Genomic DNA, 57,479 nt, shown 5'->3' on the forward strand with positions numbered 1-57,479 from the left:
TCTGAATCTGACTCTGCAAGGTATTGAAGTTGCGCGTGGTCTGCCCGCGGAACGCATCGAACTCCTGCACCGTTGCCCCACTCGATGACGCCGTGCGGTTTTCCATCTGGGTCTTGAGCACCAGCACATCCTGCTCCAGGCTTTCCACTGCAGCCTTCTGGTTGCCCTGCTTTTTCAATGCGGCCACTTCATCGCTCAGGCTCTTCAGTTGGCCATCGAGCTTGCCGCCATCCACTTGCCCCGACTTCAGCGCCGCCAACTCCGCATTCACGGCCTTCAACTGGGCCTGCAGTTGCGTCTGCAGCTCGGTCACCGCTTTCTGCTGCTCACGGGTATCGGCCAGCACCTGCTCCAGGCGCTTGCCCAGGTCACCCGCCTGCCCGGCCACACCTTGCTGCTGCTTGCCCTGCTCGGCCAGGCTGGCCTGCAACTGACGGATCTGCAGCTTCAATGCTTCACTGCCGGTGGCAGTCGATGACTCGCTGGCCTCGACCTTGCCGCTGATGGCCTGCAAACGCCCGGCAGCTTCTTCGCTGATCCGCGCGAAGCTTTCCTGGGTGGCCACCAGTTGCTGTTCCATCAGCGAGATCTGCTGAAAGCTCCACCAGCCCAGCCCTGCCAAAGCGATGAACGACGCGCCCAGCAATGCCCACAGTGGCCCATTGCTGGCGGGCCTGGCAACCTTTTGGCGGCTGCGCGAGACGTGCGCGGGCAGCAACTCGTCGTCATCGGGGGTACCCGCCCGCAAGGTGGGCACATCATCGAAATCGTCGTGGGCATCGTTACGCATAGGTGGCTTCAACCGCGGTGGTAGCAAAGAGACATGAGTATAAACCGCTCGTGCGGCGCACTGATGACCATCATCTGTCGATCGGGTTCACTGGCCCGGCGGTTGATGCTTCCACCAGGCACAGAATTCATCCAGCGCTGTCCACAGGCTGACCTTGGGCTGGTAATCCAGATATTGACGGGCGCGGCTGATGTCCAGGGTGAAGTCACGGCTCATGACCTGCATGCCCAGACGCGACAGAGTTGGCTGCGGGCGCCCGGGCCACAGCATGCAGGCGGCTTCGTTCAGCGCCGCAAGGCTGTAGGCCAGGCCGTAAGGGCGGTAGCGGGTAACCTGCGGCAGCTGCATCTGGCGCATCACGTAGTTGACCACGTCCCACAGCGGCAGCGGCTGGCCATTGCTGATGTTGTAGGCCTGGCCCAGTGCACGGTCTTCGGCGAACAGCGCGCTGAGCAGCGCCTCGTTGAGGTTGTGCACGCTGGTGAAGTCGACCTTGTTCAGGCCGTTGCCGATGATCGCCACACGGCCCTTGCGCTGCATCTGCATCAAGCGCGGGAAGATACTTGCATCACCGGCCCCGGTAACGAAGCGTGGCCGCAGCGCCAACACCTCCAGGCCGAACTCCTGGGCACCGAAGACTTTCTGCTCGGCGATATGCTTGGTTTGCGCATAGTGGTCGTGAAAACGACGCGGTACCTGGTCCTCCCGGATACCCAGGCGCGAACGCCCGTTGAAATAGATCGATGGCGACGACAGGTGCACCAGGCGTCGCACATGCTCCTTGAGGCAGCCCTCGACGACGTTTTCCGTGACCACCACATTGCCTTGGTGGAAGTCCTGGTAGCGCCCCCAGCTGCCCACTGCGCCCGCGCAATGCACCACCGCCTCGACGCCTTGGCACAGGCGGCGCGCCAGTTCAGGGTCACCCAGGTCGCCAGGGATGAACTGTGCACCACGTTTGACCAGGTGCTCCACGCCTTCGGCGCGCCGGCCGCTGACCCGCACAGCCAGGCCTTGCTCCAGGGCAAAGCGCGCAAAACGCCCGCCAATGAAGCCGCTCGCGCCGGTGACCAGTATTTGCATGTGTGACTCCACCTTGATTTCAGATGCAACAGACGCCAGCCACCGCTACAAGGGCACCAGCCAATGCCGTGCCGTGTGCCGCAGGTGTTCGGTCAGTTGCGCGAGCAGGTGCCCGCCGTTGCGCCAATGATGCCAGTACAACGGCACATCGATGGGGGTATCGCTGCAGATTTCCACCAGTTGGCCATTGGCCAATTGCTCACGAGCCTGCAATTCGGGCACCAGGCCCCAGCCCAGGCCGGCTTCGGTCATACGCAGGAAACCTTCGGACGACGGGCACAAATGGTGCAGGAAGCCATCCTCGATCCCCAGCGAAGCCAGGTAACGGTGCTGCAGGAAGTCGTCTGGCCCGTAGACGATGGCCGGTGTGCGGGCCAGCCGTTGCGCCGCGAAACCCTGCGGGAAGTGCCGCGCCATGAACCCAGGGCTGGCGAGCGCCCGATAGCGCATGGCACCTAGCGGCAGGCTGCGTGCGCCAGCCACCGGCCGCTCGCTGCCACACAGGCAGGCCGCCACTTCGCCCGCCCGCATGCGCTTGAGGCCAACCTCCTGATCTTCCACCACCAGGTCGGTGAGTAACTGATGCTCGGCGCAAAATGCCCCCACCGCACCGGCCCACCAGGTCGCCAGGCTGTCGGCGTTGAGGGCGATGCGCAGGCGTTCGGGCATGCCCTCCTCGTCCAGCGCCGGCACCTGGCGTTGCAAGTCACGTTCGAGCAGCCGTACCTGCTGCACATGGTTGAGCAGTTGCCGGCCGACTTCGGTCGGACTCGGCGGTGCAGCACGCACCAGCACCGGTTGGCCGACCCGCGCTTCGAGCAGCTTGATGCGCTGCGAAATGGCCGACTGAGACAGCCCAAGCACCTGCGCGGCACGTTCGAAACCGCCTTGCTCGATCACCGCCGCGAGGGCAGCCAGCAGCTTGTAGTCGAACATCGATTTTCCTAATGATGGATCAGCGTTATTTGTTTTTCTTATACAGCGTACCTCGCCACACTATCCAGCATCTTCTTTGGAGTAATTGCCATGTGGCAAAGCTATCTCAACGGCATGCTGGTGGCCTTCGGCCTGATCATGGCCATCGGTGCACAAAACGCTTTCGTCCTCGCCCAGAGCCTGCGCCGCGAGCACCATTTGCCCGTGGCTGCGCTGTGCATCATCTGCGATGCGATCCTGGTGGCAGCCGGGGTGTTCGGCCTGGCCACGGTGTTGGCGCACAACCCGACGTTGCTGGCGATCGCCCGCTGGGGCGGGGCAGTGTTTCTCATCTGGTATGGCGCCAAGGCACTGCGCAGTGCCTGTTCCAAGCAGAGCCTGCAACACCAGGAGGGCCAGGGCATGCGCTCGCGCCGGGCGGTACTGCTGAGTGCATTGGCGGTTACCCTGCTCAACCCGCATGTGTACCTCGACACGGTGCTGCTGATCGGTTCGCTGGGGGCTCAGCAGACTGTGCCAGGCGCTTATGTGGCGGGCGCCGCCAGCGCTTCGCTGGTGTGGTTCTCGACCCTGGCGATCGGTGCGGCCTGGCTCGCGCCATGGCTGGCGCGTCCAGCCACCTGGCGGATGCTCGACCTGATGGTGGCGGTAATGATGTTTGCCGTGGCGGCGCAGCTGATCTTCAACTGAGGGCCGCCGGTCGGCGGCCGCCAACCGCTCTGGAACCTCTATTCCCTATCTTTGTTGCGTGGTTATGCGTCGGGCCCGGTGCTATGATCCAGCCCTTGCGTCGCAAAGAGTACAAACTCGCCGACGTACATCGGGCCGCCCGTGATCGGCCTTGCGCAAACCGCAAACAGACCTGAATCAGGAGATCCACCATGGCTTTTGAATTGCCGCCGCTGCCGTACGCCCACGATGCCCTGCAGCCGCACATCTCCAAGGAAACCCTGGAGTATCACCACGACAAGCACCACAACACCTATGTCGTGAACCTGAACAACCTGGTCCCAGGCACCGAATTCGAAGGCAAGACCCTGGAAGAGATCGTCAAGAGCTCTTCGGGCGGCATCTTCAACAACGCCGCTCAAGTCTGGAACCACACCTTCTACTGGAACTGCCTGGCACCTAACGCCGGTGGCCAGCCGACCGGCGCCCTGGCTGATGCCATCAACGCTGCTTTCGGTTCCTTCGACAAGTTCAAGGAAGAGTTCACCAAGACTTCGGTCGGCACCTTCGGTTCCGGCTGGGGCTGGCTGGTGAAGAAAGCTGACGGCTCCCTGGCCCTGGCCAGCACCATCGGCGCCGGCTGCCCGCTGACCAGCGGCGACACCCCGCTGCTGACCTGCGATGTCTGGGAACACGCCTACTACATCGACTACCGCAACCTGCGTCCGAAGTACGTCGAGGCGTTCTGGAACCTGGTCAACTGGAAATTCGTTGCCGAGCAGTTCGAAGGCAAGACCTTCAAGGCCTGATTCAGTCAGCCCTGAACGAAAAGCCCGGCCCAGCGCCGGGCTTTTTCATGCCTGACAGTTTTCCTTCGAAGTCTTGCTCAGCGCGTAGAGCACGCTAACATCAACCGTCTGGAAGTTTGATGCCGCGCACTCAAGTTGCAGGGTCGGGCAACCGATACACTACCCAAGGTCGGCCGATAGTGTATTGCCAACGGTTAATGGCAAAATGATGTTATGCGCATGGATTAAGGAAAACCCCATTGAAGCTGGAATTGCGGAACAGCTTGTCGGTCAAGTTGCTCAGGGTCGTGCTCCTTTCGGCGCTGGCGGTCGGCGTCGTCCTCAGTTGCGCGCAGATCGTCTACGACACCTACAAGACCCGCCAGGCCGTCAATAACGACGCCCAACGCATTCTCGACATGTTCCGCGACCCCTCCACCCAGGCGGTGTACAGCCTCGACCGTGAAATGGGCATGCAGGTGATGGAAGGCCTGTTCCAGGACGAGTCGGTGCGCATGGCTTCGATCGGCCACCCCAACGAAACCATGCTGGCGGAAAAGTCCCGTCCGCTGCAGGACATGTCGATGCGCTGGCTGACCGACCTGATCCTCGGCCAGGAACGCACCTACACCACCCAACTGGTCGGCCGTGGCCCGTACAGCGAGTACTACGGCGACCTGAGCATCACCCTCGACACGTCGTCCTATGGCGAAGACTTCCTGGTCAATGCGGTGATCATCTTCATTTCCGGCGTGCTGCGCGCCCTGGCCATGGGCCTGGTGCTCTACCTGGTGTATCACTGGCTGCTGACCAAGCCGCTGTCGAAGATCATCGAGCACCTTACCCAGATCAACCCTGACCGCCCCAGCCAGCACCAGATCCCGCTGCTCAAGGGCCACGAGAAGAATGAGCTGGGCCTCTGGGTCAATACCGCCAACCAGCTGCTGGCCTCGATCGAGCGCAACACCCACCTGCGCCACGAAGCCGAGAACAGCTTGCAGCGCATGGCGCAGTACGATTTCCTCACCGGCCTGCCCAACCGCCAGCAGTTGCAGGCGCAACTCGACAAGATCCTCGCCGACGCCGGCCGCCTGCAACATCGCGTGGCCGTACTGTGCGTGGGCCTGGACGACTTCAAGGGCATCAACGAGCAGTTCAGCTACCAGGCCGGCGACCAGTTGCTGCTGGCCCTGGCCGATCGCCTGCGCGCTCACAGTGGCCGCCTGGGTTCCCTGGCACGGCTGGGAGGCGACCAGTTTGCCCTGGTCCAGGCCAATATCCAGCAGCCCTACGAGGCGGCAGAGCTGGCCCAGAGCATTCTCGACGACCTCGAACTGCCGTTCGCCCTGGACCAACAGCAAATCCGCCTGCGCGCCACCATCGGCATCACCCTTTTCCCGGAGGACGGTGACAGCACCGAGAAGCTGCTGCAAAAGGCCGAACAGACCATGACCCTGGCCAAGGCCCGCTCACGCAACCGTTACCAGTTCTACATCGCCAGCGTCGACAGCGAAATGCGCCGCCGCCGCGAGCTGGAAAAAGACCTGCGCGAAGCCCTGCCGCGCAACCAGCTGTACCTGGTCTACCAACCGCAAATCAGTTACCGCGACCACCGCGTGGTCGGCGTCGAGGCCTTGTTGCGCTGGCAGCACCCGGAGCTCGGCATGGTCCCGCCCGATCAGTTCATCCCGCTGGCCGAACAGAACGGCAGCATCATCAGGATTGGCGAGTGGGTACTCGACCAGGCCTGCCGGCAGTTGCGCGAATGGCATGACATGGGCTTCAGCGAATTACGCATGGCGGTCAACCTGTCCACCGTCCAGCTGCATCACAGCGAGCTGCCGCGGGTAGTCAACAACCTGCTGCAAGCTTACCGCCTGCCTCCGCGCAGCCTGGAGCTGGAAGTGACCGAGACCGGCCTGATGGAAGACATCAGCACCGCCGCCCAGCACCTGCTCAGCTTGCGCCGCTCGGGGGCGCTGATCGCCATCGACGATTTCGGCACCGGTTACTCGTCGCTCAGCTACCTGAAGTCGCTGCCGCTGGACAAGATCAAGATCGACAAGAGCTTCGTCCAGGACCTGCTCGACGATGATGATGACGCGACCATCGTTCGCGCCATCATCCAGCTGGGCAAGAGCCTGGGCATGCAGGTGATTGCCGAAGGCGTGGAAACCGCCGAGCAGGAAACCTACATCATCGCCCAAGGCTGCCATGAGGGTCAGGGCTATCACTACAGCAAGCCGTTGTCGGCCCGCGAACTGACCAACTTCCTCAAACAAGCCCAGCGCAATCAGGTCTCCGCGCTGTAAGGCTTGCCCCTCGATTTCGGCCCGTAACGCGCATTTGCATGAATTGCGCGCCAACCCCTTTACAGCAAATGCAAATCTTTCGCATGATGTTGTCGTTTCGCGTGCCACGGCGCACGGCCCAACCCCTTGGTCCAACCACACGACGCAGGAAAACCAACAATGATTCGTATGCCCCTGGCCTCCGCCAGTCTGCTGGCCATCGCCATCGCTCTCGCCGGTTGCGGCGAAGGCAAGGATGACAAGGCTGCCGCTCCGCAAGCTCAGGCACCTGCTGCGGCCAGCACCGCAGCGGCGGCGCCCGGGGCTGTCGACGAAGCGGCCGGCAAAGCCGTGGTCAAGCATTACACCGAAATGGTCTATGCCGTGTACAGCGACGCGCTGAGCACCGCCAAGACCCTGCAGACCGCCGTCGACGCGTTCCTTGCCAAGCCCAACGACGAAACCCTGAAAGCCGCCAAAGAGGCCTGGGCTGCCGCGCGCGTACCTTACCTGCAGAGCGAGGTGTTCCGCTTCGGCAATACCATCATTGATGACTGGGAAGGTCAGGTGAATTCCTGGCCGCTGGACGAAGGCCTGATCGACTATGTCGACAAGAGCTATGAGCATGCCCTGGGCAACCCGGCGGCCAGCGCCAACATCATCGCCAACACCGAGATCCAGGTGGGTGAAGAGAAGGTCGATGTCAAGGACATCACCCCTGAGAAGCTGGCCAGCCTGAACGAACTGGCAGGTTCCGAAGCCAACGTCGCCACCGGCTACCACGCCATCGAGTTCCTGCTCTGGGGCCAGGACCTCAACGGCACCGGCCCAGGCGCCGGCAACCGCCCGGCTTCCGATTACCTGGAAGGCAAAGGTGCCACCGGCGGCCACAACGACCGTCGCCGCGCCTACCTGAAGGCGGTCACCGAGCTGCTGGTCAAGGACCTTGAAGAGATGGTCGGCAACTGGAAGCCGAACGTCGCCGACAACTACCGTGCCACGCTGGAAGCCGAGCCGGTGGCCGATGGCCTGCGCAAGATGCTGTTCGGCATGGGCAGCCTGTCGCTGGGCGAACTGGCCGGTGAGCGCATGAAGGTCTCGCTGGAAGCCAACTCGCCGGAAGACGAGCAGGACTGCTTCAGCGACAACACCCACTACTCGCACTTCTACGACGCCAAGGGCATCCGTAACGTCTACCTGGGCGAGTACACCCGTGTCGACGGCACCAAGCTGACCGGCCCGAGCCTGTCCTCGCTGGTGGCCAAAGCCGATCCGGCTGCCGACGCCACCCTCAAGGCCGACCTCGAAGCCACCGAAGCGAAAATCCAGGTAATGGTCGACCACGCGCTCAAGGGCGAGCACTACGACCAGCTGATCGCCGCCGACAACGCTGCCGGCAACCAGATCGTGCGTGATGCCATCGCCTCGCTGGTCAAGCAGACCGGCTCGATCGAACAGGCAGCAGGCAAGCTGGGTATCGCCAACCTGAACCCGGACACCGCTGACCACGAGTTCTGATCAGCAGTTTCGGTGTTGAAAAGAGGCGGCCTTCGGGTCGCCTTTTTTCTGTGCGAGTCCATGAAAAGGCTGAGATTTCACATCCTTTTCACCCGGGTAATTGCAAATTGCTCTTATTCAAATTACGCCGGCCTGCTAAGCTTGCACGCCGGTTTTTCGTCCACGCCCAGGATTTTGCATGTCCTCGTCGCTGTCCCGACTCTCCCCTTTGCTGCTGACCCTCGCCCTTGCCGCCTGTGACGACGCCCCGCGTTTCACCCAGGCCGAGCCCGGCGAAGCGCTGTCTGGCGGCCAGGCAACAGTCCAGCGCGACGACCGCAAGGCATTTTCCCTGCCCTCGGCCAACCTCTCGGCCGAGCGGCGCCTGGATTTCGCCGTGGGCAACAGTTTTTTCCGCAGCCCTTGGGTGATCGCCCCGTCCACCACTACCGCACGTGACGGCCTGGGCCCGTTGTTCAACACCACGGCCTGCCAGAACTGCCACGTGCGTGACGGCCGCGGGCACCCGCCAGAGCCCGGCGACAGCAATGCCGTGGGCATGCTGGTGCGCCTGTCGATCCCCGATCAGCCTTACCTGGCCAAGGAGATCGAGCGCCTGGGCGTGGTCCCCGAGCCCACTTACGGCACCCAGCTGCAGGACATGGCCATCCCCGGCGTGGCGCCAGAGGGCAAGGTGCGGGTGAACTACACCACCCAGACCGTCACCTTCAAGGACGGCCACCCGGTCGAACTGCGCCGCCCGACCCTGCAGATCACCCAGCTTGGCTATGGCCCGATGCACCCCGACACGCGCTTCTCGGCCCGCGTCGCCCCGCCGATGATTGGCCTGGGCCTGCTCGAAGCCATCGCCGAAGCCGACATCCTGGCCAACGAAGACCCGGACGACCGCAACCACGATGGTATCCGCGGCCGCGCCAACCGGGTCTGGGACGACGCCCAGGGCAAGACCGTGATCGGCCGCTTCGGCTGGAAGGCCGGGCAGCCCAACGTCAACCAGCAGAACGTGCACGCGTTCAACGGCGACATGGGCCTGACCAGCCGCTTGCAACCGAAGGACGACTGCACCCCGGCCCAGGTCGACTGCCTGGCCGCGCCCAATGGCGACGGTGAAGGCGACGAGAAGGAGGTCAGCGACAACATCCTGCGCCTGGTCACGTTCTACACCCGCAATCTCGGCGTGCCGGCACGTCGTGACGTCGCCGCACCGCAAGTGCTGGCCGGCAAGAACCTGTTCTTCCAGGCCGGTTGCCAGGCCTGCCATATCCCGCAGTTCACCACGGCCGCCAACACCGCCGAAGCGGAGCTGGCCAACCAGGTGATCCGCCCCTACAGCGACCTGCTGTTGCACGACATGGGCCCGGGCCTGGCCGACGAGCGCACCGAATTCGCTGCCAACGGCCAGGACTGGCGTACCCCGCCGTTGTGGGGCATCGGCCTGACCGAAACGGTCAGCGGCCACACCCAGTACCTGCACGACGGCCGCGCCCGCAACCTGCTCGAAGCCGTGCTCTGGCACGGCGGCGAAGCACAGTCGGCGCGCGACCATGTCTTGACCTTCAATGCCGAGCAGCGCGCCGCGTTGCTGGCTTTTCTGAACTCACTTTAAAACGCGCAAGGAGCCGGGCATGTTCCGACCCAAACTGTTGTTCACCAGCCTCGCCGCACTCGCCTTGGGTGCCTGCTCGCCGCAGGACCCGCAGGCAGTGACTTCCGCCGCCATCGCCAAGCAGGTGATCCTGCCGACCTACAGCCGCTGGGTCGAAGCCGACCGCCAGCTGGCCGCCAGCGCCCTGGCCTACTGTGAGGGCAAGGAAAGCCTGGACACCGCCCGCGCCGATTTCCTCAATGCGCAAAAAGCCTGGGCCGAACTGCAACCGCTGCTGGTCGGCCCGCTGGCCGAAGGCAACCGCGCCTGGCAGGTACAATTCTGGCCAGACAAGAAGAACCTGGTCGGCCGCCAGGTCGAGCAGCTGGTCAATGGCGACAAGCCGGTCGATGCCGCCGCCCTGGGCAAGGCCAGCGTCGTGGTGCGCGGCCTTTCGGCTTACGAGTACATCCTTTTCGACAGCAAGCCGGACATCGCCACTGCCGAGCAGAAGGCCCGCTATTGCCCGCTGCTGGTCGCCATTGCCGATCACCAGAAGGCCCTGGCCGAGGATATCCTCAAGACCTGGAACAGCACCGACGGCATGCTGTCGCAGATGACCAAGTTCCCCAACCAGCGCTACGCCGATTCGCACGAGGCGATCGCCGACCTGCTGCGCTCCCAGGTCACCGCCCTGGACACCCTGAAGAAGAAGCTGGGCGCCCCCATGGGCCGCCAGAGCAAGGGCATCCCACAACCGCTGCAGGCCGAAGCCTGGCGCAGCCACTCCTCGCTGAAAAGCCTGGAAGCCACCCTCAAGGCCGCCCAGGCGGTGTGGGTCGGGGTCGACAACCAGGGCCTGCGCAGCCTGCTGCCCAGCGATCAGAAACCCCTGGCGCAGAAGATCGACGACGCCTACGCTACGGCGCTCAAACTGCTGGCCGACAACCAGAAGACCCTCGGCGAGCTGCTGGCCGACGACGCCGGGCAGCAGACCCTCAATCAGATCTACGATGCGCTGAACGCCGTCCACCGCCTGCACGAAGGCGACCTGGCCAAGGCGCTGAACATCCAGCTGGGCTTCAATGCCAACGACGGTGACTGATCATGCTGCGACGCCAGGCCCTCAAACTCGGTAGCGTATTGCTCAGCGCCCTGACCCTGGGCGGCTGGAGCCTGCTGCGCAACAAAGGCAGCGAACCCTTGCTGTTGTCGGCGCGGGACGATGGCGACGGCAAGCATTACGCGGTCGGGTTCCGCCTGGACGGCACCCAGGTGTTCAGCACCCAGGTCGCCCAGCGTTGCCATGCCATCATCAACCACCCCGAGCTGCCGATCGCCCTGTTCGTCGCCCGTCGCCCCGGTACCGAAAGCTACCTGGTCGACCTGCGCGATGGGCGCTTGCTGCAGACCATCACCTCGCAACCAAACCGCCACTTCTACGGCCATGCGGTGATCCACAAGGGTGGCGAATGGCTGTATGCCACCGAAAACGACACCACCGACCCAGGCCGCGGCGTGCTCGGTGTGTACCGTTTCGAGGGCGAGCGCCTGGTGCACAGCGGTGAGATCCCGACCCATGGCATCGGCCCCCATGAGGTGGCCTGGCTGCCGGACGGCGAAACCCTGGTCGTGGCCAATGGCGGTATCCGCACCGAGGCCGAGAGCCGGGTCGAGATGAACCTCGACGCCATGGAACCCAGCCTGGTGCTGATGCAGCGCGACGGCACCCTGCTGAGCAAGGAAACCCTGGCCCAGCAGATGAACAGCGTGCGCCACCTCGCAGTGGGCGACGATGGCACCATTGCCGCCTGCCAGCAGTTCATGGGGGCTGCCGACGAGACCGCCGAGCTGCTGGCGATCAAGCGCCCGGGCGAGCCGTTCAAGGCCTTCCCGGTGCCGGAGCGCCAGCTGCAATCGATGGCCCAGTACACCGCCAGCGTCGCCATCCACAGCGACCTGCGCCTGGTAGCGCTGACCGCACCGCGGGCCAACCGCCTGTTCGTCTGGGACCTGGACAGCGGTGCGGTGAAGCTCGATGCACCGATGCCCGATTGCGCCGGGGTCGGCGCGGTCAAGGACGGATTTGTCGTGACTTCCGGGCAGGGTCGCTGTCGCTTCTACGATTGCCGCAAGGCCGAGCTCATCGGGCAACCGATGAACCTGCCGTCCGGGTTCTGGGACAACCACCTGCATCTCGTCTGATACTGCTGCTGCCTGAGCCGGCCCTTTCGCGGCTGAAACCGCTCCTACAGAGACCGCGTAAACCCTTTGATTGCGCGGTCGAAGGGGCGGCACAGGCAATCCCCTCACCCTTCTGCAATACTTCCTCCATCCGCACGTGGGCAGGGTCGCCCGTTGTCGTGTTTGACCGAATAACAATCACGCCTCCAAGGAACCGGACTTATGCTACGCCGCCGCATGCTCATCATGTTGGCTGTCGTTCTGTTGATCGTGCTGGCCCTGGGGGGCTACAAGGGCTTCTCGATCTACCAACAGATCCAGATGTTCTCTGCGCCCAGGCCGCCCATCACCGTTGCGGCCGCCCCGGCCGAACAGCGCCAGTGGCAGGAGCGCCTGCCTGCAGTCGGCAGCCTCAAGGCGCTGCAAGGCGTCGAACTGAGCCTGGAAGTGGAGGGCATCGTCAAGGCCTTGTACTTCGACTCCGGGCAGAAGGTCAAAGCCGGGCAACCCCTGCTGCAGCTCAACGACGACCAGGAAACCGCCCTGCTCGGCACTGCCCAGGCCGACCTGGGGCTGGCCAAGGTCGACTTCGGTCGCGGCAGCCAGCTGGTCGGTGATGCCGCCATCTCCCGCGGTGAATTCGATCGCCTGTCCTCCCAGTACCGGCGCAATCAGGCGGTGGTTGAACAGCTCAAGGCACAGAAGATCAAGAAAAGCATCAACGCGCCGTTCAGTGGCACCATCGGCATTCGCCAGGTGGACATCGGTCAGTACCTGGCCGCCGGGACGGTGATTGCCACCCTGCAGGATTTGTCCAGCCTGTACGTCGACTTCAACGTCCCGGAGCAGGCGTTGCCGCGCCTGAGCCTGGGCCAGCAGGTGCTGGTGCAGGTGGCCGCCTACCCTGGCCAGACCTTCCCGGCGAGCCTCAGCGCGATCAACCCCAAGGTCGATGAGAACACGCGCAACCTGCTGGTTCGCGCGACCCTGGCCAACCCGGACGACAAACTGCTGCCAGGCATGTTCGCCAACCTGCTGATTCTGCTGCCCGACCCGCAACCCCAGGTGGTCGTGCCGGAAAGTGCAATCACCTACACCCTCTACGGCAACTCGGTGTACGTCGCCACGCCGAAGCAGGACCAGGACGGCAACCCCGCCACCGACGATAAGGGCGAGCCACAGCTCAGCGCCGAACAGCGCACCGTACAGACCGGCGAACGCCGCGATGGGCTGGTGGTGGTCAGCAAGGGCCTCAAGGCCGGGGAGCAGGTGGTCACCGCCGGGCAGCTCAAGCTGACCCCTGGTGCGGCCATCCGCATTGGCCAGGACAGCGTGCTCAAGCCCGAACAGGGCGCACCGCGCAGCGACTGAGCAGGAGGCAGGCATGGCGTTCACCGACCCGTTCATCCGCCGCCCGGTGCTGGCCAGCGTGGTCAGCCTGCTGATCCTGCTGCTCGGCTTCCAGGCTTGGCACAAACTGCAGATCCGCCAGTACCCGAAAATGGAGAACGCCCTGATCACGGTGACCACCGCCTACCCCGGGGCTAACGCCGAGACCATTCAGGGCTACATCACCCAGCCGCTGCAACAGAGCCTGGCCAGTGCCGAAGGCATCGACTACATGACCTCGGTCAGCCGCCAGAACTTCTCGGTGATTTCCATCTACGCGCGCATCGGCGCCGACAGCGACCGCCTGTTCACCGAACTGCTGGCCAAGGCCAACGAAGTGCGCAACCAGCTGCCGCAGAACGCCGAAGACCCGGTGCTCAGCAAGGAGGCCGCCGACGCCTCGGCACTGATGTACATCAGCTTCTACAGCAAGGAAATGAGCAACCCGCAGATCACCGACTACCTGTCGCGGGTGATCCAGCCCAAGCTTGCCACCTTGCCAGGCATGGCCGAGGCGGAAATCCTCGGCAACCAGGTGTTCGCCATGCGCATCTGGATCGACCCGGTGAAACTGGCCGGCTTCGGCCTTGCCGCCAGCGACGTGACCAATGCCGTGCGCCGCTACAACTTTCTCTCCGCCGCTGGCGAGGTGAAGGGCGAATACGTGGTCACCAGCATCAACGCGAGCACCGAGCTGAAATCGGCCGAAGCCTTTGCCGCCCTGCCGCTCAAGGTGTCCGGCGACAGCCGGGTGCTGCTGGGTGATGTGGCACGTGTGGAAATGGGCGCGGAAAACTACGACACGGTCAGCTCGTTCGACGGCACGCCGTCGGTCTATATCGGCATCAAGGCCACTCCGGCAGCCAACCCGCTGGACGTGATCAAGGAAGTACGGCGCATCATGCCCGAGCTGGAGAGCCAGCTGCCGTCGGCGCTGAAGGTATCGATCGCCTACGACGCCACACTGTTCATCCAGGCCTCCATCGATGAAGTGATCAAGACCCTCGGCGAAGCGGTGCTGATCGTCATCGTGGTGGTGTTCCTGTTCCTCGGCGCCTTGCGCTCGGTGCTGATCCCGGTGGTGACCATTCCGCTGTCGATGATTGGCGTGCTGTTCTTCATGCAGATGATGGGTTACTCGCTGAACCTGCTGACGCTGCTGGCCATGGTGCTGGCCATCGGCCTGGTGGTGGACGATGCCATCGTGGTAGTAGAGAACATTCACCGGCACATGGAGGAAGGCAAGTCCCCCTTCGATGCGGCCCTGGAGGGCGCACGGGAAATCGCCATGCCGGTGGTGTCGATGACCATCACCCTGGCCGCGGTATACGCCCCCATCGGTTTTCTCACCGGGCTCACCGGTGCGCTGTTCAAGGAGTTCGCCCTGACCCTGGCCGGGGCGGTGGTGATCTCCGGCATCGTCGCCCTGACCCTGTCGCCGATGATGTGCGCCCTGCTGCTGCGCCAGGAGCAGAACCCCAGTAGCCTTGCCCATCGGCTCGATGTGCTGTTCGACGGCCTCAAGGTGCGTTATCAGCGCGTGCTGCACGCCACCCTCGACAGCCGCCCGGTGGTACTGGTGTTCGCCGTGATCATCCTGTGCCTGATCCCGCTGTTGCTCAAGTTCACCCAGAACGAACTGGCGCCCAACGAGGACCAGGGCGTGATCTTCATGATGAGCAGCTCGCCGCAGCCGGCCAACCTTGACTACCTGAATGCCTATACCGACCAGTTCACGCCGCTGTTCAAGAGTTTCCCCGAGTACTACTCGTCGTTCCAGATAAACGGTTTCAACGGTGTGCAGAGCGGCATCGGTGGCTTTCTGCTCAAGCCCTGGAACGAACGCCAACGCACGCAGATGGAGCTGCTGCCGCTGGTGCAGGCCAAACTCGAGCAGATCGATGGGCTGCAGATCTTCGGTTTCAACCTGCCGTCGCTGCCGGGTACCGGCGAGGGCCTGCCGTTCCAGTTCGTGATCAACACCGCCGGCGACTACCCTGCCCTGCTGGAAGTCGCCCAGCGGGTCAAGCAGAGGGCGCAGGCGTCAGGCAAGTTCGCTTTCCTCGACATCGACCTGGCCTTCGACAAGCCAGAAGTGGTGGTCGACATCGACCGGGCCAAGGCGGCGCAGATGGGCGTGTCCATGGATACACTGGGCAGTACCCTGGCCACCCTGCTGGGCGAGGCTGAAATCAACCGCTTCACCCTCGAAGGTCGCAGCTACAAGGTGATTGCCCAGGTGGAGCGGCCCTACCGAGACAACGCCGGCTGGCTGAACAACTACTACGTGAAAAACGAGCAAGGGCAGCTGCTACCCTTGTCGACGCTGATCACCCTCCATGACCGGGCCCGCCCGCGCCAGCTCAACCAGTTCCAGCAGTTGAACTCGGCGATCATCCAAGGGGTGCCGATGGTCAGCATTGGCGAGGCGTTGCAGACGGTGCGCGATATCGCCCGGGAAGAAGCACCTGAGGGCTTTGCCTTCGACTATGCCGGGGCGGCCAGGCAGTACGTTCAGGAGGGCAGCGCCCTGTGGGTGACCTTCGGCCTGGCATTGGCGATCATCTTTCTGGTGCTGGCCGCACAGTTCGAGAGCTTCCGCGACCCGCTGGTGATTCTGGTGACCGTACCCTTGTCGATCTGTGGCGCGCTGCTTCCGCTGTTCCTGGGCATCTCCAGCATGAACATCTATACCCAGGTCGGGCTGGTGACGCTGATCGGCCTGATCAGCAAGCACGGCATCCTGATCGTCGAGTTTGCCAACCAGTTGCGAGAGGAACAGGGCTTGAGCATTCGCCAGGCCATCGAGGAGGCTGCCGCCATTCGCCTGCGGCCGGTGCTGATGACCACGGCGGCCATGGTGTTCGGCATGGTGCCGCTGATTTTGGCTACCGGTGCCGGGGCGGTCAGCCGGTTCGACATCGGCACGGTGATTGCCACTGGCATGTCGATCGGGACCTTGTTCACCCTCTTCGTGCTGCCTTGCATCTACACCTTGCTGGCGCACAAATCGGCTACCAGGGAACCGGTGGCAGCCTGATCAGGCTGCTTCAAAAACAAAGGCCTCGCGTTCGCGAGGCCTTCATCTTGCTCGAGCGCCATCAGCCAAACGGCCGCAGCCCCTGGCGCATGCCGAAGAGGAACAACAGCAAGTCCTGGTCTGGTTCAGCCTTGTTCTGCTGCGCCTTGACCGTATGCGGCACCGCGCATTGGCCAGCCTTGCTGAACACCACAGGCCGCGGCTCTTCCCAGGCAGCTACCGCCGCCGTGGTCACAGCCAACCCAGCCACCAGGAACAAAGCTCGAGCGATTTCTAGTTTCATTGCCCTAACCCTTTGACAGCGCTGCCAAACGCCATCTGGTAAAAATAGAGCAGCGTTTGCCATTCCGTGTCATTTAACGACGAGTGGCGGCGCAGCTGGCGCAGGTCGTTGCCCGCAGCCCGCTGACAGCTGATGCGTCGTCGGCACTTTTCCAGGTCCAGGAGTGCTACTTCGACGCGGGCCTGCTCACCTTCGCCGATGACCTTGATGAAGACGTGCTTGCCGTACAGGCAGCCATGCTGCCAATGCCCCAGGTGCATGCGTGCCAGGTTGTCGGCCAGGTCCTTGAGCATGCGTTCATGCACCACCTGGGGATACCGCTCGCGCGCACCTTCTGCATGCCAGGTATCGAGCTCGACAAAGCCATCCAGCGCCTCGCTGACCAGCAGCGCACGCCATTGATGCTCAGGATCACGCTCGGCACCACAAAACACGATACGTGGCACGCGCACGCCGAGTTGTTCGAAGCTGTTCAGTGCATCGAGCTCGCGCAACACCGTCGGCCTGCCGAATGGGTGTAACAGGCTGCGATAGATATGGCCAACCTGACGCTTGGCATACAGCACCTTGCCATTGCCATCCCTCAGACGTTGTACGCCACTTTCACCACCGCGCCGCTGGTTGGGTTCCTCGACCCATTCACCTTGCTGGCGCCAGTAAAAATCGAACCGCGACTCCCCATTTTGGGCTACAGCCATCAAACACTACCCCTTACGCAATACATATACCCGCCACATGGCATAGAACGGCAGGAAGTCGAGGCGCTCCTGGATTCTGAAGCCGGCGGCCTTGAATTCTGCTTCGACCGTTTCTGCCGGTAACACGAAACGGTTCTGATAGCTGCCTTGCTCGCCGTTGGCTCTGCGCTTTTGCTCGAGCTTCTGCCGGCGCCAAGCCTTGAAGTTGCCGTCCACCCACAATGACAGGATTACGCTGTCACGGCTAACCCTCTGAAACTCGTCAAGAATGGTTTTGCGATGAGCCGCCTGGCCGATATGGTGAAACAGCCGCATGCAGAAAATGCTGTCGACCGAATTATCCGGCAAATCGATCGCGAATGCCGAAGTCTGCAAAGGACGTACCCGCGCCACCACTTCTGGCGGTTGTGCGGCACAGGCGGTCTTGATCATCGCCTCGGAGTTGTCGGCGCCGATGATCACCCGATTCGGCTTTTCCGCCAGCAGCGGCCAGAATCGGCCCGCTCCACAGGGCAGATCGAGGACCAGGCCCGGTTCTCCGGCCAGCGTCAGCGCCCGACGGGCGAGATGCTCGTCGCGCTTGTGGGACAGGCGCCGGGCCAGTCCATCCTGATGCTTGAGGAAATACGCCTGGGCATGTTGCTGGTCGTACTTTTCGGAAAATTCGAGTTTGATCGGGCTGCGCATCGAGAGGCTCCTATCTTCAATGCGCCTACCTTAGGTAACAAACCGTGGGAAACAGGTCATGCCAATGTGAAAATAACGTCATCAAACGGCAGGACTGTTTCATCATATTACAGGGTGGGATCAGTCTTTTCCGCGCTCTGGCTCAGGTCCACCTGGAAGCGGCAGCCGTGCGGCGAGGTCGAGGTCAATGTCACCCGCCAGCCTTGGTCATCGCAGATCCGCTGTACCAGCGACAGGCCCAAGCCGAGGCCTTCGCCACGCCGCTCCTCGCCACGCACGAAAGGCTGGAACATGGCCTCGCGCTTTTCCTCCGGGATACCCACGCCACTGTCTTCGACACTGAAGCCGTTGAGCTCCAGGCTCAGGCGGATATAACCGCTATCCGTGTAATGCGCGGCATTACGCAGCAGGTTGCCCATCACCGAGTGCAGGAAGGTGGCGTTGTACAGCAATGGGCCTGCACTGACCTGGCCGTCATAGTAGAGCGCCAGGCCTTTCTGCTCGATGGTATCGCGCCACACCCCGATCAAGTCGTCGGCGACTTCGCGCAGGGTTGCCTGGGACGCCACGGCGCCCTGGTCACGCTGGGCACGCGCCAGCATCAAGAAGGTCTTGACCAGCTCGCGCATCTCTTCCGTGGCGCGGGCGATGCGCTCCACCTGGTTGCGCGAGCGGGTATCCAGATTGGGGTTTTCCATCAACAGTTCGCACGAGGTGGCCAGCACCATCAGCGGTGTGCGCAGCTCATGGCTGACATCGCTGGTGAACAGACGCTCGCGGGTCAGCGCATCACGCAGCCGGCCGAGGGTATCGTCGAACGCCACCGCCAACTGCCCGACTTCATCGGCCGCGTAGTCGGGTGCCAAAGGCGGCGCCAGGCCGAGCAACTGGTCACGATGGCGAACCTGGCGCGCCAGGCGGATGACCGGTGCCATGACCCTGCGCGCCAGTAACCAGCCGAGCACCACGGCCAGTACCAGGCTGAGCACGAAGCCCACCACCACCACGGCGAACAGCACCCGCTCGCGCTCTTCGAAATCGCTTTGGTCCTGCAGCAGTACGTAGCGGCGACCATCGACGATCTCGACCATCGCGTGGTAGGACAGCTGGTCGCGAAATACCTCATGGAAGCCCACATCGAGGTGGCGCAAGTCCTTGGGCAGCTCGAAATCATCGCGTCCGCCACTGAAGTAGAACAGCTGGTCAGGCCGTGGCCGGTGGCTCCAGTCACTGACGCTGTCCATGCGCAGCAGGCGCTGCAGATCGCCGCCGAGCACCGATGAGATCAGGCGCTCCTCAACCAGATGCACGGTGGCGACGATACCGAAGGCGAAGGCGCCGGCCACCAGTGCGCTCATCAACGCAAAGGCGATGATGATGCGCTGGGCAAGGCTTTGCTTAAACTCCATCGCGGCCCTCGGCGAGGCGATAGCCGACGCCATGGACGGTATGCAGCAGCGGTTTTTCGAACGGTTTGTCGATCACCTGGCGCAGCTGGTGCACATGGCTGCGCAGGCTGTCGCTGTCAGGGCAATCATCACCCCACAGGGCTTCTTCCAGCACTTCGCGGCGCAGCACGTGCGGGCTTTTCTGCATCAGTACGGCGAGCAGCTTGAGGCCGACCGGGTTGAGCTTGAGCAGGCGGCCCTGGCGGGTCACTTCGAGGGTATCGAGGTCGTAGCTCAGGTCCGCGACCTGCAGGGTACGGCGCCCGCCACCCTGGGCCCGGCGCAGCACCGCTTCGATGCGCGCGGCCAGTTCGGACAAGGCAAAAGGCTTGAGCAGGTAATCATCGGCACCGGAGCGGAAGCCCTGCAGGCGGTCGTCCAGCTGGTCGCGGGCGGTGAGCATGATCACCGGGGTGTCACGGCGGGCATCCTCGCGCAGGCGCTTGCACAGGGTATAGCCATCGATACCGGGCAGCATGATGTCGAGCACGATCAGGTCGTAGTGCTCGGTGGCGGCCAGGTGCAGGCCCGACAGGCCGTCCTGGGCGCAGTCGACGGTGTAGCCTTTCATGCCCAGGTAATCGGCAAGGTTGGCAAGAATATCGCGGTTGTCTTCAACCAAAAGAATACGCATCGGGTTCTCCTGTGCAGCGCTTCGCTACGGTGCGCGGCAGGCGCAGCTTAAGGCCATCGCCGTTACTGTGCCAGCCCTGGGGCAAATTCAGCGAACTTGACAGTTTTTTCACTGATCCTTCACGGACAGAGAATAGCGGGCGCATGACAATGCCCGGTCTTTTTAGCCCCTGGAGCTGTCATGCAACAACGCACTCGTCCGCGTCCGATCAACCTCTGGCTGTACCTGGGCATACCGCTGGCCATTGCCGCGACCCTGCTCCTGCTGGAACTGACTTCGGTCGACATGGACGTCGCCAACCTGTTCTACGACCCCGCCGCCGGGCAGTTCATCGGGCGTCACAGTTACCTGCTGGAAACCGTCATGCATGACCGGGTCAAGCAAGGCGTGATCCTGCTTGGCCTGATCTCGCTGGGCGCGTTCGCTTCGAGTTTCTTCTGGAAGCGCCTGTTCAGCTGGCGCCGCGAGCTGGGTTGCCTGGTGCTGGCGCTGGGGCTGTCAACCGCCTTCGTCACGCCACTGAAGAAGGTGACCCAGGTCCAATGCCCCTGGAGCCTGACCCAGTTCGGCGGCAAGGAAACCTACAGCAAGCTGCTGGAACATCGCCCGGCGACCGACAAGCCTGGCCTGTGCTGGCCAGGTGGGCATGCCGCCACCGGTTTCTGCCTGTTCGGCCTGTTCTTCATGCTGCGTGACCGCAAGCCGAAGCTGGCGCGGGTGGCCTTCGCGGTAGCCCTGGCGGCCGGCTCGGCGCTGGGGCTGGGGCGGATGCTGCAGGGCGCGCACTTCCTGTCGCACAACGTGTGGACCGCGGTGTTCTGCTGGTTGATCGGCCTGGGCTCGTATTACCTGGTGTTGTACCGCAAGGGCATGGTCGAGGCGCCAGCCGCCGAGCATCGCGTCGCCTGAAAATGAAAAAGCCCCGCACTAGGCGGGGCTTTTTCTGGGTGCAGGGGGTAAGGCTGGCTTACATCATGCCGCCCATGCCACCCATGCCGCCCATGTCAGGCATGCCAGCAGCTGGCTTGTCTTCCGGCAGGTCGGCAACCATGGCTTCGGTGGTGATCATCAGACCGCCGATCGAAGCTGCGGCTTGCAGAGCCGAACGGGTGACCTTGGCTGGGTCGAGGATACCCATCTCGATCATGTCGCCGTATTCACCGGTAGCGGCGTTATAGCCGTAGTTGCCCGAACCTTGCTTGACCTTGTCAGCGACAACGCTTGGCTCGTCGCCGGCGTTGGCGGTGATCTGGCGCAGCGGAGCTTCTACAGCGCGACGCAGCAGGGCGATACCGACGTTCTGGTCTTCGTTGTCGCCTTTGAGACCGGCAATGGCTGCCAGGGCGCGAACCAGGGCAACACCACCGCCAGGCACCACGCCTTCTTCGACGGCTGCGCGGGTAGCGTGCAGGGCGTCTTCAACGCGGGCTTTCTTCTCTTTCATTTCAACTTCGGTACCAGCACCGACCTTGATCACGGCAACACCGCCAGCCAGCTTGGCCAGACGCTCTTGCAGCTTCTCACGGTCGTAGTCCGAAGAGGTTTCTTCGATCTGGGCACGGATCTGCTTGACGCGTGCTTCGATGTCGGCGTCAACGCCAGCACCGTCGATGATGGTGGTGTTTTCCTTGGACAGGATGACGCGCTTGGCGTTACCCAGGTGCTCCAGGGTGGTGGTTTCCAGGGTCAGGCCGATTTCTTCGGAGATGACCTGGCCGCCGGTCAGGACGGCGATGTCCTGCAGCATGGCCTTGCGGCGGTCGCCGAAGCCCGGTGCCTTGACCGCAGCAACCTTGACGATGCCGCGCATGTTGTTGACCACCAGGGTAGCCAGGGCTTCGCCTTCGACGTCCTCGGCAACGATCAGCAGAGGACGGCCGGCCTTGGCAACGGCTTCCAGAACTGGCAGCAGCTCACGGATGTTGGAGATCTTCTTGTCGACCAGCAGCAGCAGCGGGCCTTCCAGCTCGGCAACCATGGTGTCCGGCTTGTTGACGAAGTATGGCGACAGGTAGCCACGGTCGAACTGCATGCCTTCTACGACGGACAGTTCGTTTTCCAGGCCCGAGCCTTCTTCAACGGTGATCACGCCTTCTTTACCGACTTTTTCCATGGCTTCGGCGATGATTTCACCGATGGAGTTGTCGGAGTTGGCGGAGATGGTGCCTACCTGAGCGATGGCCTTGGAGTCGGCGCATGGCTTGGACAGGTTCTTCAGCTCGGCGACGACGGCGGCGGTGGCCTTGTCGATGCCGCGCTTCAGGTCCATCGGGTTCATGCCGGCAGCGACGGCCTTCAGGCCTTCGTTGACGATGGCCTGAGCCAGAACGGTAGCGGTGGTGGTGCCGTCACCGGCAGCGTCGTTGGCCTTGGAAGCAACTTCCTTGACCAGCTGGGCGCCCATGTTTTCGAAGGCGTCTTTCAGCTCGATTTCTTTGGCGACGGAAACGCCGTCCTTGGTGATGGTCGGAGCACCGAAGCTCTTGGCCAGCACTACGTTACGGCCTTTCGGGCCGAGGGTCGCTTTTACTGCGTCAGCCAGAACGTTGACACCAACCAGCATTTTCTTACGAGCGGAATCGCCGAATTTTACGTCTTTAGCAGCCATGATCGTTTAATCCTTGAAAAATCTTTGGAGTAACGGGAAGTCGGGGAAAATCAGCCTTCGATAACGGCGAGGATTTCGTTCTCGGCCATGATCAGCAGGTCTTCGCCATCGACTTTCACGGTGTTGCTGCCCGAGTAAGGGCCGAATACCACTTTGTCACCGACTTTAACGGCCAGCGCACGTACTTCGCCGTTTTCCAGAACGCGACCGGTGCCAACTGCAACGACTTCACCGCGGTTTGGTTTTTCTGCGGCCGAACCCGGCAGGACGATACCGCCAGCGGTTTTCGATTCTTCTTCGCTGCGACGGATGACTACGCGGTCATGCAGAGGACGAAGCTTCATTGTCGATCTCTCCCAAATAGTGGTTTTCATCGGCCGGTACGAAACCGGCGGGTTAATGCAATCCGGCGATGCCGGGGGTGGCCCGCAAAGGGCGAACCACCTTTGTCATGACTGGTGTTACCACCAGAAACCTTGCGGTGACCACATACATGAGGCCGCCATATGCAATTACAAGGCTTGATATGCAAAAAATTTCAGGGCGCTCAAAAAGACCGAGGCCGCTTGCGCGGCCCCGGAAGATACAGCTCTGATTATTGGTCGCGGCGCTCGTACTCGCCTTCGATCACGTTCGGCCGATGGCCGCCGTCACGCGGCGGTGCCTGGAACGGCTCGTCCTGGAACGCACGCTGGCGCATCGCCTGGGCTTCCGCGCGTTGGCGCATCTTGCGCGCCGCCAGATGGCGGGTGAACGGCAGCAGGCACAGCAGGCCCAGCACATCGCTGATGAAGCCGGGCAACAGCAGCAACCCCCCACCCACGGCCAGCATCAGGCCCTGGAACATGTCCTCGGCGGGCAGTTCGCCACGCTGCAGGCTTTCACGGGCACGCAGGGCGGTGGCGAGGCCGGCCACGCGGACCACCAGCACACCCAGAGCAGAACCGGCGATGATCAGCAGCAGCGCCGGAAAGAAACCGATGGCGCCGGCAACCTTCACGAAAACGAACAGCTCCAGCACCGGAAACAGGAGAAACAGCAGTAGAAAAGCACGCATCAAAGCATTCCTCGTCGGAAGAGACCCTTCCTGTAAGACCTACAGATGGATGCATGCGCTCGCTATTTCAAGCCTCGACTTCAGTCGCAGTCGGCCATTGGTCGGCGCGGGCCAGCAGAACCAGGGCTTCGCGCACTTGTGTCGGGGTGTTGCAGGGAGCGGGAAATGCCAACCAGTAGATGCCCTGGCCGATACGCAGGTGCATGCCTTCGCTGTCGATGCCGACCATCTGTGCCGGCACGCTGCGCGGCAGGTCGCTCAGCGCGACATAATGAGCGATGGCATTGGCATGGTCGCTGTTCATGTGCTCGATCATGCTCGCCTCTGCCTTGCCCGCAAAGGGATTGGCCAGGGTTACCTGGTCGAGCCAGTGGATCGCACCGAAGCCGCCAATGTAGCGATGGCGCACTGGCTGCAGGACCCAGAAGTCGAAATCATGGGCCTTGTGGTAGTTGGCGGCATCGGGGAAGTAGCGGTAGTAGCGCTCGGCGGCGGCCTCGATGGCAGCCTCGTCGACCAGTTTGTGTGCCTCGGCCATCACCGTCAGGCGGCCTACGGCCTGCACGTCTTCGGCTTCGCGCTCACCGACCAGCAGCGAGCACTTGGGGTCTTTCTGCAGGTTGTGCGTGTGCTGGGCGATGCGGCTGATCAGGATCAGCGGATTGCCCTGGGCATCCAGGCAATAGGGCACCACTGATCCGAACGGGAAGCCAGGCATGGACTTGGAATGGGTCGAAAGCACGCCGCGGTATTCCTTGAGCAGCAGTTCCCGGGCGGGGCGAATGGCGTTGGTACTCACGTGAGGGCGGCTCCTGACGGCGGACTGGATGCTGACAAGATAAGCATTATCAGCTGCCAGCGCCAATGGGCTGCTGCGCAGCCCCCGGCGCGTTACCAGGTCACACCGAACCCTGCCGTATAGCGGGTCTTGTCCAGATCGCTGTCGCGCGTCCCGGTGATGATGTCCTTCTCTGCCTTGAGGTTGAGCGAAGCCCATTCGGTGACCTTGTAGCGCAGCCCCACTTCGGCATCCAGCGCGTAGTCGGCCACTCCGCCCAGCGGCTTGGCGAACTCGCCATTGGTGAACAGCTGGACATTCTTGCCGATCAGGTAGCGGGTGTAGTCCCACTTCACCGCCGCCGAGTAGAAATTGTCCTTGGCGCCGTCCTGGTACTCGAAGTCGGTACGGTTGATCAGCGAGCCCAGCGAGAACGCGCCCAGTTCGTCGTCCCAGAACTGGTAGCCAGGGCCGGTACCGATCGTCCGCTGGCGGGAGAGGTCTTCGATGCGGTCGCGCTTGTACTCCATGCGCCCCTGCCAGAACCACTTCTCGGTGAGGAAGCGGTCAAGCGCGTATTCGGCGCTCCAGTTGTCGGTGGTGGTGACGTCGTCTTTGGTTTCGCGGTTGTATTCGCCTTCGGCATTGTGCCGCCAGCGGCCGTGGCGAGCGGTGGTCTTGAAGTCGACGTCGTAGTCGTCGCTGTCGGTCTCGGCGCGCTTGTAGTCCATGGCCAGGTCGACGTTGCCTTTCCAGATGAAGTCCTCGACCAGCGGTTTCGGCTTCATGATCTGCTGGACACTGGCGAGGTCGACCGTCTTCGGTGCATCGCCGTTGGCCAGGGTCACCTTGCCCGGCTCGGCAGCCTTCAGCGACTTGGCCTTCTCGCCGCTGTAGGCGTCCTGCTTGACCAGCAGTTCCTGGTCGCTCTCCAGGGTCTGGACCTGTTTCCAGTCCAGCGAGATCGAGCCGCCATAGGGGGTTTCCAGCAGCAGCTTGCCCCCGTCGAATACACGAATCTTGCCGCTGAGCCGGTCGCCGTTCTTCATCCACACGGTGTCGGCGAACACCGGGCTGGCGCACAGGGAAGCGGTCAACAGGCAAAGTAAGGATCTAGAATACATAAGCGCGCTACAGGTTCGATTTGACGAAAAAAGCCGGGCATTATCCAGATACCACCGACCAGAGCAAGGACTGACCCAGGAGCATGCCGTTGAGTTCAACTCTCATTTGCCGTGACCATTCGTCCGGTTTCATCCCAGGCCATGGCAGCCGTGATGCCTGAGGGATATGAGCACACCCTGGCATCGCCCGAAGCCCGACGAACGGCGCTGTATTCGGTGCTTGGCCAGGTACCCGAGGGCAAGGTGGTCAGCTACGGCGAGCTCGCCGAGCTGGCAGGGCTTGGGCGGGCGGCACGTTGGGTCGGGCGTACCCTTGGGCAGTTGCCAGCCGACACGCGTCTGCCCTGGCACCGGGTACTCGGTGCTGGCGGGCGGCTGAGCCTGGCGCTGGGCACGCCTTCGGGCGATGAACAGCGGGCCAGACTGCGCGCAGAGGGCGTGAATGTGACCAATAATCGTGTGGATCTGACGCGCCATGGCTGGCGTCCGATGGAGCACAGCGGTTAGAGTGCGCGCTTTGTTTTCGCAAATTTGAGGCAGATGTTGGCCCATGCCCCGTAAAACCTGGCGCGCTGCGCTCGCTGCCTATGCCAGCCCGTCAACCTTGGTACTTTTGCTGCTGGGCTTTGCCGCCGGCCTGCCCTACATGCTGGTGTTCTCGACCCTGTCGGTGTGGCTGCGTGAAGCCGGCGTGGCCCGTGAAACCATTGGCTACGCCAGCCTGATCGGCCTGGCCTATGCCTTCAAATGGGTCTGGTCACCGCTGCTCGACCAGTGGCGCCTGCCGCTGCTTGGCGGCCTGGGGCGACGACGCTCGTGGCTGTTGCTGTCGCAATCGCTGGTGGTCATCGGGCTGGTCGGCATGAGCTTGTGCGACCCGCAGCAGCACCTTTCCTGGCTGATCGCCCTGGCGGTGCTGGTGGCCTTTGCCTCGGCCACCCAGGACATCGCCGTCGATGCCTATCGCCTGGAGATTGCCGACGACCAGCGCCAGGCGGCCCTCGCCGCCAGCTACATGGCCGGCTACCGGGTTGCCGCCCTGCTCGCGACAGCAGGCGCGCTGTTCTTCGCCGAATGGTTCGGCTCCACCGGCTTCAGCTACCTGCACAAGGCCTGGGCCGGTACGTACGTGCTGTTCGGTGTGTTGATGCTACCGGCACTGTTCACCACCCTGGTGATGCGTGAGCCAGCGGTGCCCATGCGCACCCAGCTGTCGGCCGCACGCTATGGCCTGATGCATCAGATGGCCTCGGTGTTCGTGCTGATCATCCTGCTGGTGTCGGTGCCGGCCAGTTTTACCCAGATGTTCAACACCGGCTGGTCGAGCGTCATTTCCGGCGATGCGACGCCTCTCGACCTGCTGCTCGAAGACCGTGCCTTCCTGCGCCTGATCCTCTACGTGCTGCTGACCTGGGCCTGCCTTTCGAGCATGGGCCGGCGTGGCCTGGCCCCGGTACTGACACCGGTGCACGACTTCATCTCCCGCTACCGCTGGCAGGCGCTGTTGCTGCTCGGCCTGATTGCCACCTATCGCATGTCAGACACGGTCATGGGCGTCATGGCCAACGTGTTCTACATCGACATGGGCTTCACCAAGGACCAGATCGCCAGCGTCAGCAAGGTGTTCGGCCTGATCATGACGCTGGTCGGCGCGGGCGTCGGCGGCTTGCTGATCGTGCGTTTCGGCATCCTGCCGATCCTGTTCATCGGCGGCGCGGCCTCGGCGGCCACCAACATCCTGTTCCTGATGCTGGCCGACATGGGGCCGAACCTGGAAATGCTGGTGGTGACCATTTCGCTGGACAACTTCAGCTCGGGCCTGGCGACCTCGGCGTTCGTCGCCTACCTGTCGAGCCTGACCAACCTGAAATTCTCGGCCACGCAATATGCCTTGCTCAGTTCGATCATGCTGTTGCTGCCACGCCTGATCGGCGGCTATTCAGGAGTGATGGTGGAGAAATACGGGTATCACGACTTCTTCCTGATCACTGCGTTGCTGGGCGTGCCCACGCTGATCCTGATCGCGCTGCACTGGCGCCAGGAAGTGAGCCGGGGAAAGCAGGTGCCGGTGGATAACCCGGCGGCCGAGCAGCCCTGATCGTTCACTGCCTGTACCGGCCTCTTCGCGGGTGAACCCGCTCCCACAGTTACCACACCGCCTTCAAGGCAAGTGGAGAACCTGTAGGAGCGGGTTTACCCGCGAAAGGGCCGGTACAGACACAAAGATCATTCAGCCACAGCCCCTTCCCCAGGCCGCCCACCGACCACGAACCACAGCGGCCACAATGCCAAGGCACCCGCCACTCCGGCAGCCAGGGCAAAGTGCAACAAGCTGTCCCCCGCCCCGATCATCGCCAGAACCGCACCACCCAGCCCCAGCAAGGCAATGGTGATCATCCCCAGCATCGCCGACACCAGCCCCTTGCTTTGCTCGCTGGCGAACAGCGTCATGCGGTACAGCACCGCATTGGCCACGCCCAGCCCCAACGCATACAGCGACATGCCAGCGACCACGCTGGTCACCGTCGGCCATACCCAGGTCGCCAGCACCATCAGGCACAAGCCGGCCAGGTAAGGCCCAAGGGCGCCGCGCACCAGGGCCGGCAGCGGGTAGCGGTCGGCGATGCGGTTGATGATCAGGTTGCCCAGGATCAGCCCACCAAACACCGGCAACTGCCACAACGCATATTCCATCGTACTCAGCCCCTCATCGTGAATCAGCAGCACCGGCGACAGACCGATCCAGCCAATCAGTGGCAGGCCCACCAGCCCCAGCGCGGCACTGCCGGCAACGAACCTGCGGTTGGCCAGCAACTGGCCGTAACCGACGAGCAGTGGCAGCAGATGGATAGGGGTGAACGGCAGGCGTGAACCATCGCGACGCTCCACTCCGAGGGTTTCCGGCATCAGCCGATGCAGCAGCAACCAGCACGCCACCGCGCCGATGGCAAAGGCCACGAACAGCCAGCGCCAGTCCAGCCATTGCAGCATGAGGGTACCGACCAGCGGGCCGAGCAGCGGCGACAGCAAGGCGATGTTGGCCAGCAGTGCCATCATGCGCACCGCGTCCGCTTCGCTGAACGACTCGTTCAGTGCCGGGTAGCTGACCGTCACCACGAAGCCCAGGCCGATGCCCTGCAACAGGCGCAGCAAGTTGAACAGACCGATATCCTGCACCCAGTAGGTGGCCAGGCAGGCGCCGCCGAAGAACGCGCAGCCGGCCAGCAACAGTGGACGGCGCCCATAGCGGTCGGCCAGTGGGCCGATCAGCCATTGCAGCACCACGCCACCGAGCAGGTACAGGTTGAGCGCGTGCGGGATGTATTCGGGGCTGGCGTTCAGGTGCTCGACCACCACCGGCATCGCCGGCATCACGGCGTCACTGGCCAGGTAGGTGAGCAGCTCGAACAGGGCCAGGGTCAGACCGAACAAGAGGGCCCGAAGAGGTGTGATGTAAAGCAATGGTTTCATGATGGCGTATCGGGTGCAGGCAGGAGGGGTCAGGCTATATGCCAGAAAACGCGAGGAATTGCTGTGAGCAAGTGTAAGGGCGGCTGCAAAAGACCGGGGCCGCTTTCGCGGCCCCGTCTGGTATTACTGTGCGGCGGTCTCCTGCACCACGCGGATGACCCGCTGCGGGAACGGAATGTCGATCCCTTCGGCCTTCAACCGGTCACGGGCATGCTCATTGAGCATGAACATCACATCCCAGTAGTCGGAGGTCTTGGTCCACAGGCGCAGCGACACGGTGATCGAGCTGTCGCCCAGGGTCGCGACCACCGCCTGCGGAGCAGGGTCCGGCAGCACGCGAGGGTCCCGTGCCAATTCCAGCAGGACGTTGCGCGCCTTCTGCAGGTCGGCCTCGTAGTCCACGCCGACGTCGAACACCACCTTGCGCGTCGGCTGGCGGTTGGTGTTGGTGATGATGCCGTTGGACAGGCTACCGTTCGGCATGATCACGGTCTTGTTGTCACCGGTACGCAGCACGGTGTGGAAGATCTGGATGCTATCGACGGTACCGGCCACACCCTGCGCTTCGATCCAGTCGCCGATGCGGAACGGGCGGAACATCAGGATCAGCACGCCACCGGCGAAGTTCGCCAGGCTGCCCTGCAGCGCCAGGCCGACAGCCAGCACAGCGCCACCCATGGCTGCCACGAACGAAGTGGTCTCGATGCCGATCATCGACGCCACACTGATCGCCAGCATCACCTTCATGACGATGTTGGCCAACGTGCGAATGAAACCCTGCAACGCCGGGTCCGCGACCCGCAGGCCGACAAGCCTGGCCAAGCGGTCACTGACCTTGTTGGTGATCCACCAGCCGATGGCCAAGGTCACCAGCGCAAGCAGCAGACGGCTGCCATACGCCATGATCATGGGGATCCAGGTCTGCGACTGGCGGACCAGCTGATCGACTTCAGCGTTCAAATCCATGTATTCATCTCCTGATGCCGTGCGGCACGTACACAGTAAAGCAGGCCGCCGGTCATCCAGCGGCCACGGCCCCCATGGACATCATTGCGCCATCGAGGTTCCGGGCAACCCTGCGATCAGTCGCGGAAGTTGTTGAACTGCAGCGGCATGTCGAATTCCTTGGTGCGCAGCAGGGCAATGGCCTCCTGCAGGTCGTCGCGCTTCTTGCCGGTGACACGCACCTGCTCGCCCTGGATCGCGGCCTGGACCTTGAGCTTGCCGTCCTTGATGGTGGCGACGATCTTCTTGGCCAGGTCCTTGTCGATGCCTTCGCGGAACTTGGCTTCCTGTTTCTTTTCCTTGCCCGAGGCGTACGGATCCTTGGTTTCCAGGCACTTGACGTCGATCTTGCGCTTGACCAGCGCCAGGCGCAGGATTTCCAGCATGGCTTCGAGCTGGAACTCTTCCTCGGCGGTCAGCACCACGGTCTGCTCCTTGTCCTTGAACTCGAAGCTGCCCTTGCCCTTGAGGTCATAGCGGCGATCGAGGTCCTTGATGGCGTTGTCGACCGCGTTCTGCACTTCGTGCTTGTCCAGTTCCGATACCACGTCGAACGAAGGCATGGGTAATCTCCATAAAATAAACGCGCGCTCAGTCTGAACATGGAGCGCGTCGGTGTTAGCGGGTTAAAATGCGGGCTCATTATAACGGGTTGCGAAACGCAGATGAGCAGCACCTGGCATATTCTCGGCGCCGGTAGCCTCGGCAGCCTCTGGGCCTGCCGCCTGGCACGCGCCGGCAAGGCAGTACGCCTGATCCTGCGTGATGCGCAGCGCCTGCAGGCCTACCAGCAGGCCGGCGGCCTGACGCTGACCGAGCAGGAGCAAACCCGCCGCTACGCCATCCCGGCCGAAACGGCCGAGTCCGGCGGCCCCATCCATCGCCTGCTGGTGGCCTGCAAGGCCTACGATGCCGCTCCCGCCGTCGCCCGCCTGGCGCCGCGCCTGGCTGAGGGCGCGGAACTGGTGCTGTTGCAGAACGGCCTGGGTAGCCAGGACGAAGTCGCCGACCAGGCCCCCCTCGCCCGCTGCATCTTCGCCTCAAGCACCGAAGGTGCATTCCGCGAGGACGACTGGCGAGTGCGCTTCGCCGGTCATGGTTTCAACTGGCTGGGGGACCCGGCCAACCCCACCCCACCAGAGTGGTTCGATGACCTGAACGACGCGGGCATTGCCGCCGAATGGACGGTCGACATCCTTACCCGCCTGTGGCGCAAGCTGGCGCTCAACTGCGCCATCAACCCGCTGACCGTGCTGCACGATTGCCAGAACGGCGGTTTGCTCGGGCACCTCGGCGAGGTCGAAGCACTGAGCACGGAACTGGCCGAGCTGCTGCGCCGTTGCGGCCAGCCCCAAGCCGCAGCCGATCTGGGCGAAGAAGTGCTGCGGGTGATCCTGGCCACTGCGGCCAACTACTCTTCCATGTACCAGGACGTGCGCGCTGGCCGGCGTACCGAAGTGCACTACCTGCTGGGCCATGCCTGCCGGGCAGCCGAGCGCCACGGCATGGCGTTGCCGCAGCTGGAACACCTGCACCAGCGCCTGGTCGATAACCTGCGAGCGCGTGGTTTGCCCAGCGCCTGACGTCAACCCAATACGGACATTGCCTTGCCCATGAGCCTGCGCCAACGCCTGGAAAACCTCCCGGTCGGGCAGAAACTGCTGGCAGCCTTGCTGGTACTGCTGGTGACCATCCTGCTGGTCGCCAACCTGACCTTCATCAGCGCCGCCTACTGGATCACCCAGGAGAGCATGGCGCCGCAGGCGTTGCAGACCATCGGCAAGCTGGTGGCCAACCCGCAACTGTCGGCCCGTGCCGGCGACTCGACCGAGACCGCCACGGCCCTGCTCAAGGAGCTGGACCGCTACACGCCGCTGCGAGCCGCGGCCATCTACGGCGGCGACGGCAGCATGCTGGCCCAGCTCCAGCACGGCGAGTCACTGGCCCTGCCCAAGCGCTACCGCAACATCGACGGCTGGCGCCTGATGGAGTTTCGCAGCACCCAGCTGATCCGCATCCCGCGCGACGCCAGCCCACCGGCGCACCTGTTGCTGGTGGCCAGCAGTGAGCTGCCCACGGCGTTCTATACCGGCACGCTCAGCGCCAGCCTGGCGATCCTGGTGTTCAGCATCCTGCTGTGGTTGGTCATCGCCCGGCAGATCAAGCGCCTGATCACCCAGCCGATCAACCAGCTCGAAGAACTCAGCCGTCAGGTCACCCGCGAAGAAAGCTATGCCTTGCGCGCCACCCGCGGCAACGACGATGAAATCGGCAGCCTGGCCGAAGCCTTCAACACCATGCTTTCGCGTATCGAGGCCCGCGAGCAGCAACTCAAGCGCACCCGCGACGAATTCCAGACAGCCTACGACCAAGCCCAAGGCCTGGCCGAGGAAACCCGTAACACCAATCGCAAACTGGAGCTGGAAGTCCAGGTGCGCAGCAAGATCGAGAAGAAGCTCACCGGGTTCCAGAACTACCTCAACAGCATCATCGACTCCATGCCCTCGGCCCTGATCGCCCTCGATGAGCAACTCTATGTCACGCAGTGGAACCACGAGGCCACGGTGCTTTCCGGCACGCCGCTGGACGAAGCGCTGAACCAGCCGATCTTCATCGCCTTCGAACCACTCAAGCCGTTCCTGCCGCAGCTCAAGGAAAGCGTCGAAAAGCACCGGGTGGCGAAAATCGAGCGGGTCACCTGGCCCAAGGGCGACGACCTGCGTCATTACGCCCTGACCTTCTACCCGCTGACGGGCGGCGGCGGCCGCGGCGTGGTCATCCGTATCGACGACATCACCCAGCGCCTGTCGCTGGAAGAGATGATGGTGCAATCGGAGAAGATGCTCTCGGTCGGCGGCCTCGCAGCCGGCATGGCCCATGAAATCAACAACCCGTTGGGCGCGATCCTGCACAACGTGCAGAACATTCGCCGACGCCTCTCGGCAGAGCTGCCGCGCAACCAGGAACAGGCCAGTGAGCTGGGCATCGACCTGGCCAACGTCAACCGCTACCTGGAAAACCGCGAAGTACCGCAACTGCTCGACGGCATCCAGCAGGCCGGCGCTCGCGCGGCGAAGATCGTCACCCACATGCTCAGCTTCAGCCGTCGCAGCAACCGCCAACTGGCGCCTTGCGACTTGCCGGCGCTGATCGACCAGGCCGTGGAGATCGCCAGCAACGACTTCGACCTGACCATCGGCTTCGACTTCAAGGGCCAGGCCATCATCCGCCAGTTCGACCCCAACCTGGGCCCGGTGCCCTGCACTGCCAACGAGCTGGAGCAAGTGCTGCTGAACCTGCTCAAGAACGCCGCCCAGGCCATCCATCAGCGGCCGCAGCCCAGCGAGCCAGGGCGCATCATCCTGCGAACGAAACTGAATCCGCCGTGGGCCGAGATCCAGGTCGAGGACAACGGCGTGGGCATGCCCGAAGCCGTTCGCAAGCGCACCTTCGAGCCGTTTTTCACCACCAAGGAGATCGGCCAGGGCACCGGGCTCGGGCTGTCGGTTTCGTACTTCATCATCACCAACAACCACAAGGGGCAGATGGAAGTGCAGTCCACGCCCGGCCAGGGCACCTGCTTCACCCTGCGCCTGCCCCTCGGCCAGCCGCCAGCGGCTGCGCCGACCCACACGGAGGCATGACATGGGCTATCGCCTGTCGAAGATCTACACCCGCACTGGCGACAAAGGCGAAACCGGCCTGGGCGACGGGCGACGGGTACCCAAGGACCACCCACGGGTCGAGGCGATCGGTGAGGTGGACAGCCTCAACAGCCAGCTCGGGCTGCTGCTGGCTGGCCTGGATGAGCACAAGCTGGATGAGGTGAGCAGTGTTCTGGCGCCATGCCAGCATCGCTTGTTCGACCTGGGTGGCGAGTTGGCGATGCCCAGCTACCAGGCCTTGAACCAGGATGAAGTGGAGCGGCTCGAAGCGGCGATCGATGTATGGAATGAAGAACTGGGGCCGCTGACGAACTTCATCCTGCCCAGTGGCTCGGCGCTGGTGGCGCAGGCCCATGTGTGCCGCAGCCTGGCGCGCAGTGCGGAGCGGCGATGCCAGCAGTTGAATGCGCTGGAGCCGTTGGAGGGGGTCGGGTTGGCTTACATCAACCGGCTTTCGGATCTGCTGTTCGTGGCAGCGCGGATCATTGGACGGCGGCAGGGGGTTGCCGAGGTGTTGTGGCAGCCTGCGGAAAAACCTCGGGGCTGATGGGGCCGCTGTGGCGGCCCCAGACAGTCAGGCCTCAGGCCAGAATGCGCGAATCCCGGCCACACCTTGTGCTCCGGCCTGCCAAGCCCGCTCCCGATCACCCGGCCCAACGCCACCCAGCAGGTAAACCGGCTGGTTGAACCCGGCAATCAGCCGCTGCGCTTCATCCCACCCCAACGGCACCGCTTCGGGATGGGTCTGGGTCGCCTGCACGGGTGACAGGGTGACGAAATCCACGCCCATCTGCTCGGCCAGCGCCAGCTCTTCGGCACTGTGGCACGACGCTGCCAGCCAGCGTTCCTTGGGGAACGGGCGGCCATTTGCTGCGTACTTGCGTAGCTGTGAGGCGGTCAGGTGCCACCCAGCGGACGGGAAGTCGCCCAACCACTCCAGCGGCCCCTTGAGCATCAGCTGCGCCTTGCCGGCGCACAACCCGACCGCGTCCACCGCCACATCGCGGTACTTGGGGTCGTACATGTCCGGAGCGCGCAACTGGATCAGGCGGATGCCACTGGCCACGGCCTTCTGGATACCCTTGAGCATCTGCGGTACTTCCAGGCCATCCGGGGTGATCAGGTACTGATCCGGCAAGCGCGCAGCAGCGACGATCGGCTTGTTGGCTTCAGGGAATTCGTACTGTGCCAGGTCCCGCGGAGCGACCCAGGCCAGCGGCTGGCCCTCGGCGCCATGGGCTTCGCCGGTGAACGCATCGACCTCACGGACATCCAGCAGCACCTGCTTGTCCGGGTAGTCGTGGCTGACCTTGATCAGCGCCCGCGAACGGGTCACGTCGATACCCAGTTCTTCGCGCAACTCGCGGGCAAACGCCGCTTCGACGCCCTCGCCCTCTTCCACCTTGCCACCCGGGAACTCCCACAGGCCGCCCTGGTGCTGGGTATCAGCGCGGCGGGCAATCAGAATGCGCCCGTCATTGCCGCGGATCACCGCAGCGACTACATGGATTCGTTTCAACCTGCACGCTCCGCCAGGCCAGCTTGCCGCCAGGCCTGGAAGGCCGGCCACTGGTAAATGGTTTCGATATAGGTGGCTGCCTCGGCGGGCACCTCTACGCGGTAGCTCCGCAGGCGCACCGCCACCGGGGCAAAGAAGGCATCGGCCAAGGTCGGCTTGCCGAACAGGAAGGGGCCGCTGTCCTTGGCCACCAGGCGGCATTCGGACCACAGCGCGACGATGCGGTCGATATCCACCTGGACCTCCAGCGGGATGTTATCCAGTCCCTGGTCACGGGTCAGGTCGAACGGCATGGCACCGCGCAGGGCGAAGAAGCCGCTGTGCATCTGCGCACAGGCCGAGCGGGCCTGGGCACGGGCGGCAACGTCTGCCGGCCACAGCTGGGCCTCGGGGTGGCGTTCGTTGAGGTACTCGGCGATGGCCAGGGAATCGGCGATCACACCGTGCTCAGTCTTGAGCAGCGGCACCTTGCCGGTAGCGGAGAATTCGAGGATACGTTTGCGGGTGTCGGGCTGGTTCAACGAGATAAGCGTTTCTTCATAGGGCACGCCAGCCAGCTCGAGGGCCAGGGCGCCACGCAGCGACCAGGAAGAATACAACTTGTCGCCGATGATCAGGTGGTAGCTCATGGTTCGGCTCCATGCATTTGGGGATTCTGGGGCTGCTTTGCAACCCATCGCGGATAAATCCGCTCCTACAGTGACCGCATAATCGTTGCAGGAGCGGATTTATCCGCGAAAGGGCCGCAAGGTGGCCCCGTTAAATCAGGTGCGGTATTCGGCGTTGATCTTCACGTATTCGTGGGACAGGTCGGTGGTCCAGATGGTTTCGCTGCACTGGCCACGGCCAAGCTCGATACGGATGGTGATCTCTTCCTGAGCCATCACCGCCGAACCTTGTGCCTCGGTGTAGCTCGGGCTGCGGCCGCCTTTGCTGGCGATGCACACGTCACCCAGGTACACGTCGATCAGGCTGACATCCAGCTCTGGCACACCGGCACGGCCCACGGCAGCCAGAATCCGGCCCCAGTTCGGGTCGGAAGCGAACAGCGCGGTCTTGATCAACGGCGAGTGGGCCACGGCGTAACCGACATCCAGGCACTCCTGGTGGTTGCTACCGCCATTGACCTGCACGGTGACGAACTTGGTGGCGCCTTCGCCGTCACGGACGATGGCCTGGGCCACTTCCATGCACACTTCGAATACGGCCTTCTTCAGCGCTTCGAACAGTGCGCCGCTGGCTTCGGTCACTTCCGGCAGGTTGGCCTTGCCGGTGGCGATCAGCATGCAGCAGTCGTTGGTCGAGGTGTCGCCGTCGATGGTGATGCGGTTGAACGACTTGTTGGCGCCGTCGAGGATCAGGTCCTTGAGCACGGCCGGAGCGACTTTGGCGTCGGTGGCGATGTAGCCGAGCATGGTGGCCATGTTCGGACGGATCATGCCGGCGCCTTTGCTGATGCCGGTGACGGTGACAGTCACACCATCGTGCTGGAACTGGCGGCTGGCACCTTTGGGCAGCGTGTCGGTGGTCATGATGCCGGTGGCGGCTTCAGCCCAGTGGTTTTCCGACAGGTTGTCCAGGGCGGCTTGCAGCGCGCCTTCGATCTTCTCGACCGGCAGGGGCTCACCGATCACACCGGTGGAGAACGGCAGTACCGACTCGGCCGGCACGCCGGTCAGTTCGGCGAGCTTGGCGCAAGTACGTTCGGCAGCTGCCAGGCCTGGCGCGCCGGTACCGGCGTTGGCATTGCCGGTGTTGGTCAGCAGGTAGCGCACGGTGCCCTGCACGCGCTGCTTGGAGAGGATAACCGGAGCTGCACAGAAGGCGTTGAGGGTGAACACGCCAGCCACGCTGGAGCCTTCGGCGCAGCGCATGACCACCACATCCTTGCGCCCAGGACGCTTGATGCCGGCAGAAGCGATACCGAGTTCAAAACCCGGAACCGGGTGCAGGGTGGGCAAAGGACCAAGACCAACAGCCATTAGAGCGCTCCTAGAAAAGCGGTGAATATGGAAAAAGGGGGCCGCAATGCGGCCCCCAAGGTTGTCACGATACAACAATCAGCTCAGGTCACTCGATCTGACCATGGCAATGCTTGAATTTCTTGCCCGAACCACACCAGCACGGCTCGTTGCGGCCCAGCTTCAGGTCGTTGCGCACCGGGGCAGCGGCCACGGCCACTTCGGCGCCCTCTTCGCTCAGTTGCTCGCTTTCAAGGCCTGGCGCAGGGGCGTGCTGGAACTGCATGCGGCTGGCCAGCTCTTCGGCTTCGCGGCGCAGGCGGGCTTCTTCTTCGGCCGGGTCTTCGCGGCGCACCTGAACGTGCGACAGCACGCGGATGGTGTCGCGCTTGATCGACTCGAGCAGTTCCTGGAACAGCGCGAACGACTCGCGCTTGTACTCCTGCTTCGGGTTCTTCTGTGCATAACCCCGCAGGTGGATACCGTGACGCAGGTGGTCCATGGTCGACAGGTGGTCTTTCCACAGGTCGTCCAGCACACGCAGCAGGATCTGCTTCTCGAAGGTACGCAGGGCTTCGATACCGGCCTGGTCTTCCTTCTCGGTGTAGGCGGCGGTGATCTCGTTCAGCAGCTTCTCGCGCAGGGTCTCCTCGTAGAGGTGATCGTCTTCGTCCAGCCACTGCTGGATCGGCAGCTTCATGGCGAAGTCGCTGGCCAGCGAAGCTTCGAGGCCGGCCACGTCCCACTGCTCCGGCAGCGACTGCGGCGGAATGTGCTGGCTGATGGTGGCGTCCAGGACTTCCTGGCGGAACTCGACGATGGTGTCGCCAATGTTCTCGGCCGCCAGCAGGCTGTTGCGCATGTGGTAGATCACCTTGCGCTGTTCGTTGGCCACGTCATCGTATTCGAGCAGCTGTTTGCGGATGTCGAAGTTGCGGCCTTCGACCTTGCGCTGGGCTTTCTCGATGGCATTGGTGACCATGCGATGCTCGATGGCCTCGCCGGACTGCATGCCCAGTGCCTTCATGAAGTTCTTCACCCGGTCAGAGGCGAAGATGCGCATCAGGCTGTCTTCCAGCGACAGGTAGAAGCGGCTCGAACCCGGGTCGCCCTGACGGCCGGCACGGCCACGCAGCTGGTTGTCGATACGGCGTGACTCGTGGCGCTCGGAGGCGATCACGTGCAGGCCACCGGCTTGAATCACCTGCTGGTGACGCTTCTGCCAGTCGGCCTTGATCTGGGCGATCTGCTCAGGGGTCGGGTTCTCCAGTGCAGCCACCTCGGCTTCCCAGTTACCGCCCAGCAGGATGTCGGTACCACGGCCGGCCATGTTGGTGGCGATGGTCAGCGCACCCGGGGCACCAGCCTGGGCGATGATTTCGGCTTCCTTCTCGTGGTACTTGGCGTTCAGTACCTTGTGGTCGATACCTTCCTTCTTCAGCAGGTTCGACATGTGCTCCGAGGTTTCGATGGTGGCGGTACCCACCAGGATCGGGCGGCCCTGGGTCATGCTCTCTTTGATGTCGGCGATGATCGCGGCGTATTTCTCGTCAGCGGTCAGGTACACCAGGTCGTTGAAGTCTTTACGCGCGAGTGGCTTGTTCGGCGGAATGACCATGACGTTGAGGGCGTAGATCGACTGGAACTCGAACGCTTCGGTGTCGGCGGTACCGGTCATGCCGGACAGCTTGGTGTAGAGACGGAAGTAGTTCTGGAAGGTGGTCGAAGCCAGGGTCTGGCTTTCGGCCTGGATGTTCAGGTTTTCCTTCGCCTCGATGGCCTGGTGCAGGCCTTCGGACAGGCGACGGCCGGGCATGGTACGGCCGGTGTGTTCGTCGATCAGCAGGACCTGGCCGTCCTGGACGATGTACTCGACGTTGCGGTGGAACAGCTTGTGCGCACGCAGGCCGGCGTAGACGTGGGTCAACAGGCCGAGGTTATGCGCCGAATACAGGCTCTCCCCTTCGGCCAGCAGGCCAGCCTGGGTGAGCATTTCTTCGATGAACTGGTGACCGGCTTCGTTGAGCTCGACCTGGCGGCTCTTCTCGTCGATGGTGAAGTGGCCTTCCTGGGTGACCTGGCCTTCGACTTCTTCGATGTGCTGGGTCAGGCGCGGGATCAGGCGGTTGATCTCGATGTACAGCTTGGAGCTGTCTTCGGCCTGGCCGGAGATGATCAGCGGGGTGCGCGCTTCGTCGATGAGGATCGAGTCGACTTCGTCGATCACGGCGAAGTTCAGTTCACGCTGGAACTTCTCTTCCTGGCTGAACGCCATGTTGTCGCGCAGGTAGTCGAAACCGAATTCGTTGTTGGTGCCGTAGGTGATATCGGCAGCGTAGGCGGCGCGCTTTTCTTCGGGCGGCTGGAAGGCCGAGACGATGCCTACGGACAGACCGAGGAATTCGTACAGCGGACGCATCCAGTTGGCGTCACGGCGGGCCAGGTAGTCGTTCACCGTGACCACGTGCACGCCTTTGCCGGACAGGGCATTGAGGTAAACGGCCAGGGTACCGACCAAGGTCTTGCCTTCACCGGTACGCATTTCTGCGATCATGCCCTCGTGCAGGGTCATGCCGCCGATCAGCTGTACGTCGAAGTGGCGCATGCCCATGACCCGCTTGCCAGCCTCACGGGCCACGGCGAAGGCTTCGGGCAACAATTGGTCCAACGTCTCGCCTTTGGCCAGGCGCTCCTTGAACTCTGCGGTCTTGGCCCGCAGTTGCTCATCGGAGAGGGCCACCATCTTCTCTTCGAAGGCATTGACGATAGCTACCGTCTTGAGCATGCGTTTGACTTCACGCTCGTTCTTGCTTCCAAAAAGTTTTTTTAACAAAGGCGCAAACATATCGGCAGGATCTTCCACACGTAGGGATGGAGGGCGGCCCCATGAGTCGCCCGTGCAGCCCTGAGGCCGCATGCGAACGAGCATTCTACCCGGAAACGATGGTGAGGAAAGTGGTCGATTGCCACGATGCTGGCACAGCGCTTTGGCGGGGGCTTCTCTAAGATAGGGGCATTTTCCCTGAGTTCAACCCGCAGCTTGATGAAACAACAGCGAGAGCGACTGGCAACCCGCGAACAAGCCGGCACTGCCTGCGGAAATGGTAGACTGCCCATCTTGTTACCTCATGCATACCGTCATGGCCTTCAAACCCTCCTCCGCCCAGCCGCCCGCCACGCTGTTGCGTCAGAACCGCCCGCTGCGCCTGCTGCTGAACCAGGCCGAACGCCTGGCGCATCTGCAGCGCCTGCTGGAAAGCCAGCTGCAGCCCGCTGCCCGCGAGCACTGCCATGTGGCCTCGTGGCGCGATGGCACGTTGTTGCTGGTGGTGACCGACGGTCATTGGGCGACTCGCCTGCGCTACCAGCAAAAGCGTCTTCAGCGCCAGCTGCAGGCCCTGGAAGCCTTTGGCAACCTGCAGCGCATCCTCTACAAGGTGCAGCCACCCCTGGTGCCGGCCAAGCGTGGCGGTAACACGACCGAGCTGTCGAACGATGCCGCCGAAAGTATCCGCGATTCCGCCGAAGGCATCGCCGATCCGAAGCTGCGTGCCGCCCTAGAACGGTTGGCGGCGCATGCTAAGGATAAAGGCTAGGGGCGCTTGCCTCCGGTTTTGTGCTGGCGCTCGGTCTCACAGGCGCTGAAAAGCTCATGCCAGGCACCCTCCCCCCCAACGTCCGCCATACAGCCATAAAAAAGGCCACCCGAAGGTGGCCTCAATGAACTAGAGAGTGTTCGAACTTACACAGCCGCAACAGGGCGCATGTACGAGATCGGTGCCGTGCTGGCATCTTCGAAAGTGACCACTTCCCAGGCATCGGTTTCAGTGATGAGCTTGCGCAGCAGCTGGTTGTTCAGCGCGTGGCCGGACTTGTAGCCCTTGAACTCGCCGATCAGGCTGTTGCCCAGCAGGTAAAGGTCGCCAATGGCGTCGAGGATCTTGTGCTTGACGAATTCGTCATCGGAACGAAGGCCGTCTTCGTTGAGCACACCCGTCTCGTCGACCACGATGGCGTTCTCGACACTGCCACCCAACGCAAGGTTGTGCTTGCGCAGGTACTCGATGTCACGCATGAAACCGAAAGTACGGGCGCGGCTGACTTCCTTCACGAACGAGGTGCTGGAGAAGTCGACGACCGCACTCTGGGTCTGGCCCTTGAGGACCGGGTGATCGAAGTCGATCTCGAAGCTCACCTTGAACCCGTCGAATGGCAGGAAGGTGGCGCTCTTGTCGCCCTCCGTCACTGTCACTTCGCGCAGGATGCGGATGAACTTCTTGGCTGCGTCCTGTTCTTCCAGGCCGGCAGACTGAATCAGGAATACGAAGGGACCGGCGCTGCCATCCATGATCGGCACTTCCGAGGCGGAGAGCTCGACGTAGGCGTTATCGATGCCCAGGCCCGCCATGGCGGAGAGCAGGTGCTCGACCGTATCGACCTTGACGTCACCGTTGACCAGCGTGGTGGACATGGTGGTCTCACCGACGTTGGCCGCACGCGCCGGGATCTCGACCACAGGGTCAAGGTCGGCGCGACGGAAGACGATGCCGGTGTCGACAGGCGCAGGCTTGAGGGTCAGGTAGACCTTCTCCCCGGAGTGCAGGCCGACGCCCGTGGCACGGATGGTATTCTTCAGGGTGCGTTGTCTAATCATGGCATTGGCCGCTTCAGCGCAAATAATGCGAACAGGTATCAACAAAGGCTGGGGATGATAACAGACCCGGCCTTTGCTGAACACCAATCACCCTTATACCCCTGATAAATTCCATCAATCGGCCTGACGACGCAGGAAGGCTGGGATATCGAGGTAGTCCAGATCATCCTGAGGGTTGAGTTTAGCTGCCGCAGCGGCACCTGCGTGGGCCTGGTTGCGCATCACGGTCGGGCGCTCGAGGTCACGATAGTTGACGGCTGGCTGCTCCTGGCGCACCGGCGCCGGGTTGGAAGCCTCATACACCTGCTGTGCAGTCTGCAGGGTGTTGTCGACCACCTTGACCGGTTTTTCGATGCGCGCGCCCAGACCTGTGGCTACGACGGTCACGTGCAGTTCGTCACGCATGTCAGGGTCGATCACGGTGCCGACCTTGACCATGGCGTGGTCGGAGGCGAAGGCTTCGATGATGCTACCCACGTCGGAGTATTCACCCAGCGACAGGTCAGGACCTGCGGTGATGTTCACCAGGATGCCGCGGGCGCCCTGCAGGTTGACGTCTTCGAGCAGCGGGTTGCGGATTGCAGCCTCGGTAGCTTCGCGAGCACGGTTCGGGCCGCTGGCGCAGCCGGTACCCATCATCGCCATGCCCATTTCACCCATGACGGTGCGCACGTCGGCGAAGTCGACGTTGATCATGCCTGGGCGCTTGATGATGTCGGAGATACCGCGAACGGCACCGGCCAGCACATCGTCAGCCTTGGCAAAGGCGGACAGCAGGCTGGCATCCTTGCCCAGGATGGTCAGCAGCTTCTCGTTGGGGATGGTGATGAGCGAGTCGACGCTCTCAGCCAGCATACGGATGCCTTCATCGGCGATCTGCATGCGCTTGCGGCCTTCGAACGGGAACGGACGGGTCACCACAGCAACGGTGAGAATGCCCATTTCCTTGGCCACTTCGGCGATGATCGGCGCCGCACCGGTACCGGTACCGCCACCCATGCCGGTGGTGATGAACACCATGTTGGTGCCCTGCAGCACCTCGGCGATGCGCTCACGGTCTTCCAGCGCGGCCTGACGGCCGACTTCCGGATTGGCGCCGGCACCCAGACCTTTGGTCACGCCGGTACCCAGTTGCAGGATGGTGCGTGCGCCGATGTTTTTCAGCGCCTGGGCATCGGTGTTGGCGCAGATGAACTCGACGCCTTCGATGCTGCTCTTCACCATGTGGTTGACGGCGTTGCCGCCGCCACCGCCAACACCGATCACCTTGATGACCGGACTTTGCGGGACGTTGTCTACGAGCTCGAACATTTTCCCTCTCCTTACAGTTCTCTAGTTGTCGCGCCTACCACTACTGCTTTGAAACTTAGAAGTTGCCCTGGACCCACCGCTTGAAGCGTTCAAGCACTGGGGCCTTCGGTTCATCGCCATAGCTGTTGCTGCTGCTGTTGCTGTTACCGGTCAGGACCATGTCCTCGGACTGCTTGAGCAGGCCGTAGGTGAGCAAGCCCACGCCGGTGGAATAGATCGGGTTGCGCACCACGTCGCTCAGCCCCCGAACGCTGTGCGGTACGCCCAGGCGTACCGGCATGTGGAAGATTTCCTCGGCCAGTTCCACGGCGCCTTCCATCTTCGCGGTACCGCCGGTGAGGACGATGCCGGCTGGCACCAGGTCCTCGTAGCCGCTGCGGCGCAGCTCGGCCTGGATCAGGGTGAAGAGCTCGTCGTAACGTGGCTCCACCACCTCGGCCAGGGCCTGACGTGACAGCTCGCGCGGTGGGCGATCGCCCACGCTCGGCACCTTGATGGTCTCACCGGCGCCGGCCAGCTTGGCCAGGGCGCAGGCGTAGCGGATCTTGATTTCTTCGGCGTACTGGGTCGGCGTACGCAGGGCCATGGCGATGTCGTTGGTGACCTGGTCGCCAGCAATCGGGATGACCGCGGTGTGGCGGATCGCACCTTCGGTGAAGATGGCGATGTCGGTGGTGCCGCCACCGATGTCGACCAGGCACACGCCCAGCTCTTTCTCGTCATCGGTCAGCACCGAGTAGGCCGAGGCCAGCTGCTCGAGGATGATGTCGTCGATTTCCAGGCCGCAGCGGCGTACGCACTTCTCGATGTTCTGCGCCGCGTTGACCGCGCAGGTGACCACGTGGACCTTGGCTTCCAGGCGCACGCCAGACATGCCCAGCGGCTCGCGCACGCCTTCCTGGTTGTCGATCACGTAGTCCTGCGGCAGGGTGTGCAGCACGCGCTGGTCAGCCGGAATGGCCACCGCCTGGGCAGCATCGAGCACGCGCTCGAGGTCGGCGACGCTCACCTCACGGTCGCGGATGGCGACGATGCCGTGCGAGTTCAGGCTGCGGATGTGGTTGCCGGCCACGCCGACGAACGCCGAGTGGATGCGGCAGCCAGCCATCAGCTGGGCTTCTTCCACCGCGCGCTGGATCGACTGCACGGTCGATTCGATGTTCACCACCACACCCTTCTTCAGGCCGCGGGACGGATGGGTGCCGATACCCACGATCTCGAGGGTGCCGTCTTCGCCCACTTCACCCACCAGCGCCACCACCTTGGAGGTGCCGATGTCCAGCCCGACGATCATTTTGCCGCTATGCGCGTTTGCCATGGTCCTGCCTCTCTCTAATTCTTCGCAACGGCGGGTTTGGCCGTCGTCGGTGCGTTCGGTTCCCGCCAACCAACGGCAAGTCCGTTGGAGTAACGCAGATCAATGCGGGCGATATTGGTGATCTGCTCTTTGAGTGTCTTGTCGTAAATGGCAATGAAACGGCGCATCTTCTCCACCAGGTGGTCGCGCCCCAACAGCAGCTCGATACCCGGCCCGGCACTGCTCGCACCGGTGGTCAGGAACCAGCTGCCCCGCTCGCGCAGCTCCAGGCGAGCGATGGAAAAGCCCATGGGGCGCAGCATCTGGCTCAATACCTGATATTGCTGCATGACTTGTTGCTGAGCGCGCTGCGGCCCGGCCAGCTGCGGCAGGTGCTCATAGTTGGCCAGTTCGCGCGGGGTAAAGGCCTGGCCCTGGTTGTTGAGCAAGGCCTCGTCACCCCAGCGCGCCACCGGCAGCTGTTCTTCCAGGCGGATCACCACTTCGTCGGGCCACACGCGGCGCACTTCGGCATGGGCGATCCATGGCATCTGTTCGAGTTCGGCGCGCATCGCCGTGAGGTCGACGCTGAAGAAGCTCGCCGCCACATACGGCGCAATGCGCTGCTGCACCGACTGCTGGCTGATGTAGCTGAGGTCACCCTGCACGTCGATCTTGGTGATCGGGCGGTCGGCATACGGCATCAGGCGGATGGCGCCTTCATAGGCACCAAAACCCGCAGCTACCAGCACCAGCGGCCACAGCAAGCGCTTGAGGCCACCCAGGCTGGGCCGCGGCAGGCGCGCCGATACGGGCTCGTCGGCCACCAGTCGGCTGGCACCACGCGGCACCGGCTTGCTGCGGCCGGTAACGGGTTGCTGCTGACGTATCATTGCGCCTTGCATGATGGTTAACCTCGCGTCTTCACGCTTTCAGCCAGGATCGCCAGCACCAGTTGCTGGAAGTCCAGGCCGGCCGCGCGCGCCGCCATGGGCACCAGGCTATGGTCGGTCATGCCGGGTGCGGTGTTGACTTCGAGCAGCCAGAACCGGCCCTGCTCGTCCTGCATCACGTCCAGCCGGCCCCAGCCTTCGATGCCGATGGCATCGCAGGCGCGCGCGGTCAGGTCGATCAGTTCCTGCTCCTTGGCACTGTCCAGGCCGCACGGGATGCGGTACTGGGTGTCATTGGCGATGTACTTGGCGTCGTAGTCGTAGAACACGTGCGGAGTGCCCAGGGCGATCGGCGGCAGCACCTGGCCACGCAGCACGGCGATGGTGAACTCCGGGCCGTGAATCCATTGCTCGACCAGGACTTGCGAATCGTAACGGGCGGCATCCTTCCAGGCGGTGACCAGCTCTTCCACGCTGTTCACCTTGGCCATGCCGATGCTGGAACCTTCATGGGCCGGTTTGACGATCAACGGGAAGCCCAGTTCCGTACCGGCGGCAACACAATCGTGCTCGCTGGCCAGCACCGCGTGACGCGGCGTCGGAATGCCGAGGCTCTGCCACACCTGCTTGGTACGCAGCTTGTCCATGGCCAGTGCCGAAGCGAGGATGCCGCTGCCAGTGTAGGGGATGCCCAGGCACTCGAGCAGGCCCTGCATGCTGCCGTCTTCACCGCCACGGCCGTGCAGGATGATGAAGGCGCGGTCGATCTTCTCGCGCTGCAGGCGCACCAGCAGGTCGTCACCGACATCGATGCCGACCACGTCGACACCCGCGGTGGTCAGCGCGTCGATCACCGCGGCGCCAGACTTCAGTGACACCTCACGCTCGGCGCTCTTGCCGCCGTACAGCACGGCCACCCGGCCGAACGCTTTCACGTCGAGGGTCGAATGCAGTTGTTCGTAGGCGCTGGTCATTTCGACTTCTCCTGCTTGGCGCCAGCGAACAGCGGGCTTTTCATCAGTTGCGGGGCCAGGCCACCGACGTCACCGGCACCCTGGCAGATCAGAATGTCGCCGGCGCGCAGCAGCGGTTTGACCAGCGGTGCCAGTTCGGCGCCACGTTCGATGTAGATCGGGTCCAGCTTGCCGCGCTGGCGGATGCTGTGGCACAGCTGGCGGCTGTCGGCACCGGGGATCGGCTCTTCGCCGGCCGGGTAGACCTCCATCAACAGCAGCACGTTGGCATCGCCCAGCACCTGGACGAAATCGTCGTACAGGTCGCGGGTACGGCTGTAGCGGTGTGGCTGGTAGACGATCACCAGGCGGCGGCTTGGCCAGCCACCGCGCACGGCCTTGATCACTGCAGCCACTTCGGTCGGGTGATGACCGTAGTCGTCGACCAGCATCACGCTGCCGCCGTCGACCGGCAGTTCGCCGTAGACCTGGAAGCGTCGGCCAACGCCCTGGAAACCGGACAGGCCCTGGACGATGGCGTCATCGCTGATGCCTTCGTCAGTGGCGATGGCGATGGTGGCCAAGGCGTTGAGCACGTTGTGGTTGCCGGGCATGTTCACCGACACCTCAAGCGGCTCGCAGTCGCGGCGCAGCACGGTGAAGTGGGTCTGCATGCCTTGCTGGCGCACATTGATGGCGCGCACGTCAGCCTCTTCGCTGAAGCCATAGGTGACGGTCGGGCGCTTGACCTGCGGCAGGATCTCGCGCACCACAGGGTCGTCCAGGCACATCACGGCCAGGCCGTAGAACGGCAGGTTGTGCAGGAACTCGACGAAGGTTTTCTTCAACTTGTTGAAGTCGCCTTCGTAGGTCGCCATGTGGTCGGCGTCGATGTTGGTGACCACGGCCACCATCGGCTGCAGGTGCAGGAAGCTGGCATCGCTTTCGTCAGCTTCGGCAATCAGGTAACGGCTGGTGCCCAGCTGCGCATTGGTGCCGGCAGCGGTCAGGCGCCCACCGATGACGAAGGTCGGGTCCAGGCCACCCGCGGCGAAAACCGAAGCCAGCAGGCTGGTGGTGGTGGTCTTGCCATGGGTACCGGCAACCGCCACGCCATGGCGATAACGCATCAGCTCGGCGAGCATTTCGGCACGCGGCACCACTGGAATTCGACGCTCCAGAGCGGTGGCGACTTCCGGGTTGGCCGGGTTGATGGCACTGGACACCACCAGCACATCGGCATTGGCAGCGTTTTCGGCGCGGTGGCCGACGAAGATTTCAGCGCCGAACGACTCCAGGCGCTCGGTCACCGGCGACGCCTTGAGATCGGAACCGGATACCTGGTAGCCCAGGTTCAGCAGCACTTCAGCGATGCCGCACATGCCGACGCCGCCGATACCGACGAAGTGGATGCGATTGATGCGGCCCATCTTTGGCTGGGGCATGGCTTTCTGGCTTTCAACCATGGGCCACCTCCAGGCAGATATCGACCACGGTGCTGGTTGCAGCAGGTTTGGCCAGGCGCCGTGCGGTGCCTGCCATGGTGTTGAGTTTCTCGGGTTGCATCAGCACCTCGTTCAGGCGTTCAGCGAGTTGCGCTGCGCCAGTTGTCGCTTGTGGCATGAGGAAGGCAGCACCTTCCCGGGCCAGATATTGGGCGTTGTAGGTCTGGTGATCGTCGATTGCATGGGGCAAGGGCACCAGCATCGAAGGCAGGCCCGCCGCCGCGAGTTCGCTGACGGTCAGGGCACCGGCCCGGCAGACCACGATATCGGCCCAGCCATAGGCATGGGCCATGTCCTTGATAAACGGTTCGACCTGGGCCTCGACCCCTACCTCGCGGTAACGCTCGGCAGTCGCCGGCGCGTGCTGCTTGCCGGCCTGGTGAAACACCTCTGGGCGCAGGTTCGCCGGCACTTCGGACAGGGCCTTAGGCAACAATTTGTTCAATGGTTCCGCACCCAGGCTGCCGCCCATGACCAGCAGCCGTGCGCGGCGCTCGGCCAGAGGAGCGCGCACGGCGTCCATGAACAGCTCCGGACGCACGGGGTTGCCGGTGGTACGCAGTTTGTCGCTGGCGTCAAAGGTCGCCGGGAAGGCTTCGCAGACACGCGCCGCCAGCGGCAACAGCAGGCGGTTGGTGGTGCCGGCGCGGGCGTTCTGCTCGTGGATCACCAGCGGCACGCCGCATAGCCGTGCGGCAACACCACCCGGGCCGGTCACATACCCGCCAAAGCCCACCACGCACACCGGCTTGAGCTCGCGCACGATACGGCGTGCCTGGAGCACCGCCTTGAACAGGGTGAACGGCGCCTTGAGCAGGGAGAGCTTGCTCTTGCCACGCAGGCCGCTGACCTGGATCAGGTGCAGTGGCAAGCCGGCCTGCGGCACCAGTTCGTTCTCGATGCCGCGCGGGGTACCCAACCAGTGCACCGAGTAGCCCCGGGCCTGGAACTCACGGGCGCAGGCCAGGGCCGGGAAGACGTGGCCCCCGGTGCCGCCCGCCATGATCAGGACGTTCTTGCCGTCAGCGGCCATGAGTGGTCTCCTCGGCAAAATCGCTCTCTTTGAATTCATGCTCCTCGCTGCCCAGGTGCGTGCGGCTCTCCCATTCGATGCGCAGCAGCAACCCCACGCAGGCACAGCAGATCACCAGCGACGAGCCGCCATAGCTGAGGAACGGCAGCGTCAGGCCCTTGGTCGGCAGCAGGCCGACGTTCACCCCGATGTTGATCAGGAACTGACCGATCCACAGGAACGCCAGGCCGAACGCCATGTAGGCGGCAAAGAACTGCTTGGCTTTCTCTGCCCACAGGCCGATGTACAGGGCGCGAATGGTGACGAAGACGAACAGCGCGATGGTCACCAGCGAGCCAACCACGCCCAGCTCTTCGGCCAGTACCGAGAACACGAAGTCGGTGTGTGCTTCAGGCAGGTAGAACTGCTTCTGTACGCTGTTGCCCAGGCCGACGCCCAGCCATTCGCCACGACCGAAGGCGATCAGTGCCTGGGTCAGCTGGTAGCCGGAGCCGAACTGATCGGACCAGGGGTCGGTGAAGGTGATCAGACGCGCCATCCGGTACGGCTGCGCCTGTACCAGAATGAACACTGCAGCCACCGCCAGCACCACCATCAGGCTGAAGCGGAACAGACCCACCCCGCCGAGGAACAGCATCGCCGCGGCAGCCCCCATCATCACCACGGTGGCACCGAAGTCCGGCTCCATCAGCAGCAGAGCGGCCATTGGCAGCAGCACGATGAACGGTTTGAAGAAGCCCATCCAGGTTTCGCGCACCTCGGTCTGCCGGCGCACCAGGTAGCCGGCCAGGTAGATGACCACGAAGACCTTGGCGATTTCCGAAGGCTGCACGTTGAAGAAGCTGAAGCCGATCCAGCGCATCGAACCGTTCACTTCGCGGCCGATCCCCGGCACCAGCACCAGCACCAGCAGGCCGAAGGCGCCGATCAGCATCATGAAGCCCATGCGCTGCCAGGTGGCGATCGGCACCATCATCGTCGCGCCACAAGCGGCCAGGCCGAGCAACACGTACACCAGGTGGCGGAACATGTGATACAGCGGGTTGCCGGATTGCACGGCGGCCACTTCCGACGACGCCGAGGTGATCATCACCAGGCCCAGCCCCAGCAGCGCCAGGCAACCGGCCAGCATGGCAAAGTCGAGGTCGACGCCGCGGCCGCTGATCAGCGGCGAGGGGTACGGCTTGAGGACGCCGAAGATCATGCCAGCCCTCCCGCCGCCAGGGCGAACAGGCGCCCGCGTTCTTCAAAGTTCTTGAACATGTCCAGGCTCGCGCAAGCCGGCGACAGCAGCACTGCATCGCCCGGCTGGGCCAGATCGGCGCACTGCTGCACCGCCTCATCCAAGGTTTTCACCCGCACCAGCGGCACGCCATCGCCCAGGGTATCGGCCAGGCGTTCGGCATCACGGCCAAGCAGCACCACAGCGCGGCAGAAGCGTTTGACCGGCTCGCGCAAGGCGGCGAAGTCGGCGCCCTTGCCGTCGCCGCCGGCGATCAGCACCAGCTTGCCGTCGATGTCCGCGCCCAAGCCTTCGATCGCCGCCAGGGCAGCACCGACATTGGTGGCCTTGGAATCGTCGTACCAGTTGACGCCGTTGCGCTCACGGATCCACTGGCAACGATGAGCCAGGCCCTTGAATTCACGCAGCGCTTCGAGCATCGGCGCGAACGGCAGGCCGGCGGCATGGCCGAGGGCCAGGGCCGCCAGGGCATTGCTCTGGTTGTGGGCGCCGCGGATCTTCAGCTCACGCACCGGCATCAGCGTCTGGAATTCGTACGCCAGGTATTTCTCGCCGTCGACCTCACGCAGGCCAAAGGCCTTGAAGTCCGGCTGGTTGAGGCCGAAGGTGAAGCATGGACGGCCTTCCACCGGCAGCGGCCGGCTCAGGGCATCCTGGCGGTTGACCACGACCTGACGGGCACCACGGAAGATCCGGTGCTTGGCCAGGTGATAGGCCGGCAGGCCGCTGTAGCGGTCCATGTGGTCTTCGCTGATGTTGAGCACGGTGGCTACTTCGGCGTTGAGCTGGTCGGTGGTTTCCAGCTGGAAGCTCGACAGTTCCAGCACGTACAACTCGACATCGTCGCTCAGCAGGTCAAGCGCCGGGGTGCCCAGGTTACCGCCCACCGCCACGCGCTTGCCGGCCTTGGCGGCCATCTCGCCGACCAGGGTAGTGACGGTGCTTTTCGCGTTGGAACCGCTGATCGCCACGATCGGCGCCTTGGCATGGCGGGCAAACAGTTCGATGTCACCGGACAGCTGCACGCCACGTGCTGCCGCCTGCTGCAGCGCCGGGGTGGCCAGCGCCAGGCCCGGGCTCACGTACAGTTCGTTGGCGCGGCACAGGAAGTCCACGTCCAGTTCACCACAGCGCACTTCCACCTGCGGATAATCACGACGCAGGGTTTCCAGTTCCGGCGGTTGCTCACGGGTGTCGGCGACCGCAAAGGCAATGCCCCGGTTCGCCAGGAAGCGAACCAGGGACATGCCGCTCTTGCCGAGGCCGACAACGATGCGGAATTGGTCGGAAGCGATCAATGACACGCTTTTCTACCTCAGTTTCAGGGTGGCCAGGCCAATCAGCACCAGAATCACGGTAATGATCCAGAATCGGACGATCACGCGTGGCTCAGGCCAGCCTTTGAGTTCAAAGTGGTGATGAATCGGCGCCATGCGGAACACGCGCTTGCCGGTGAGCTTGAACGAGGCGACCTGGATCACCACCGACAGGGTTTCCATCACGAAGATGCCGCCCATGATGAACAGCACGATTTCCTGGCGCACGATCACGGCGATGGTGCCCAGCGCGGCGCCCAGCGCCAGCGCGCCGACGTCGCCCATGAACACCTGGGCCGGATAGGTGTTGAACCACAGGAAGCCCAGGCCGGCACCGATCAACGCGCCGCAGAACACGATCAGCTCGCCCGAGCCTGGCACGTAGGGGATCAGCAGGTATTCGGCGAACTTCACGTTACCCGACAGGTAGCAGAAGATGCCCAGCGCACCACCCACCATCACGGTGGGCATGATCGCCAGGCCATCGAGGCCGTCGGTCAGGTTGACCGCGTTGCTCGAGCCGACGATGACGAAATAGGTCAATACGACAAAGCCGATACCCAGCGGGATGGTGACATCCTTGAGGAACGGCACGATCAGCGTGGTCTCGACGGTGGTCGGGGCGGTCATGTACAGGAACACCGCAGCGCCCAGGCCGAACACCGATTGCCAGAAATACTTCCAGCGGCTCGGCAGGCCACGCGAGTTCTTTTCGATCACCTTGCGGTAATCGTCGACCCAGCCGATGGCACCAAACAGCAAGGTGACGATCAGCACGGTCCAGACATAACGGTTGGACAGGTCGGCCCACAGCAAGGTGCTGACCCCGATGGCCGACAGGATCAGTGCGCCACCCATGGTCGGGGTGCCGGACTTGGACAGGTGCGATTGCGGGCCGTCGTTACGCACGGCCTGACCGATCTGGCGAATCTGCAGGGTACGGATCATCCACGGCCCCAGCCACAGCGCCAGCGACAACGCGGTCAGTACGCCAAGAATCCCGCGCAGGGACAGGTACTGGAAGACCGCGAAGCCCTTGTGGAACTGTTGCAGATACTCGGCCAACAGCAGCAGCATTAATGTTTCTCCCCGCTGGCACCGCACAGTGCGGCCACGACGTTTTCCATCGCAGCGCTGCGCGAGCCCTTGATCAAAATAGTGGTTTCGCTGGCAGTTTCGGCGCGAACTGCGTCGATCAACTCAGCTTGAGTTGCGAAATGGCGGCCATTGGCGCCGAACGCCTTGACCGCATGAATCATGTTGGAACCCACCGCATAAAGGGCATCGACCTTGCCGTGCGCGTACTCGCCCACCTGACGGTGACCTTCTTCCGCCCACTGGCCAAGTTCACCTATATCCCCCAGCACCAGAACGGTGCGCCCGGAAAAGGCGCGGAGTATATCAATGGCCGCGCACATGGAGGTGGGATTTGCGTTGTAGCTGTCGTCGATCACGCGCACACCGCTGGGGGCGATTTGCGCCACGGTGCGGCCCTTGACCGGCTGCACTGCGTTGAGGCCCGCGGCGATGCCGCCAAGGCTCAGACCAACGGCATGGGCAGCGGCGGCAGCGGCCAGGGCGTTGCTGACGTTATGGGTACCCAGCAGGTTCAGCTGCACCGGCACACAGCCATCAGGCCCATGCAGGGTGAACGACGGGCAGCCACGGGCATCACGGCCGATGTTGCTGGCATGGAAGTCGGCCTGCGGGTTGTCCAGGGCGAAGCTGAAGATACGATGGCTGCCAGCGCGCTTGCGCCAGATGTCGAACGCCTTGTCGGCCAGGTTGAGGATGGCGGTGCCGCCCTCGCCCAGGCCTTCGAGAATCTCGCCCTTGGCCTCGACGATCTTGTCCGGGCCGCCGAATTCACCGACATGAGCGGTGCCGGCGTTGTTGATGATCACCACCTGCGGCTGGGTCAGGCCGACGGTGTAGCGGATCTCGCCGATGCGCGAAGCACCCAGCTCGATCACGGCGGCGCTGTGCTCCGGAGCGATTTCCAGCAGCGTCAACGGAGCACCGAGGTCGTTGTTCAGGTTGCCGCGGGTGGCGTGCACCAAGCCACGGGTCCGCAGGATGCTGGCCAGCATCTCCTTGACCGTGGTCTTGCCGCTGGAACCGGTGATGGCGACGACTGGCTTGTCGAAGGCAGCGCGGTTCAGCGCACCAAGCTGGCCGAGTGCGACACGGCAGTCGGCGACCACCAGCTGCGGCAGATCGACATCGGCAATTTCGCGCTCGACCAGTGCAGCGACGGCGCCCTTGGCTTGCACGTCGGCAAGGTAGTCATGGCCATCGAAGCGCGGCCCGGTCAGGGCAACGAACAGCTGGCCGGCAGCGACGCTACGGCTGTCGATGCTGACCCCGGTGAAGCTGGCGTCGGCGTTGACCAGGCGCGCGTTCAAGGCGCCGGTCAGCTGGCTGAGGGTCATGGGCTTAAGCATGCGGAGCCTCCCAGACTGCAAGTGCCTTGTCGGCTTCGATCAGGTCGGAGAACGCATGGCGCTCGCCATTGATTTCCTGGTAATCCTCATGCCCCTTGCCGGCCAGCACGATCACGTCATCGGCGGCAGCGGTGGCGATCAGATGGGCAATGGCTGCGCCACGGCCAGCGACGAACTCGACGCCCGCAGGCTTGGCGAAACCCGGGCGAATGTCGTCGAAGATGCGCAGCGGGTCTTCGGTACGCGGGTTGTCGTCGGTGACCAGTACGCGGTCGGCCAGGCGCTCGGCCACTTCGGCCATCAGCGGGCGCTTGCCGCGATCACGGTCGCCACCGCAGCCGAACAGGCACAGCAGTTTGCCATGTGCATGCGGACGCAGGGCTTCGAGGACTTTTTCCAGCGCATCGGGGGTGTGGGCGTAGTCGACCACCACCAGCGGCTTGTCACCGCCACCCAGGCGCTGCATGCGGCCGACCGGCCCTTGCAGGTGCGGGGTGACCTTGAGAACCTCGTCCAGCGAGTAGTCCAGTGCCAGCAGCGTGGCCACTGCGGCAAGCATGTTGCTCAGGTTGAAGCGGCCAAGCAGCTGGCTGCGCAGGGTGCGTTCGCCCTGGGCGGTAACGATGATGGCGCGCACACCATCGTCGTCAAAATGCGCTTCGCGGCAGAACAGCGAAGCGTCCGGGTTTTCCAGGCTATAGCTGAGCAGCCGGGTTTCGATATGGTCGACGCTCGGGCGGCGGGCAAAGTCTTCGGCCAGGCGACGACCGAAGGCATCATCCAGATTGACCACCTGGCAACGCAGGCTCGGCCAGGCGAACAGCTTGGCCTTGGCGGCCTCGTAGGCCTCCATGCTGCCGTGGTAGTCCAGATGGTCGCGGGACAGGTTGGTCATGACCGCGATGTCGAATTCCAGTGCGGCGACCCGGCCCTGCTCCAGGGCGTGGGAGGACACCTCCATGGCCACGGCCTTGGCGCCACCTTTCTTGAGGTCGTTCAGGGTCGACTGCACGGCGATCGGGTCGGGCGTGGTCAGGCGGCCGCTCTGCAACTCGCCATAGAAGCCGGTGCCCAGGGTGCCGATCAGGCCGCAACGCTGGCCCAACGCATCGAGCGCCTGGGCCACCAGCTGAGTGACGCTGGTCTTGCCGTTGGTGCCAGTCACGCCCACCAGGTTCAGCTGGCGGCTCGGCTCGCCGTAGAAACGCCCGGCAATCTGCGACAGCTGGCCGATCAGGCCTTTCACCGGAATCAACGGCACGTCGGTAAGCGGCAGCACGTTGACGCCCTGCTCTTCATAGGCCACTGCCGCCGCGCCACGGGACAGCGCATCGGCAATGTGCTCACGGCCATCCACCTTGGCACCTGGCACGGCCAGGAACAGGTCACCCTGGCGCACCTGACGGCTGTCCAGGGTCAGTTCACGGATCAGCGGGTCGCGGCTGGCGTGGGCGAAAAGCTTGCTCAATGGCATTGTCATCATCCACGCCCTCCCTTGGCGGGTGCTGCACTGGCCTGCTGTGGATCGCTTGGCGGCGGCAGGTTGTCTGGCGGCACGTTCATCAGGCGCAGGGTGCCCGACATGACCTTGCTGAATACGGGGGCCGATACCAGGCCACCGAAATAACCCCCTTTGCCCGGTTCGTCGATGACCACGACGATGGCATAGCGTGGGTCGCTCATCGGGCCGAAACCGGCAAACAGCGAGCGGTAGGCGTTTTCGGTGTAACCCTTGGAGCCGACGGTGGCCTTACGTGCGGTACCGGACTTGCCGGCCACGTGGTAGAACGGCACCTGGGCACGGAACACGCCGCGCGGCGCTTCGATCACCTGCTGCAGCATGCCCTGGACGGTTTCGGCGGTTTCCTTCGGAATGGCCTGCACCGCTTCCGGCGCCTTGTCGACCTTGAGGATCGACAGCGGCACCATCTTGCCGTCGTTGGCCAGCGCGGCGTAGGCATGCACCAGCTGCAGGGCGGTCACCGACACACCGTAGCCGTAGGACAGTGTCGCGGTTTCAGCCTTGCGCCACTCGCGGTGGTTAGGCAGGTTGCCGACGCGTTCACCCGGGAAGCCGAGGCCGGTGTACTGGCCCAGGCCCACCTGGGACATGACGCGGTAGATGGCCTCGCCGCCGATGTCGAAGGCGATCTTGCTCATGCCGACGTTGGAAGAGTTGATCAGGATGCCGGTCAGGTCGAGGATCGGCCCCTCGCTCTTGGACACGTCCTTGATGGTGTAACGGCCGATCTGCAGGCTGCCCGGATACACTTCGACCTTGTCGGTCGGCTTCCAGCGGCCGCTCTGCAGCGCCGCGCTCATCGAGATCGGCTTGACCGTCGAGCCTGGCTCGAACACGTCGATGATCGCCCGGTTACGCATGGCAGCCGGGAACATGCTACGGCGGTTGTTCGGGTTGTAGGTCGGCTGGTTGACCATGGCCAGGACCTCGCCGGTCTTGACGTCCATGATCACCAGGCTGCCGGCCTTGGCGTCCTGTTCGGCGATGGCGTTGCGCAGTTCGCGGGTGGCCAGGTACTGCAGGCGCAGGTCGATCGACAACGCCAAGGTCTTGCCGGCCTTGGCGTTCTTGGTGACCTGGATGTCCTTGATCAGGCGACCACGCCGGTCCTTGATCACTTGCCGCTTGCCGGGCACGCCGGCCAGCCATTCATCGTAGGCCAGTTCCACACCTTCACGACCGTGGTCGTCGAGGTCGGTGAAGCCGACCATGTGGGCGGTCACGTCACCGGCCGGATAGAAACGGCGGAATTCTTCCAGCCCGTACACGCCCGGTATTTTCAGGTCGAGCACGTGCTGGCCCTGCTCCGGGGTCAGGCCGCGGACCAGGTAGATGAACTCTTTGTTGGCCTGCTGGGTCAGGCGCTCGGTCAACTGCTGGGCGTTCTGCCCAAGCGCCGCAGCCAGCTGTGGCCAGCGATCCTTGGCAGCCTGCATTTCCTTGGGGTTGGCCCAGAGGGTGGTGACCGGGGTACTGACCGCCAGCGGCTCGCCGTTGCGGTCGGTGATCAGGCCACGGTGCGCAGGAATCGGAATATGACGCAGGCTGCGGGCGTCGCCCTGGCCCTTGAGGAAGTCACGGTCGACCACCTGCAGGTCGATGATGCGCCAGCAGATGGCACCCACCATCAGCGCGAGCAAGCCGATCACGACCCGGAAGCGCCAGGGGTAGAGTGCGCCTTCGAGCTTCATCATGGCGCCACCATCCGCACTTCGTCAGCCGCAGGCACACGCATCTTCAGTTGCTCGGAGGCCAGGCTCTCGATACGGCTGGAGGCGGTCCAGGTGCTTTGCTCAAGAATCAGCCGGCCCCACTCGGCCTGGGCCTTGTCACGCTCATTCAATTCGCCGTACAGGGTGTTGAGCAACTGGCGATTCCAGTGGGCGCTGTAAGACACGGCGATGGCCGAAACCAGCACACCGATAAACAGCAGAAGCATCAGGAAGCTTCCGCCTGGCAGAGGTTTGGCGAAAAGCCGGCTCACCGAAGCTTCTCCGCAACCCGCATCACGGCGCTGCGCGACCGTGGGTTGGCCTTGAGTTCGGCCTCGGAGGCAAACTGGGCCTTGCCGATCAGCTTGATCTTCGGCTCGAAGAC

At 63.4% G+C, this 57,479-nt stretch carries 51 protein-coding genes (1 of these 51 running past the window's edge); 16 read left to right on the forward strand and 35 right to left on the reverse strand.

The window, feature by feature from the left end:
* The 3 genes from HU738_RS23285 to HU738_RS23295 form a co-directional block, all read right to left on the reverse strand.
* Positions 1-790 (reverse strand): ATPase (locus HU738_RS23285; protein WP_217871505.1); only part of this gene is annotated, 790 nt, incomplete at its 3' end.
* An 87-nt stretch (positions 791-877) separates the two neighbouring features.
* Positions 878-1,873 carry an NAD-dependent epimerase/dehydratase family protein gene (locus HU738_RS23290; protein ID WP_054885085.1) on the reverse strand — a complete coding sequence of 332 codons (996 nt, stop codon included), beginning with the start codon at positions 1,871-1,873 and terminating at the stop codon, positions 878-880.
* Between the two features lie 45 nt (positions 1,874-1,918).
* Positions 1,919-2,809 carry a LysR family transcriptional regulator ArgP gene (locus HU738_RS23295; protein WP_176508348.1) on the reverse strand — a complete coding sequence of 297 codons (891 nt, stop codon included), beginning with the start codon at positions 2,807-2,809 and terminating at the stop codon, positions 1,919-1,921.
* 90 nt (positions 2,810-2,899) lie between these two features.
* Here HU738_RS23295 and HU738_RS23300 point away from each other — a divergent pair, with 90 nt between their 5' ends.
* The 9 genes from HU738_RS23300 (at position 2,900) to HU738_RS23340 (ending at position 16,273) form a co-directional block, all read left to right on the forward strand.
* Entirely contained in the window at positions 2,900-3,499 is a 600-nt protein-coding gene (locus HU738_RS23300; RefSeq protein ID WP_186601281.1) for a LysE/ArgO family amino acid transporter, read from the forward strand.
* 191 nt (positions 3,500-3,690) lie between these two features.
* Complete coding sequence (locus tag HU738_RS23305) at positions 3,691-4,287, forward strand: superoxide dismutase (protein WP_186601280.1); 597 nt, start codon at positions 3,691-3,693, stop codon at positions 4,285-4,287.
* Positions 4,288-4,526: 239 nt separating this feature from the next.
* Positions 4,527-6,578, forward strand: coding sequence for a putative bifunctional diguanylate cyclase/phosphodiesterase (locus HU738_RS23310; RefSeq protein WP_186601279.1), 2,052 nt, complete (start codon positions 4,527-4,529; stop codon positions 6,576-6,578).
* A gap of 159 nt (positions 6,579-6,737) precedes the next feature.
* Positions 6,738-8,075 carry an imelysin family protein gene (locus HU738_RS23315; protein WP_176508344.1) on the forward strand — a complete coding sequence of 446 codons (1,338 nt, stop codon included), beginning with the start codon at positions 6,738-6,740 and terminating at the stop codon, positions 8,073-8,075.
* Between the two features lie 178 nt (positions 8,076-8,253).
* Complete coding sequence (locus HU738_RS23320; RefSeq protein WP_186601278.1) at positions 8,254-9,681, forward strand: di-heme oxidoreductase family protein; 1,428 nt, start codon at positions 8,254-8,256, stop codon at positions 9,679-9,681.
* A 19-nt stretch (positions 9,682-9,700) separates the two neighbouring features.
* Complete coding sequence (locus tag HU738_RS23325) at positions 9,701-10,765, forward strand: imelysin family protein (protein WP_186601277.1); 1,065 nt, start codon at positions 9,701-9,703, stop codon at positions 10,763-10,765.
* A 2-nt stretch (positions 10,766-10,767) separates the two neighbouring features.
* Positions 10,768-11,865, forward strand: coding sequence for a DUF1513 domain-containing protein (locus HU738_RS23330; RefSeq protein ID WP_176508341.1), 1,098 nt, complete (start codon positions 10,768-10,770; stop codon positions 11,863-11,865).
* A 201-nt stretch (positions 11,866-12,066) separates the two neighbouring features.
* Positions 12,067-13,215 carry an efflux RND transporter periplasmic adaptor subunit gene (locus HU738_RS23335; protein ID WP_186601276.1) on the forward strand — a complete coding sequence of 383 codons (1,149 nt, stop codon included), beginning with the start codon at positions 12,067-12,069 and terminating at the stop codon, positions 13,213-13,215.
* Positions 13,216-13,228: 13 nt separating this feature from the next.
* Positions 13,229-16,273 (forward strand): multidrug efflux RND transporter permease subunit, encoded by a 3,045-nt coding sequence (locus HU738_RS23340; protein WP_186601275.1) that lies wholly within the window; start codon positions 13,229-13,231, stop codon positions 16,271-16,273.
* A 61-nt stretch (positions 16,274-16,334) separates the two neighbouring features.
* On the opposite strand, the gene HU738_RS23345 is transcribed toward HU738_RS23340, so the two are convergent.
* From HU738_RS23345 to colR, 5 genes are all read right to left on the reverse strand, one after another.
* Positions 16,335-16,556: a hypothetical protein gene (locus tag HU738_RS23345; protein WP_176508338.1), complete on the reverse strand. Its 222-nt coding sequence runs from the start codon at positions 16,554-16,556 to the stop codon at positions 16,335-16,337.
* Entirely contained in the window at positions 16,553-17,254 is a 702-nt protein-coding gene (locus tag HU738_RS23350; RefSeq protein ID WP_186601274.1) for a lipopolysaccharide kinase InaA family protein, read from the reverse strand. The genes HU738_RS23345 and HU738_RS23350 overlap by 4 nt, the downstream gene beginning before the upstream one ends.
* 6 nt (positions 17,255-17,260) lie before the next feature.
* On the reverse strand, positions 17,261-17,941 hold the full coding sequence (locus tag HU738_RS23355; RefSeq protein WP_186601273.1) for a class I SAM-dependent methyltransferase: 681 nt from the start codon (positions 17,939-17,941) through the stop codon (positions 17,261-17,263).
* Positions 17,942-18,048: 107 nt separating this feature from the next.
* Positions 18,049-19,350 (reverse strand): sensor histidine kinase, encoded by a 1,302-nt coding sequence (locus tag HU738_RS23360; RefSeq protein WP_176508335.1) that lies wholly within the window; start codon positions 19,348-19,350, stop codon positions 18,049-18,051.
* Complete coding sequence (colR, locus tag HU738_RS23365; RefSeq protein WP_003255215.1) at positions 19,340-20,023, reverse strand: two-component system response regulator ColR; 684 nt, start codon at positions 20,021-20,023, stop codon at positions 19,340-19,342. Before colR ends, HU738_RS23360 begins: the two co-directional genes overlap by 11 nt.
* A gap of 180 nt (positions 20,024-20,203) precedes the next feature.
* Between colR and HU738_RS23370 the strand changes: the two genes are divergently transcribed.
* Complete coding sequence (locus tag HU738_RS23370) at positions 20,204-20,932, forward strand: phosphatase PAP2 family protein (protein ID WP_186601272.1); 729 nt, start codon at positions 20,204-20,206, stop codon at positions 20,930-20,932.
* A 58-nt stretch (positions 20,933-20,990) separates the two neighbouring features.
* Here HU738_RS23370 and groL read toward each other — a convergent pair whose 3' ends face one another.
* The 5 genes from groL to HU738_RS23395 all read right to left on the reverse strand — a co-directional run bounded on the left by groL (position 20,991) and on the right by HU738_RS23395 (position 25,590).
* On the reverse strand, positions 20,991-22,631 hold the full coding sequence (gene groL, locus HU738_RS23375; protein WP_176508333.1) for a chaperonin GroEL: 1,641 nt from the start codon (positions 22,629-22,631) through the stop codon (positions 20,991-20,993).
* Positions 22,632-22,681: 50 nt separating this feature from the next.
* Positions 22,682-22,975, reverse strand: coding sequence for a co-chaperone GroES (locus HU738_RS23380; RefSeq protein WP_054884602.1), 294 nt, complete (start codon positions 22,973-22,975; stop codon positions 22,682-22,684).
* A 251-nt stretch (positions 22,976-23,226) separates the two neighbouring features.
* Positions 23,227-23,688, reverse strand: a complete 462-nt coding sequence (locus tag HU738_RS23385; RefSeq protein WP_054884603.1) for an FxsA family protein — start codon at positions 23,686-23,688, stop codon at positions 23,227-23,229.
* Between the two features lie 67 nt (positions 23,689-23,755).
* Positions 23,756-24,487: a HugZ family pyridoxamine 5'-phosphate oxidase gene (locus tag HU738_RS23390; protein ID WP_176508331.1), complete on the reverse strand. Its 732-nt coding sequence runs from the start codon at positions 24,485-24,487 to the stop codon at positions 23,756-23,758.
* Between the two features lie 92 nt (positions 24,488-24,579).
* Positions 24,580-25,590 carry a DUF481 domain-containing protein gene (locus HU738_RS23395; protein WP_186601271.1) on the reverse strand — a complete coding sequence of 337 codons (1,011 nt, stop codon included), beginning with the start codon at positions 25,588-25,590 and terminating at the stop codon, positions 24,580-24,582.
* Between the two features lie 153 nt (positions 25,591-25,743).
* Here HU738_RS23395 and HU738_RS23400 point away from each other — a divergent pair, with 153 nt between their 5' ends.
* Both HU738_RS23400 and HU738_RS23405 read left to right on the forward strand, forming a co-directional pair.
* The gene (locus HU738_RS23400) at positions 25,744-26,097 is read left to right on the forward strand and encodes an MGMT family protein (protein WP_186601270.1); all 354 of its coding nucleotides are present in this window, start codon (positions 25,744-25,746) and stop codon (positions 26,095-26,097) included.
* 43 nt (positions 26,098-26,140) lie between these two features.
* Positions 26,141-27,688 carry an AmpG family muropeptide MFS transporter gene (locus HU738_RS23405; RefSeq protein ID WP_176508328.1) on the forward strand — a complete coding sequence of 516 codons (1,548 nt, stop codon included), beginning with the start codon at positions 26,141-26,143 and terminating at the stop codon, positions 27,686-27,688.
* 128 nt (positions 27,689-27,816) lie between these two features.
* Here the strand turns inward: HU738_RS23405 and HU738_RS23410 are convergent, their stop codons facing one another.
* From HU738_RS23410 to HU738_RS23420, 3 genes are all read right to left on the reverse strand, one after another.
* Positions 27,817-29,061, reverse strand: coding sequence for an MFS transporter (locus HU738_RS23410; protein WP_186601269.1), 1,245 nt, complete (start codon positions 29,059-29,061; stop codon positions 27,817-27,819).
* Positions 29,062-29,184: 123 nt separating this feature from the next.
* Positions 29,185-30,027: a mechanosensitive ion channel family protein gene (locus tag HU738_RS23415; RefSeq protein ID WP_186601268.1), complete on the reverse strand. Its 843-nt coding sequence runs from the start codon at positions 30,025-30,027 to the stop codon at positions 29,185-29,187.
* A gap of 116 nt (positions 30,028-30,143) precedes the next feature.
* Positions 30,144-30,629, reverse strand: coding sequence for a YajQ family cyclic di-GMP-binding protein (locus tag HU738_RS23420; protein WP_054884610.1), 486 nt, complete (start codon positions 30,627-30,629; stop codon positions 30,144-30,146).
* Between the two features lie 102 nt (positions 30,630-30,731).
* On the opposite strand from HU738_RS23420, the gene HU738_RS23425 reads away from it, so the two are divergent.
* Genes HU738_RS23425 through HU738_RS23435 form a run of 3 tightly spaced genes read left to right on the forward strand, consistent with a single transcriptional unit; the run spans position 30,732 to position 34,278 of the window.
* Positions 30,732-31,649, forward strand: coding sequence for a putative 2-dehydropantoate 2-reductase (locus tag HU738_RS23425; RefSeq protein WP_186601267.1), 918 nt, complete (start codon positions 30,732-30,734; stop codon positions 31,647-31,649).
* Positions 31,650-31,679: 30 nt separating this feature from the next.
* Positions 31,680-33,710, forward strand: coding sequence for a sensor histidine kinase (locus tag HU738_RS23430; protein WP_186601266.1), 2,031 nt, complete (start codon positions 31,680-31,682; stop codon positions 33,708-33,710).
* A 1-nt stretch (position 33,711) separates the two neighbouring features.
* Positions 33,712-34,278 carry a cob(I)yrinic acid a,c-diamide adenosyltransferase gene (locus tag HU738_RS23435; protein ID WP_186601265.1) on the forward strand — a complete coding sequence of 189 codons (567 nt, stop codon included), beginning with the start codon at positions 33,712-33,714 and terminating at the stop codon, positions 34,276-34,278.
* 27 nt (positions 34,279-34,305) lie between these two features.
* Here HU738_RS23435 and HU738_RS23440 read toward each other — a convergent pair whose 3' ends face one another.
* From HU738_RS23440 to secA, 4 genes are all read right to left on the reverse strand, one after another.
* A complete protein-coding gene (locus HU738_RS23440; protein ID WP_186601264.1) occupies positions 34,306-35,250 on the reverse strand; it encodes a Nudix family hydrolase in 945 nt (314 codons plus the stop codon).
* Positions 35,247-35,879 (reverse strand): glutathione S-transferase family protein, encoded by a 633-nt coding sequence (locus HU738_RS23445; protein ID WP_054884615.1) that lies wholly within the window; start codon positions 35,877-35,879, stop codon positions 35,247-35,249. The genes HU738_RS23440 and HU738_RS23445 overlap by 4 nt, the downstream gene beginning before the upstream one ends.
* 135 nt (positions 35,880-36,014) lie before the next feature.
* Positions 36,015-37,232, reverse strand: coding sequence for a bifunctional glutamate N-acetyltransferase/amino-acid acetyltransferase ArgJ (gene argJ / locus HU738_RS23450; RefSeq protein WP_186601263.1), 1,218 nt, complete (start codon positions 37,230-37,232; stop codon positions 36,015-36,017).
* An 88-nt stretch (positions 37,233-37,320) separates the two neighbouring features.
* On the reverse strand, positions 37,321-40,056 hold the full coding sequence (secA, locus tag HU738_RS23455; protein WP_176508319.1) for a preprotein translocase subunit SecA: 2,736 nt from the start codon (positions 40,054-40,056) through the stop codon (positions 37,321-37,323).
* 295 nt (positions 40,057-40,351) lie between these two features.
* Here secA and HU738_RS23460 point away from each other — a divergent pair, with 295 nt between their 5' ends.
* Positions 40,352-40,807, forward strand: coding sequence for a DUF721 domain-containing protein (locus HU738_RS23460; protein ID WP_186601262.1), 456 nt, complete (start codon positions 40,352-40,354; stop codon positions 40,805-40,807).
* A gap of 146 nt (positions 40,808-40,953) precedes the next feature.
* Here the strand turns inward: HU738_RS23460 and lpxC are convergent, their stop codons facing one another.
* From lpxC to rsmH, 15 genes are all read right to left on the reverse strand, one after another.
* Complete coding sequence (gene lpxC, locus HU738_RS23465) at positions 40,954-41,865, reverse strand: UDP-3-O-acyl-N-acetylglucosamine deacetylase (protein WP_054884618.1); 912 nt, start codon at positions 41,863-41,865, stop codon at positions 40,954-40,956.
* 114 nt (positions 41,866-41,979) lie between these two features.
* Positions 41,980-43,176 carry a cell division protein FtsZ gene (gene ftsZ, locus HU738_RS23470; protein ID WP_003260772.1) on the reverse strand — a complete coding sequence of 399 codons (1,197 nt, stop codon included), beginning with the start codon at positions 43,174-43,176 and terminating at the stop codon, positions 41,980-41,982.
* Between the two features lie 55 nt (positions 43,177-43,231).
* Positions 43,232-44,494 (reverse strand): cell division protein FtsA, encoded by a 1,263-nt coding sequence (gene ftsA / locus HU738_RS23475; RefSeq protein WP_027594020.1) that lies wholly within the window; start codon positions 44,492-44,494, stop codon positions 43,232-43,234.
* A gap of 14 nt (positions 44,495-44,508) precedes the next feature.
* Entirely contained in the window at positions 44,509-45,378 is an 870-nt protein-coding gene (locus HU738_RS23480) for a cell division protein FtsQ/DivIB (protein WP_054884619.1), read from the reverse strand.
* Between the two features lie 5 nt (positions 45,379-45,383).
* Positions 45,384-46,340 carry a D-alanine--D-alanine ligase gene (locus tag HU738_RS23485; protein ID WP_099815775.1) on the reverse strand — a complete coding sequence of 319 codons (957 nt, stop codon included), beginning with the start codon at positions 46,338-46,340 and terminating at the stop codon, positions 45,384-45,386.
* Positions 46,337-47,785: a UDP-N-acetylmuramate--L-alanine ligase gene (gene murC, locus HU738_RS23490; protein ID WP_054884621.1), complete on the reverse strand. Its 1,449-nt coding sequence runs from the start codon at positions 47,783-47,785 to the stop codon at positions 46,337-46,339. Before murC ends, HU738_RS23485 begins: the two co-directional genes overlap by 4 nt.
* Positions 47,778-48,857 (reverse strand): undecaprenyldiphospho-muramoylpentapeptide beta-N-acetylglucosaminyltransferase, encoded by a 1,080-nt coding sequence (gene murG, locus HU738_RS23495; RefSeq protein ID WP_186601261.1) that lies wholly within the window; start codon positions 48,855-48,857, stop codon positions 47,778-47,780. The genes murC and murG overlap by 8 nt, the downstream gene beginning before the upstream one ends.
* A complete protein-coding gene (gene ftsW, locus HU738_RS23500; RefSeq protein ID WP_176508371.1) occupies positions 48,847-50,058 on the reverse strand; it encodes a putative lipid II flippase FtsW in 1,212 nt (403 codons plus the stop codon). The genes murG and ftsW overlap by 11 nt, the downstream gene beginning before the upstream one ends.
* Positions 50,058-51,404, reverse strand: a complete 1,347-nt coding sequence (murD, locus tag HU738_RS23505; RefSeq protein WP_186601260.1) for a UDP-N-acetylmuramoyl-L-alanine--D-glutamate ligase — start codon at positions 51,402-51,404, stop codon at positions 50,058-50,060. Before murD ends, ftsW begins: the two co-directional genes overlap by 1 nt.
* 6 nt (positions 51,405-51,410) lie before the next feature.
* Positions 51,411-52,493 (reverse strand): phospho-N-acetylmuramoyl-pentapeptide-transferase, encoded by a 1,083-nt coding sequence (gene mraY, locus HU738_RS23510; protein ID WP_054884625.1) that lies wholly within the window; start codon positions 52,491-52,493, stop codon positions 51,411-51,413.
* A complete protein-coding gene (locus tag HU738_RS23515) occupies positions 52,493-53,860 on the reverse strand; it encodes a UDP-N-acetylmuramoyl-tripeptide--D-alanyl-D-alanine ligase (RefSeq protein WP_186601259.1) in 1,368 nt (455 codons plus the stop codon). Before HU738_RS23515 ends, mraY begins: the two co-directional genes overlap by 1 nt.
* Entirely contained in the window at positions 53,853-55,343 is a 1,491-nt protein-coding gene (locus tag HU738_RS23520; protein ID WP_437182039.1) for a UDP-N-acetylmuramoyl-L-alanyl-D-glutamate--2,6-diaminopimelate ligase, read from the reverse strand. Before HU738_RS23520 ends, HU738_RS23515 begins: the two co-directional genes overlap by 8 nt.
* Positions 55,340-57,073, reverse strand: a complete 1,734-nt coding sequence (locus HU738_RS23525; RefSeq protein ID WP_186601395.1) for a peptidoglycan D,D-transpeptidase FtsI family protein — start codon at positions 57,071-57,073, stop codon at positions 55,340-55,342. Before HU738_RS23525 ends, HU738_RS23520 begins: the two co-directional genes overlap by 4 nt.
* Positions 57,073-57,366 (reverse strand): cell division protein FtsL, encoded by a 294-nt coding sequence (gene ftsL / locus HU738_RS23530; protein ID WP_054884628.1) that lies wholly within the window; start codon positions 57,364-57,366, stop codon positions 57,073-57,075. Before ftsL ends, HU738_RS23525 begins: the two co-directional genes overlap by 1 nt.
* Positions 57,363-57,479: the end of a 16S rRNA (cytosine(1402)-N(4))-methyltransferase RsmH gene (gene rsmH, locus HU738_RS23535; RefSeq protein ID WP_054884629.1), read on the reverse strand. 831 nt of this gene lie beyond the right edge of the window; only the last 117 of its 948 coding nucleotides appear in the window; its start codon lies beyond the right edge, outside the window; it ends in the stop codon at positions 57,363-57,365. The genes ftsL and rsmH overlap by 4 nt, the downstream gene beginning before the upstream one ends.

This window comes from Pseudomonas vlassakiae, from assembly GCF_014269035.2.
Classification (GTDB): domain Bacteria; phylum Pseudomonadota; class Gammaproteobacteria; order Pseudomonadales; family Pseudomonadaceae; genus Aquipseudomonas; species Aquipseudomonas vlassakiae.

Excerpts from the sequence above, each read along its gene's own strand:
- HU738_RS23290 (WP_054885085.1), bottom strand. The coding sequence starts at position 1,873 with ATGCAAATACTGGTCACCGGCGCGAGCGGCTTCATTGGCGGGCGTTTT.
- HU738_RS23295 (WP_176508348.1), bottom strand. The coding sequence starts at position 2,809 with ATGTTCGACTACAAGCTGCTGGCTGCCCTCGCGGCGGTGATCGAGCAA.
- HU738_RS23300 (WP_186601281.1), top strand. The coding sequence starts at position 2,900 with ATGTGGCAAAGCTATCTCAACGGCATGCTGGTGGCCTTCGGCCTGATC.
- HU738_RS23305 (WP_186601280.1), top strand. The coding sequence starts at position 3,691 with ATGGCTTTTGAATTGCCGCCGCTGCCGTACGCCCACGATGCCCTGCAG.
- HU738_RS23315 (WP_176508344.1), top strand. The coding sequence starts at position 6,738 with ATGATTCGTATGCCCCTGGCCTCCGCCAGTCTGCTGGCCATCGCCATC.
- HU738_RS23320 (WP_186601278.1), top strand. The coding sequence starts at position 8,254 with ATGTCCTCGTCGCTGTCCCGACTCTCCCCTTTGCTGCTGACCCTCGCC.
- HU738_RS23325 (WP_186601277.1), top strand. The coding sequence starts at position 9,701 with ATGTTCCGACCCAAACTGTTGTTCACCAGCCTCGCCGCACTCGCCTTG.
- HU738_RS23330 (WP_176508341.1), top strand. The coding sequence starts at position 10,768 with ATGCTGCGACGCCAGGCCCTCAAACTCGGTAGCGTATTGCTCAGCGCC.
- HU738_RS23335 (WP_186601276.1), top strand. The coding sequence starts at position 12,067 with ATGCTACGCCGCCGCATGCTCATCATGTTGGCTGTCGTTCTGTTGATC.
- HU738_RS23340 (WP_186601275.1), top strand. The coding sequence starts at position 13,229 with ATGGCGTTCACCGACCCGTTCATCCGCCGCCCGGTGCTGGCCAGCGTG.
- HU738_RS23345 (WP_176508338.1), bottom strand. The coding sequence starts at position 16,556 with ATGAAACTAGAAATCGCTCGAGCTTTGTTCCTGGTGGCTGGGTTGGCT.
- HU738_RS23350 (WP_186601274.1), bottom strand. The coding sequence starts at position 17,254 with ATGGCTGTAGCCCAAAATGGGGAGTCGCGGTTCGATTTTTACTGGCGC.
- HU738_RS23355 (WP_186601273.1), bottom strand. The coding sequence starts at position 17,941 with ATGCGCAGCCCGATCAAACTCGAATTTTCCGAAAAGTACGACCAGCAA.
- HU738_RS23360 (WP_176508335.1), bottom strand. The coding sequence starts at position 19,350 with ATGGAGTTTAAGCAAAGCCTTGCCCAGCGCATCATCATCGCCTTTGCG.
- colR (WP_003255215.1), bottom strand. The coding sequence starts at position 20,023 with ATGCGTATTCTTTTGGTTGAAGACAACCGCGATATTCTTGCCAACCTT.
- HU738_RS23370 (WP_186601272.1), top strand. The coding sequence starts at position 20,204 with ATGCAACAACGCACTCGTCCGCGTCCGATCAACCTCTGGCTGTACCTG.
- groL (WP_176508333.1), bottom strand. The coding sequence starts at position 22,631 with ATGGCTGCTAAAGACGTAAAATTCGGCGATTCCGCTCGTAAGAAAATG.
- HU738_RS23380 (WP_054884602.1), bottom strand. The coding sequence starts at position 22,975 with ATGAAGCTTCGTCCTCTGCATGACCGCGTAGTCATCCGTCGCAGCGAA.
- HU738_RS23385 (WP_054884603.1), bottom strand. The coding sequence starts at position 23,688 with ATGCGTGCTTTTCTACTGCTGTTTCTCCTGTTTCCGGTGCTGGAGCTG.
- HU738_RS23395 (WP_186601271.1), bottom strand. The coding sequence starts at position 25,590 with ATGTATTCTAGATCCTTACTTTGCCTGTTGACCGCTTCCCTGTGCGCC.
- HU738_RS23400 (WP_186601270.1), top strand. The coding sequence starts at position 25,744 with ATGCCTGAGGGATATGAGCACACCCTGGCATCGCCCGAAGCCCGACGA.
- HU738_RS23405 (WP_176508328.1), top strand. The coding sequence starts at position 26,141 with ATGCCCCGTAAAACCTGGCGCGCTGCGCTCGCTGCCTATGCCAGCCCG.
- HU738_RS23410 (WP_186601269.1), bottom strand. The coding sequence starts at position 29,061 with ATGAAACCATTGCTTTACATCACACCTCTTCGGGCCCTCTTGTTCGGT.
- HU738_RS23415 (WP_186601268.1), bottom strand. The coding sequence starts at position 30,027 with ATGGATTTGAACGCTGAAGTCGATCAGCTGGTCCGCCAGTCGCAGACC.
- HU738_RS23420 (WP_054884610.1), bottom strand. The coding sequence starts at position 30,629 with ATGCCTTCGTTCGACGTGGTATCGGAACTGGACAAGCACGAAGTGCAG.
- HU738_RS23425 (WP_186601267.1), top strand. The coding sequence starts at position 30,732 with ATGAGCAGCACCTGGCATATTCTCGGCGCCGGTAGCCTCGGCAGCCTC.
- HU738_RS23430 (WP_186601266.1), top strand. The coding sequence starts at position 31,680 with ATGAGCCTGCGCCAACGCCTGGAAAACCTCCCGGTCGGGCAGAAACTG.
- HU738_RS23435 (WP_186601265.1), top strand. The coding sequence starts at position 33,712 with ATGGGCTATCGCCTGTCGAAGATCTACACCCGCACTGGCGACAAAGGC.
- HU738_RS23445 (WP_054884615.1), bottom strand. The coding sequence starts at position 35,879 with ATGAGCTACCACCTGATCATCGGCGACAAGTTGTATTCTTCCTGGTCG.
- argJ (WP_186601263.1), bottom strand. The coding sequence starts at position 37,232 with ATGGCTGTTGGTCTTGGTCCTTTGCCCACCCTGCACCCGGTTCCGGGT.
- secA (WP_176508319.1), bottom strand. The coding sequence starts at position 40,056 with ATGTTTGCGCCTTTGTTAAAAAAACTTTTTGGAAGCAAGAACGAGCGT.
- HU738_RS23460 (WP_186601262.1), top strand. The coding sequence starts at position 40,352 with ATGGCCTTCAAACCCTCCTCCGCCCAGCCGCCCGCCACGCTGTTGCGT.
- lpxC (WP_054884618.1), bottom strand. The coding sequence starts at position 41,865 with ATGATTAGACAACGCACCCTGAAGAATACCATCCGTGCCACGGGCGTC.
- ftsZ (WP_003260772.1), bottom strand. The coding sequence starts at position 43,176 with ATGTTCGAGCTCGTAGACAACGTCCCGCAAAGTCCGGTCATCAAGGTG.
- ftsA (WP_027594020.1), bottom strand. The coding sequence starts at position 44,494 with ATGGCAAACGCGCATAGCGGCAAAATGATCGTCGGGCTGGACATCGGC.
- HU738_RS23480 (WP_054884619.1), bottom strand. The coding sequence starts at position 45,378 with ATGCAAGGCGCAATGATACGTCAGCAGCAACCCGTTACCGGCCGCAGC.
- HU738_RS23485 (WP_099815775.1), bottom strand. The coding sequence starts at position 46,340 with ATGACCAGCGCCTACGAACAACTGCATTCGACCCTCGACGTGAAAGCG.
- murC (WP_054884621.1), bottom strand. The coding sequence starts at position 47,785 with ATGGTTGAAAGCCAGAAAGCCATGCCCCAGCCAAAGATGGGCCGCATC.
- murG (WP_186601261.1), bottom strand. The coding sequence starts at position 48,857 with ATGGCCGCTGACGGCAAGAACGTCCTGATCATGGCGGGCGGCACCGGG.
- mraY (WP_054884625.1), bottom strand. The coding sequence starts at position 52,493 with ATGCTGCTGCTGTTGGCCGAGTATCTGCAACAGTTCCACAAGGGCTTC.
- HU738_RS23515 (WP_186601259.1), bottom strand. The coding sequence starts at position 53,860 with ATGCTTAAGCCCATGACCCTCAGCCAGCTGACCGGCGCCTTGAACGCG.
- HU738_RS23520 (WP_437182039.1), bottom strand. The coding sequence starts at position 55,343 with ATGATGACAATGCCATTGAGCAAGCTTTTCGCCCACGCCAGCCGCGAC.
- HU738_RS23525 (WP_186601395.1), bottom strand. The coding sequence starts at position 57,073 with ATGAAGCTCGAAGGCGCACTCTACCCCTGGCGCTTCCGGGTCGTGATC.